Below are 54,428 nucleotides of genomic sequence, written 5' to 3'. Positions count from 1 at the left end.
CGGGGCGGCCAGGCGGAAGACGGCCTCGGGGAGGCTGCGGGCGTCCATGCTGGACAGGACGGCGGTCAGGCAGGTCAGGGCCCAGACCGCGATGCCGTCGATGCCGGCGGAGAAGTTCTCCCGCATGTTGCGGCGGGCGCGGACGGCCGAGGTGATGATGGCGACCTCGATGAAGGCGAACAGCAGCAGCCGGAGCGGTCCGTCCAGGCCCAGCACGTCTCCGGAGAAGCGCCACATGCCCTGGGCGGACACGCCGGTGGCGATGGAGGCGGCGACGACGGTGAGCACGTCCTCGACGGGACGGGGGGCGACGTAGCGGGCGAATAACCAGGTGCCCGCGCGCCAGGCCATCCTGAGCGCCAGGAACGCCAGCACGAGCCCGGCCAGGCCCAGCAGGGCGATGACGGCGGTGGCGAACGGCTTCTCGGCGACGAAGGCTGCTATTTCCTCAAATGTCGGCATCAGTCACTATCCGCGAGGCTCAACTCCAGCTTGTCTTGCGACGAGATCATCGCAGACTGTCGCCCCCTTGTACGCCAAACGCCACCGATTTCCCCTGTCTCCCACCGGTTCCTGTGACACACGCCGTACCAGAAGGGAGTTGTGGCTAGTCGGCGGCCCGCGACCCGGCGCACAATGAGGCGCACCCCGGCCTCCTCGCACGGCCTCCCCATGGGCTCACGGACGGGCGGCCGGACGGGCGGCCAGATGGACGATCGGGCGGGTGGCCAGGTGGGACGTGAGGGTGAGCGGCAATTTCGTCCTTTCGGAGGGCACCAGCCGCCTGTCCGGATGGGACCATCTACCGAGGGATTTATCCCAACATAGTGCGATGTATCCCAGCAGGACGGATATCCATGTCTGACTCAGAGTTCCCCTTCGTCCAGTTCATGCGCGAGGACTTCGACCCGGTCGCCGAGCTCGGCCGCATCCGGGCCGAGCACGCCGTCTTCCCCATGAAGATCCCCGGCGACCAGACCGTGCACCTGGTCACGCGCTGGGAGGACGTACGCGGTGTCCTCGGCGACCACGAGCGCTTCAGCAACGACTTCGCCGGCATCTCCGGCCTGGGCTCCAACCAGGAGGACCCCGGCGGCCTCGGCTTCCGCGACCCGCCCGAGCACACGCGGCTGCGCAAGTACCTGACCCCCGAGTTCACCATGCGCCGCCTGCGCCGGCTGGAGCCACGCATCGAGGCGATGGTCGAGGAGCACCTGGACCGCATCGAGGCCAAGGGCCCGCCCGCGGACCTGGTCGAGGACTTCGCGCTGCCGATCCCGTCGCTGGTGGTGTGCGAGCTGCTCGGCGTCCCGTACGAGGAGCGCGCCGACTTCGTCAAGATCAGCAAGGACCGGTTCGACCTGTCGGCCGGCCCCGAGGCGTCGCTGCAGGCGATCAACGACGCGATGGCGTACCTGGTGGACCTGGTCGCCCGCGAGCGGCACAACCCCGGCGAGGGCCTGCTCGGCCAGCTCCTGCGCGAGCACGGCGACGACCTCGACGACCGCACGCTGGCCAGCATGTCCGACGGCCTGCTCACCGGCGGGCACGACACCAGCACCAGCATGCTCGCGCTCGGCGCGCTCTGGCTCATGCGCCACCCCGAGCAGGCCGCCAAGGTGCGCGAGGTGGACGGCTACGTCAACGACGTCGTCGAGGAGCTGCTGCGCTACATGACGGTCGTGCAGGTGGCCTTCCCGCGCTTCGCCCGCGAGGACCTGGAGCTGCACGGCGTGCCGATCAAGAAGGGTGAGATGGTGCTGTGCTCGCTGACCGGCGCCAACCGCGACCCCTCGCTGGGCCCGGACATGGACGAGGTGCACCCCGGCCGCGAGACCGCCGGCTCGCACCTGGCCTTCGGTCACGGCATCCACCGCTGCATCGGCGCGCCGCTCGCCCAGATGGAGATGCGCATCGCCTTCCCCGCCCTGCTGCGCCGCTTCCCGGACCTGCACGTCTCGGGCGAGGTGCCGTTCAGGGAGCTGGCCATCGTGTACGGGGTCAAGGAGCTACCCGTCGCCTGGTAGAGCGGTTACGTTCACAGTGTGAACGAGCCCGTCATCGATCTGGCCTCGATCGGCGCCGTCGTGTTCGACACCGACGGCGTGGTCACCGACACCGCCCGGGTGCACGCGGCCGCCTGGAAACACGTCTTCGACGCCTTCCTGCGCGGCCGCTGCGACCCGTTCGACATCCGTGACGACTACCTCCGGCACGTCGACGGCCGGCCACGGCTCGACGGCGTGCGCACCTTCCTCGCCGCGCGCGGCCTCACCCTGCCCGAGGGCGGTCCCGACGACGAGCCGGGCGCGCCCACCGTGCACGGGCTCGGCCTGGCCAAGGACCAGATCTTCATCGCGCAGGTGGACAAGTACGGCGTGGCCGCCTTCCCCGCCACCGTGGCCCTGCTGCACGAGCTGCGCCACCGGGGCGCCCGCACGGCCGCCGTCTCGGCCAGCCTGCACGGCCGCCGGCTGGTGACCGCCGCGGGCGTGGCGCACCTGTTCGACCTGGTCGTGGACGGCGGCGACGCGGCCCTGATGAACCTGCCGGGCAAGCCGGACCCCGCCCTGTTCCTGGAGGCCGTGCGCCGCCTGGCGCTGCCCGCCGGACGGGCCGCCGTGGTGGACGCGGCGCTGCCCGGCGTCCAGGCGGGCGGCAGGGGCGGCTTCGGGCTGGTCGTGGCGGTCACCCGGGACGGTCCGGGCGACGCCGCCGCGCTGGCCGGGCACGGCGCGCACGTCGTGGTGCCCGATCTGGGCGAGCTCGGCGTGCGCGGCAGGGTCCTACCCTTGAGGGCGTGACGGTTCTGATCGATCCCCCCGACTGGCCGGGGCCGCGCGGCCTGATGTGGTCGCACCTGGTGAGCGACAGCTCGCTGGAGGAGCTCCACGCGTTCGCGGCCCGGCTCGGGGTGCCGGGCCGGGCCTTCGACCGGGACCACTACGACGTCCCCGAGACCGTGCACGCGCGGGCGGTGTCGCTGGGCGCCGAGCCGGTCAGCTCGCGCGAGCTGCTGCGCCGCCTGATAGCCGCCGGTCTGCGCCGCCGCAAGCGCCACACGCCCTAGCCTGCCTCAGCCTTCTGCCAGGCGGTCCAGCTCGGCGGTCATGTTGGCGCGGGCGGGTTCCTCCCACAGCTGCCGGGCCCGGTCCGTACGGTAGAGCCGCGGCGCGGCCAGCAGCCTGCGCAGCACCTGCGCGCGGCCCCGCCGGAACAGGTCGTCGGGCACGTGCGCGTACTCGCGGCGGATGTCGGCGGCGTAGGCGTCGTAGCCGGGGCGGCCCAGCACGGCCAGGTCGGCGTCGCACAGCACGGCCCCGTCGCGGTCGCCGGCGGCCACCGTGTCGTGGGCGGCGGTCAGGCGGACCAGCCGGGCGGTCGCGGCGACCCGGCCGGGCGGCACCCCGCAGCGCGGCAGGCGCGCCTGGGCGAGCTGGGCGCTGCGCTCCTCGTCCCAGCCGGGCCTGCCGTCGTAGACGGCGTCGTGGAACCAGGCGGCCAGGCGCACCGCGGCGGGGTCGGCGGCCTCCCCGGCCAGGTCGTCGACGGCGGCCAGCACGGCGGCGAGGTGGCCGAGGGTGTGGTAGCGGCGGTGGGGCTCGGCCCAGCGGGCGATCAGCTCGGCGCCGGCGGCCCGCGCGGCCGGGGAGCCGCCCGCGAGCGCGAGCCAGGCGGCGGCGAGCCGGGCCCTCGACGCGGGGGCCGGGCGGTCGTCGATCATGCTTCCACCGTAGTGGCCAGGTCGGTACGTCCCGGCTTTGTGTCCTTGAATACACCCGGTATTTACCCGGCTGTCCCGCCGCTCTGCCTCTCCGTACGGGGACCTGGTTCCCCCCGGAAAGGAGACAGCGACATGGCGACCGGTGAGTTCCAGGTGATGAAGGTTCCGGCCGAGCAGTTGAGCGGCGTGCTGCACGGTCAGGTTGTCGACCCGGGCGCCCAGCCCACGAACGTCGTGAGATGCGGCGAGGGCTGGACCGTTGACGTGAGCTGGGAGGTCGCCGGCGAGCTGGTCGACTGGCTGGCCGGACGGTGGCATGTGGAGATCATCGCCGACCTGCTGGGAGGTGGTGAGACCCGTCATCCCTCGCCTCCCGTGGAGATGACGTTCACCCCTGGATCGGGACGGTACACCGCGTCGGTCCCGATGCGCGGCCAGCTCGGCCCGGGCACCTATGACCTGGTGGTCAACCTCACCACGACGACGGCCGCCGGCTCCGCGGGGGCGCTCGGCGGCTTCGTCGTGATCAGCAAGATATCGGTGAAGGAATGACGGCCGCCGCCCCGGGCCCCTCCCGGGGCGGCGGGCGAACCGGGAGGGGCCCGGATCGCCCTGCAACCACACCGCAAGTCACCCGCCCTACGCTCCGGGCGGCGGTCACGGGGAAAGCGAGACCGCCGCCCTGTATCTCACGTCACCGGACGCGCTCTGACCCGGTGAGGATCGACGGTCCCAGGGGGGACCACTGACGGGAGACCTCATGTCCGAAGTGGAACAAGCGCTTGCGCCAGGCGCTCCGATGACGGCGGACGACGTGCTCCGCATCGCCGCCTGCAAGGACAGGAACCCTGCACTTGAGGCCATGGTCATCGCCCATGGCTACCACCGTGTCGCCGGGGACCTCGCCCAGCACCTGGGCCAGGACGCGACCAACTGGTACTGCTACGCCAAATGGACCTCCAAGGCGGTCGCCGAGAGCCTCGACCTGACCCCGGGCTCGCCCTTCCTGACCGGTTTCGGCGACCGGCTGCACGTGCCCGCGCGCCTGCGCCGCCTGTTCCGCGCCATGTTGCTGACCCTGCTCGGCCCCAGTTACCAGCTCGGGCTGGCGCTGGCCAACCGGGCGATCTTCCTGGAGACCGCGAGCCTGGCGGCCAACCTGTGGAACGGCACGCCCGACTGCTACGTCAAGGTGAGCCCGGAGTCGGAGAACACGCCGATGCCGCCGGAGTTCCTGTCCGGGCTGCTGGAGGAGGCCGACGAGCGCTACCTGCGGGACGCCGCCCTGCTGCTGAGGCAGGCGCACGCGGCCACCGACCCGGACGAGCGGGCCGAGCTGATGTTCGGGGCGAGCGTGGCGCTGTCGGCGTACGAGCAGAAGCGCGCGCAGAAGGCTCTGGAGCTGGTGCTGTACCGGCCGGTGCGGTGGCTGACCCGGATGTCGTGGCGGTCGCTGCGCTCGCTGGTGACCCGGCGGCCCTACCCCCGCTTCCCGCTGTTCAGCGCCCGGCACGAGGACCAGCCGTGGCTGACGCGCGTGCTGGAGGCCAAATGGTCCTCGCTCTACACCCGTCACCTGTTCGCCGTGCGCACGCCGCTCAGCGACGTCAAGGTCGGCCGGCCGCTCGCCCCGCCGCCGGGCGTGGACATGGCGCTCGCCTGGCGGCCGATCAGGAACGAGAAGGTGCGCAAGCTCGCCGAGGAGTTCATCCCGGACGACGTCGAGCAGGCCACGGCCGGCGTGACCGACTGGGTGTCCTACCCCGACCGGATGCGCTTCATCGTCGGCTACTTCCGCACCTACCAGCGGGTGGGCGCGCTCTACGACCCGCCGTTCGGGCCGGAGCTCACCGCGGCCCTGGAGGCGGAGACGGCCCGCGGCACGCTGCCGGAGCCGGTCCCCGATGCTCCGCAGGCCGACCGGCTGCTCCCCGGGATGCGGCGCAAGGTCTACGCCTTCCCCGAGGAGACCGATCCCGACGCCTACGAGATGGCGCGCTTCGACTTCGAGCCCTTCCTGGAGGCGATCCCTCTTGACCGGTCAGGAAACTAGGACTCAGTCCAGGAAGTCCCTGGTGATCTCGCGGTCCTGCAGGAGCCCGCGCAGCTTGGCGAAGCAGCGGGCGCGGGTGGGGCCGATGCTGCCGACCGGCCGGCCCAGCCGGCGGGCGACGTCCACGTAGTGCGGCTCGGAGGTTTCCGTGAGTGCTCGAAACAGCACGCGCTGGGCCGCGGGCAGCTCCTCGACCAGCTCCTCCAGCGTGCCGGCCAGCCAGATCCTGGCCAGTTCCCTGTCCACGTCGTCCGTGCTGCCGAGCGTGTCGAGGTCGGGCGTGCAGATCTCCCGGGTGCGCCTGGTCAGCTTCAGGCACTCGCGGAAGGCGATCGTGGCCAGCCAGCCGGGCATGCGCTGGGGGTCCGCGACGCTCTTGAGGTTCTGCCAGGCCAGCAACCAGGTGGTCTGGAGCACGTCCTGGGCGTCCTCGTGGCCGAGCCGGAAGCGCCGGATCCTCGACCGCAGCATCGGCGTGAACTCCTCGACCAGCCGCTCCCACGCCTGGGCGTCGCCCTCCTGGGCGTCCGACACGAGGGTGGCGGTGTCGCGGCGCTCCAACGTATCCAACTGCATCATCGTCTCCCCGCCGGCCGGGGTCCATGGGGGTCAACCTCGTTCGACCGGCCCCCCAACGGTGCTCCCGGCGGCCTTCGCACACTGTCGCGGACGACACAGTGCGGGTGTGGCGCTCGTCACATTCGGGAGATCGCTTACCACTTACTGCCCGATCGGCGTTCGCGTCCTAAAGTTCTTCCATGAGCGCCAGCAGCGGGGCGGTTCCACACGACGTCCAGGCGGTCGCCGCCGTGCTGGCGGAGGTCCCGCTGTTCCGCGTGCTCGGAGAGGCCGGGATCACCAGCACCGTGCGCGCCGGGGTGGCGCGCCGATACCGCAACGGGCAGATCATCCTGCACCAGGGCGATCCGGGCGAGTCCCTGTACGTGCTGCTCGACGGCCTGGTGAAGGTCGTCTTCACCACCGAGCACGGCGACGAGATCGTGCTCAACATGCTGGGCCGCGCGGACACCTTCGGCGAGATGGCGCTGCTGGACGACTCACCGCGGTCGGCGTCGATCATCGCCGTGCGCCCCTGCTGGATCTTCGCGCTGCCCAGGGCGCGGCTGCTGGAGCTGATGCGGGAGCATCCCGGGCTCGCCGACGAGTTCCTGCGCATGCTCGGGCAGATGGTGCGCAGGCTCACCGGGCAGGCCGCCGACCTGGCCTTCCTCGACCTGGGCGGGCGCCTGGCCAAGCTGCTGCTGCAACTGTCGGTCAAGCGCGGCCAGACCCAGGGCCCGGTCGTGGACATGCCGGGGCTGACCCAGTCGGACCTCGCCGCGCTGATCGGCGCGTCCCGCCCGGCGGTCAACCGGGCCCTGCAGTCGCTCGCCGCCCGCGGCCTCATCGCCATGAAGGGGCGGACCATCACGTTGCTGGACGTCGAGGCGCTGCGCAAACGCGGGGGCCTCTGACCGGATCTGGAGTACGGGGAACATGAACGAGCACGACAACGCCCCCGCCGAGCGCTGGCCGGCGGAACGGTTCCGGCAGTTACGGCAGCAGGCCGACCCGGACATCGACAAGATCGTGGCCGGCTACCTGGAGACCATGCCCGCAGGCGAGAACGCCCTGTCCCTGCTGCGCGCGGTCGTGGTGGAGCTCGGCCGGGCCAAGCGGGAGGCGCGGGCGCCCTCGGGCGAGACCGGCCCCTCGGCCATCTTCGACGCCATCGACTTCAACAAGGACCTGCCCGAGTGGGGCGGCGACGCCGACCTGCTGGCCCGCGGCCAGGCCGTCTTCTCCGACTACGGGCTGTACCAGTCGGTCGCGCTGTTCTGCAAGTGCCTGCCCATGGCCTACGTCGAGATCTCCAGCGCCAAGGTGCTGGCCGGCGTGTCCGACCTGGCCACGCACAGCCTCACCCGCCGGGTCGCCGAGACCGGCCAGATGCTGGTGGACGTCATGGGCCTGAAGGCCACCGACAGCCTGACGCCGGGCCGTCCGGGGCACACGACGGCGATCGGGCTGCGCATCCTGCACTCGTTCGTGCGCGCGCTGGCCACCGAGCACTTCGGCGACGACTGGGACACCGCCAGGTTCGGCCCGCCGGTCAACCAGGAACTGCTGCTGGCCACCATCTTCGACTTCTCGGTCGTCACGTGGGAGGCTCTGGAGAGCATGGGGGTGCGCCTCAGCGACGACGACAAGGCCGCCCACCTGTACACGTGGAGCGTCTTCGGCCACCTCATGGGCGTCGAGGCGTGCCGCGACCGGCCGCTCACCCTCGACGACGTGCCGCCGGTCAGCGAACGGCTCGGCCGCCTGTACGAGTCGAGCGAAGAGGGCCGCAGGCTGATGGCCGTGCTGCTGGCGGAGATGGAGGAGTTCATGCACCTGGGCTGGCGCAAGCTGCCGCGCAGCCTGGTGCACTGGGTCTTCCGCGACGCCCGCTACAACGCCGCCCAGGTTCCGGCGCTGCTCGACGTGCCGCCGCCGGCGTGGTGGTTCAACGCGCTGTTCGCCGCGGCCAGGGCCGGCAACCGGTACGGCCGCCTGATGGGCCCGGTCGACGCGGTGGTGCGCTGGCTGGTGCGCCGGGCGGGCAAGCACATCGTCATCGCCATGATCGACCGCTACTCGGGCGGCCACGCCGCCTTCCAGATCCCCGAGGAGCTGGCCTCCCAGTGGCGCGTCCGGCAGTCGAAGACGGCGCGCCGCACGCGCAGGCTCCGCCACAGCGTCCGCAAGGGCGTGCGGAAGGGCGTGGGCAAGGCCGCCAGGGCCCCCGTCCGGAAGGAGGGACCACCGGCGTGAGCACCCCGCACGAGCCGGGCACGCTGACCACGGCGACCATCCTGTTCACCGACGTGGTCAGCTCCACAGCCATGCGGATCAGGCTCGGCGAGGAACGCGCCAACGTCGTCTTCCGCCGGCTCTACCAGCTGTTGCACTCGGTGGTGACGGCCAGCGGCTCGACGTTCACCAAGAGCCTGGGCGACGGGCTGATGGCGGTGTTCGGCTCGGCCACGGCCGGGCTCGACGCGGTCATCGCCGTCGAGCAGGCCGTCGCGGCCGAGAACGAGCGGGCGCTGGAGAAGATCTCGATCAGGGCCGCGCTGGCGGCGGGCGACGTGTGCTGGGGCGCCGACGACGTCAGCGGGCTGCCCACGGTGGAGGCAGCCCGCCTGGTCGCGGTGGCCGAGGGCGGCCAGGTGCTCTGCACCGACCTGGTGCGCCGCCTGGCCCAGGGCCGCAGCCGGCACGAGTTCAAGGACCTGGGCCGGCTGCCCGGCAAGGGCCTGCGGGAGCCGATGCACACCTACGAGCTCCACTGGCAGAGCGCCGACAACCAGCACGCCGGCGGGCTGGCGCCCTGGCTGGACAGCGGGCACGTGCTGCCGTTCGTCGGCCGGGACGAGGAGCTGCGGGCGCTGGAGGAGGAGCTGGGGGCGGCCGAGTTCGGCAGCGGGCTGGTGATCCTCCAGGGTGATCCGGGGGTCGGCAAGACGCGGCTGGCCTCGGTCGTGGCGCGGCGGGCGCTCAAGCGGCAGTTCACCGTGCTGGCGGGGCGGTGCACCGATCCGGCGCGGCAGGCGTACGAGCCGATCGCCGGGGCGGTCGAGCGGCTGGCCCGCACCTCGCCGGCGCTGTTGTTGCGGGCCGGCGTCGACCAGCAGTGCGGGCAGCTCGTCCGGCTGGCGCCCTCGCTGGCCGCTCCCCCGCTGTCGCTGGCCGTGCCGCCCGCCACCGAGCCGGTCTCCGAGCGCTACCACCTGATGGCCGCGGCCCGTACGCTCATCGAGCGCCTGGCCACCGTACGGCCGGTGCTGCTGGTGATCGACGACCTGCAGTGGGCGACGCTGGAGTCGCTGCAGATGCTGCACTCCCTGATGTGGGACGCCGACTCGCTGCCGCTGCTGATCCTGGCCACCTCGCGCCCGGTGCCCGTCGAGTCGGCGATGCCCGAGCTGCACAAGCTGACCGCCGACGGCCGCCTGGTGCAGGTCTCCTCCTTCGGCATGGACGAGGTCAGCCGGGCCCTGTCGGAGGTGCGCAGCGACGGCGACCCGGAGCTGCTGTACCGGATCACCGGCGGGAACGCGTTCCTGGTCACCGAGGTGGCCAGGGAGCTGGCCGCGGGCGCCGACCTCGACGCGCTGACCGTCCCCGACTCGGTCACCCGCATGGTCCGGGCGCGCCTGGCGCAGCTCCACCCCGACGCCCGCGACCTGGTCAGCCTGCTGGCCGTGGGCGAGCGCATGGAGTCGGCCGCGCTGCGCCTGGGCCTCGGCCTGGACGAGGCGCGCTTCGTGGCCGCCGTCGAGGAGGCCATGGGCGCGGGCCTGGTGACCATGGCCGACGGCGGCCAGTGCCAGTTCTCCCACGAGCTGACCCGCACCGCCCTGTACGCCACGCTGTCGGCCCCCCGCGCCGGGCTGCTGCACGGCCGGGTCGCCGACGCCCTGTGCCAGGCCGACCCGCAGGCCATGGAGTCGCGCCCGTACGTCGTGGCCACCCATCTGCTGGCCGCCGCCGAGCACGGCCGCGACCCGCGCCGGACGGCCGAGGCCGCCGAGGCGGGCGTGCAGGCGGCCCGCCACGCGCTGGCCGGGCTGGCCCACCGCGAGGCGGTCACCTGGTACCAGCGGGTGCTCGGCCTGCTGGCGGACTTCCCCGGCGCCTCCCCCGAACGGCGCGCCGAGCTGCTGATGGACTGCGGCCGGGCGATGTGGCTGGCCGGGCACCCCGAGGCGAGGGAGACCCTGCACCAGGCCGCCGAGCTGGCCAGGGAGTGCGGGCGCGACGACCTGATCGTGGTGGCCGCGCTCGGCGGCGACCGCGGCTTCTCCAGCATCTCCGCCGCCCCCGACCAGCGCCGCATCGCGCTGCTGACCGAGGCGCGCAAGCTGGTCGACTCGACCGACCTCAGCACCCGCGCGCTGCTGGCCGCCCTGCTCGCCTCCGAGCTGATCTGGGCGCCCGACGGCGAGCGCCGCTTCGCGCTGAGCGACGAGGCGGTCGCGCTGGCCCGCAAGTCGGGCGACCCGCGCACGCTGGCCAGCGTGCTCGGCATGCGCAGCCTGACGATCATCCCGGCCGACCCGCTGCACCAGCGCCACCGCGACGGCGACGAGATGCTGGAGGCGGCCCGCCGCACGGGCGACGACCTGGCGCTGTTCCACGCCTACGTCCAGCGCACCCCGCCGGTGCTGGACAGCGGTGACACAGCGCGCGCGGCGACGCTGCTCGACCAGGCCGACGAGCTGGCCCGCCGGCTGGCCCAGCCGCAGCTCAACTGGCTGATCGGCTACTCCAGGGCGGGCCTGACGCTCATGCAGGGCGACCTGGCCCAGGCCGAGACCGAGGCGCTGTCGGCCATGCGGCTCGGCACCGAGATCGGCCGCCGCCTGGAGGCCGTGGCCATCTACTCCGAGCAGATCTCCGAGATCCGCCGTCTGCAGGGGCGGCTGTGGGAGCTGCGCGACCGGCTGCGCCGCGCCGCCCGGGCGCCCCGCGTCGACCCGGTGCACGCCGTGCTGCGCTACCTGTGCGAGATGGGCGACGAGGAGGCCGGGCCGCTGCTCGACCGCATCCTGGCCGACCGCGGCGGCGTGCCGCCGCGCAACATGGCCCACCGGCCCGCCCTGGACAACCTGGCCGTGGCCGCCGCGCATCTGCGCCGTCCCGAGCTGGCCGAACGGCTGTACGCGTCGCTGGCCGCCGACGGCGAGACGTTCGGCCACGGCACGGTCGCCCACCACTGCGGCCACCACTACCTGGCCCACCTGTGCGTGACGATGGGCGACCCGGCGCGGGCGAGCGAGCACTTCGAGGCCGCCGCCGAGGTGCACGAACGCAGCGGGGTGCCGCTCATGCTGGCCGAGTCGCTGCTCGACTGGGCCGACCTGCTCGACACCGCCGACGTCGGCGGCCCCCGGCCGGCCGCGCTGCGCGAGTGGTGCGCCTCCCTGCTGCCGGGCCGCGGCGCCCTCCTGCTCGACCGCCGGCTGCCCGCGCCCCCCGTTTAACCTGCGGCGACATCGGGCAACCCGGCACGGGGGGCGCGATGAAGAGGTACGGGGTGCACGGATGGCCGGGGGATTTCCACCGATCGGGGCGTACGCGTTCCTGTCGGACTGTCACACGGCGGCACTGGTCGCGCCCGGCGGGGCGGTGGAGTGGATGTGCGCGCCGCGCTTCGACGGCCCGAGCGTGTTCGCGCGGATCCTCGACCGGCGGCTCGGCGGGGCGTGGGAGTTCGACGTGGCGGGCGCGCGGGTCGAGGGGCGCGGCTACGTCGATGAGACGCTGGTGCTGCGTACCCGCTGGGTCGGCCGCGACTGCGAGGTCGTGGTGCACGACTTCTTCGCCACGTCGCCGCCGGGGACGGGCGGCAGCGGCGTGGTGCCCGTCCGGCTGCTGGTGCGGTGGGCCAGGTGTGAGCGGGGGCGGGCGGTCGTGCGCTCGCGGGTGCTGGCCAGGCCCGACTACGCCACCCGCGAGGCCCGCTGGACGCCGCGCGACGGCGTGCTGGCCGAGGAGTCCGGCCTGCTGCTGACCGGCATGAACGGGCAGCTCGACGGGCAGATCGACGGGCCGGCGGCACGGCCGCTGGCCGAGACCACGCTCGGCGAGGGCGAGTCGTGGGCGGTCGCGCTCGACTACGCGGGTCAGGGGCACGCGCCCGTCAGCGACCCCGAGCGGTTGCTGGCGGACACCGTGCGGTCGTGGCGTTCGTGGTCGTCGCGCTCGGCCTACGACGGGGTGGGGGCGCGGCAGGTGCGGCACAGCGCGGTCGTGCTGCGCGGGCTGCTGTTCGACGAGAGCGGCGGGCTGCTCGCGGCGCCCACGACGTCGCTGCCGGAGTGGCTCGGCGGGCAGCGCAACTGGGACTACCGCTACGTGTGGCACCGCGACGCCGCGCTCATGGTGCTCGCACTGCTGCGGCTCGGCCATCGCGAGGAGGCGGGCCGCTACCTGACGTTCCTGCTCGGCCAGTGCGCGATCCACGAGGGGGACCTGCCGCCGGTGTTCGGCGTCGGCGGCGGGCCGGTCGCCGGCGAGACCGTCCTCGGCCACCTGGAGGGGTACGCGGGCTCGCGCCCGGTGCGGATCGGCAACGGCGCCGCCGGTCAGCACCAGCTCGACGGCTACGGCCACGTCCTGGACGCGGCCATGGCCTACCACGGCGTGACCGGCGAGCTGAGCGGCGGCCCGGTGCTGTGGCGGCTGGTGGAGCGGGCCCGCGAGCGGTGGCGGGAGCCGGACGCCGGCATCTGGGAGGTGCGCGACGGCGAACGCCACTGGACCTACTCCAAGCTGTACGCCTGGGTCTGCTTCGACCGCGCGGTCCGGCTGGCCGAGGCCACCGGCGAGCACGGCCTGCCCCTGGCGGAGTGGCGGGCCGAACGCGAGGCCGTCCGCGCCGAGCTGCTCGACCGCGGCTACAACGCCGACGTCGGCGCCTTCACCCAGTCCTACGGCTCCGACCAGGCCGACGGCTCGCTGCTGCGGCTGCCGCTGCTCGGCTTCCTGGACGGCGACGACCCCCGCGTGCTCGGCACCCTCGACCACATCCAGGCCCGCCCGGGCGAGGGCGGCGCCCTCGTGCACCGCTACGACCCCGAGACCACCCGCGACGGCGTGGACGGGCCGGAGGGGGCGTTCCTGATGTGCTCGTTCGAGATGGTCTCGGCGCTGGTGCTGGCCGGGCGGACGGCCGAGGCGCGCGACCGGTTCGAGACGCTGTGCGCGCGGGCCGAGCCGCTCGGGCTGTTCGCCGAGGAGATGACCGGCGACGGGCACATGGCGGGGAACTATCCGCAGGCGTTCACGCATCTGGCGCTGATCGAGGCGGCGCTCAACCTCGACGCCTCCGGCACCGTCGACGCCCTGCACGACTGGGCCGAGCACGGCGGCTGACCCGGGGGCTCCCGGGCCCCCGGGAGCCTTGCCGAGGGCGGCTGCTAGGGTGCGGCGGGTGAGCGGTCGCGCGGTACTCGTCACGGGAGCGTCCAGGGGCATCGGAAGGGCGGTGGCGATGGCGTTCGCCGCCCAGGGTGACCGGGTCGCGGTCCACCATCGCGACTCCGCGCTGGCGGCCGGGCGCGTGCTCGGCGAGCTGGCGGGCGCGGGGCACGTCGTCGTCCAGGCCGATCTGGCCGACCCCGAGGGCGTGCGGCGCATGGCCGACGAGGCGGCCGGGGCGCTGGGCGGGCTCGACGTCCTGGTCAACAACGCGGGCGTCTACCATCTCCACCCCATCACCACGACGTCGTACGAGGAGTGGCAGGCCGCCTGGCGCCAGGCGTTCGAGGTGAACCTGCTGGGCCCGGCCAACCTCGCCTGGTGCGCCCTGCGCCACATGCGCGCCGGCGGCCGCATCGTGAACGTCAGCTCCCGCGGCGCCTTCCGCGGCGAGCCCGACGCCCCCGGCTACGGGGCGAGCAAGGCGGGCCTGAACGCCATGAGCCAGTCGCTGGCCGTGGCCCTCGCCCCGCACGGCATCGCGGTCGCCTCCGTGGCCCCCGGCTTCGTGGCGACGGACATGACCACCGAACACCTCAAGCCGCCCGCGGGGGACGCGATCCGCGCGCAGAGCCCGTTCGGCCGGGTCGGGGAGGCGGACGAGATCGCCGCCGCCGTGCTCTACCTGGCCTCCCCGGCGGCCGAATGGGCCAGCGGCACCGTCCTCGACCTCAACGGCGCCTCCTACCTCCGCTGACGCCCGGCAAATGCCGCGAAACGCCTCATCTTTCGGCCTGGCCGGGTAGTTTGCCGCACGGACATTCCCGAAGACCGAGAGGACGACCGGTTCGATGAAAACGCGCAAGCACATCGCACGGCTCATCGTCGGCGCGGGCACACTGGCGGCCGTGCTCGCCGTGCACAGCGGGGTGGCCCACGCCGCCGGGCCGTACCCGTACGCGGGGGCGGACGACGTCGGCCGCCGGCTGACGGTGTGCGCGGACGACCTGATGGTCCGCGACTTCGTCGGCACCCTCCACCGGGGCCAGAGCTTCACCGTCAAGGGCTTCGACGGCGCCTACAAGGAATGGGTGTACGGCTTCGCCTACGGCAACGTCAACGCCAACGGCTGGGTCGAGAACGGCTGGTTCTGCGACGCCTGACGGCACCCCCGTACACCACGGCCCGTGACCAGGAAAGCCCCGGTCACGGGCTTTTTTCGGCGCCGGCCGGTACCGCGCGGTAGCGCGCCACTACATCCGTCGTCGTAGACGCGGCCGGCATTTGATCCCGCTGGGGTAGCGGCAGATGAGTCCGCCGGTGGGACGCCACGGAGCCCCGGCCGGACGACGATTACCAGACATGAGAACCCGAGTCAGGTACCTCCATGGCGCCGCGTTGCTGGCGACCGGGCTGCTCGCGGGCGCGTTCGGATACGGTGCGGCCAACGTGGTGCCCACGTTCGGCGCCGTGCCGCTGGACGTGCGCCTGACCTTCCACACCACGATGATGAAGGTCAACGAGCCGGTCATGCAGAGCGCGATGGCCCTGGCCATCCTGACCACCCTCGGGCTGGCGCTCGCCGGCCGCGACCTGCCGCGCCGGCTGGCTTCCGGCGCCGGCGCGCTGGCGGTGGCCGCGCTGCTGATCACCGTGTTCGGCAACGTCCCGCTGCACGCCCGGTTCCGCGAGTGGGCCGCCGGCTCCGTGCCGGCCGGCCACGCGGAGGTCTTCCAGCGGTGGGAGCTGTTCCACACCCTGCGCACCCTGACCGCGCTGGCCGCCTTCGTGCTGGTCGTCGTCGCCGCGGTCGCCGCCCGTCCCTCGACCTCGTCCCGTTAGGAGAACCGTCATGTTCCTGCGTATCGCGCTCGCCGCACAGACCGTCGCCCTGCTGCTGCAGGCCGTCACCGCCGGGCTGCTGCTCAGCTCGCCGGGCGGCCGGGCCGCCCACAGCGCCACGGCGCTGGCCGTCGCCGCCACCGTGCTGCTGTACCTGGTCGCCGCGGTGCTGACCAAGCAGCGGGCGGCCATCCTGGCCGCCGTGGGCATGCTGGTGGCGACGCTGGTCCAGATGGCGCTGGGCATGGCGCACGTGAAGGGCGTGCACGTGCCGCTCGGCGTGCTGATGTTCGGCGGCAGCATGGTGCAGACCGCGCGGGTCTGGTCCGCCGGCCGCCTCCGGGCGACGTCGGCATGACCGGCATGACCAGGCGGCAGGCGCTGCGGCTGCTCGGCGTGGGCGCGGCGCTGGGCGTCTCGGGCTGCTCGCTGCTGACCCGCACCCCGCTGCCCCAGCTCCTGACCAGCGGCGCGCCGCTGCCCACGCCGTACGCGGCGCCGCTCCCGCGGCCCACGGTGGCCGAACCGGCCAGGACGGACGCGGGCGCCGACTACTACGAACTCCTCCAGCGCCCCGCCGAGGTGGAGATCCTGCCGGGCCTGCGCACCCCCGTCTGGGGGTACGACGGGCAGTTCCCCGGCCCCACCATCCGGGCGCGCTCCGGCCGCCGGACCGTCGTGCGCGTCGGCAACCGCCTGCCCGCCCCGACGGTCACCCACCTGCACGGCGGGCACACCCCGCCGGAGTCCGACGGCTTCCCCACCGACCTGATCCAGCCGGGCGCGCACCGCGACCACGTCTTCCCGCTGGAGCAGCGCGCGGCCACGCTGTGGTACCACGACCACCGCATGGACTTCACCGGGCCGCAGGTCTGGCGCGGGCTGGCCGGCTTCTTCATCGTCGACGACGACGAGCAGGACCGGCTGCCGCTCCCGTCGGGCGAGCGGGACGTGCCGCTGCTGATCTGCGACCGCTCCTTCCAGGCCGACGGGACGATGCCCTACCCGGCCAGGCCCGACGGCCCCGGCGCCCGCGAGGCGTTCATGGGCGGCGTGATGGGGGACGTCATCCTGGTCAACGGCGCGCCCTGGCCGCAGCTCGGCGTGGACCGCGCCCGCCACCGGCTGCGGCTGCTCAACGCCTCCAACGCCCGCACGTACGAGCTGGCCCTGTCGCCCGGCGGCACCCTGACCCAGATCGGCAGCGACGGCGGCCTGCTGGCGGCGCCGCGTCCCCTCCAGCGGATACGGCTGGCGCCCGGAGAGCGCGCGGACGTGATCGTGGACTTCGCCGCCTACCGGGTAGGCGACCACGTCGAGCTGCGCAACCTGCTCGGGGAAGGGCCGCAGGCCCGGGTGATGCGGTTCACCGTCGAGCGTGACGCCCGCGACGACTCGGCGATCCCCAAGGTGCTGTCCACCGTCGAACGCCTCGACCCGGCGTCGGCCGCGGTGACCCGGGACTTCGAGTTCAGCAGCGGCGACCTGCACGGCCACACCGGTTGGCTGATCAACGGCAAGCCCTTCGACGTGCGCCGCGTCGATGCCCGGCCCAAGCTCGGCCAGGTCGAGATCTGGCGGGTGACCAGCGACGTCGCCCACCCCGTGCACCTTCACCTGGCGCCCTTCCAGGTGCTCTCGGTCGGCGGCGAACGGCCGGACGGCCCGCCGGAGTGGAAGGACACCGTCGAGCTGCGGGAGGCGCAGACCGTGGAGATCATCACCCGTTTCACCGGCTACCGAGGGCGGTACGTCCTGCACTGCCACAACCTCGAACACGAGGACATGGCCATGATGAGCACCTTCGAGGTGGTCTGATCCCGGGCCGCCCCGATCGGGCTAGCGGGGGTTGCGGGCGCGCCAGGCGACGTAGTCGGCGACCGCCCCGGCCAGGTCGAAGGCCGGCTCGAAGCCGGTGTCGCGGGTGAGCCGGGCGACGTCGAGGCAGGGGTCGTCCCCGTCGGCGCCGGACCGTCCGGGCAGGAGGTCGGGCCGGGAGCCGGGGACGGCCGCCCGTACGGCGTCGGCGAGGCCGCGGTTGGTGAACGGCCGGCCGCTGGAGACGTTGTAGACGGTGTGCGGCAGGGCTCGCGCGGTCATCAGCAGGGCGATCGCGCGCCCGGCGTCGGGCGCGTAGCAGGTGTCACCGCCGTCGCCGGCGTGCAGCGGCGGCGGCCGCTCGCCCCTGAGCGCCGCGCCGACGTACGGCGGGATGTGGTTGAACGGCGACTCCGGGTCCATCAGCGGCCCCCAGACGCTGCCGATCCGCAGCACGACCGGCTGGACCCCGCTGCCCAGGAGGCCGTTCGTGGTCAGGGGCTCGGCGGCCTTCTTGAGGGCGACGATCGGGTGCGGCAGGTCCGCGGCGGGCAGCGCCAGCTCCTCGTGCCACCGGGTCTCCGGCCGCCCGGCGTAGACGCCGAGGCTGCTCGCGACGGCGAACCTGCGCACGCCCCTGGCGCGGGCCACCTCCAGCGCGTTGAGCAGGCCGGTCGTGTCCGCGCGGAAGAAGCCCACGGGGTCCTCGCCCGGGATGCCGCCGGCCAGGTGGACGATGTCGCCGACGTCGTGGCGGGCGGCCAGGGCCAGGAAGGCGTCCCGGTCGGTGACGTCGAGCGGCTCCACGGTGACCCGGCCGGCCAGGAACGAGGGGACCTCGGCCCGGCGGTGCGCGGTGACGACGACCCGGCGTCCGAGGTCGGCGAGCGCGCGGGCGGTGTGCGCGCCGATCATGCCCAGCCCCCCGGTGACGAGGATCATCGGGCCACCTCGTAGCGCAGGTGGGTCACACCCGGCGCGGGGACGGCCTCGACCAGGCGCAGGCGTACGTGCTCAGGAAGCTCACGGAAGAACGGCCGGCCGCCGCCGAGCAGGACGGGCACCTGGTGCAGGACCACCTCGTCGACGAGGCCCGCCCGCAGCGCCTCGGTGACCACGCCGCCGCCCATGAGGCCGACGTCCTTGCCGCCGGCGGCCTCGCGGGCGGCGGCGACCGCATCGTGGATGCCGGTGGTGACCAGCGTCTGGCGGTCGGTGATCTCCGGCGCCGGGCGGTGGCTGAGGACGACCAGCCGGGCGCACGGGTGCGGGCTGCCGCCGCCGAAGTGGTCGGAGTCGTCGTAGGTGTGGCGTCCGGCGACGATCGCGCCGACGCGGGCGGCCAGGGCGTCGAAGAGCCGGGCGCTGGGCGCGCTCAGCTTGAACCCGCCGAAGACCTGGCTCGGGGTGTCGCCGTCGAAGTACCAGTCGAACAGCATGGACGCGTCGCCGAGGCCGCGCCCGGCGCCGGGGTCGCGGCCGGTGATGAAGCCGTCGACCGACACCGCGTGGGCGCTGATGACCTTGCTCATGGGAGTGTTCCCTTCCGGAGTCGCCGGACTTCGAGACCCCTTGCTCGCGAGGGGATCCGAAGGGATCACGAAGTCGCTGTCGCCGGAAAGTCTCCGCCGCGCCGCCGTCCGACCGGCAGATGCGGAAGTGGACGATCGGCGATGACGAACGTCATCGCCGATCGGGCGCACAGCCCCGCCCGCGCGGTCACTCCCCCGCCAGCACCTCCGCGCCGAACTTCACGAAATAGGCGGCGGTCTCGGCGTCGGCCGGGTAGTACGACTCGATCGAGATCTCCTCCAGCGTGATGTCCATCGGGGTGCCGAACGTGGTGGTGGTCGAGAACAGCCGCAGTTCGACGTCGCCGAACCTGAAGATCATCGGGACGGTGACCTCCGACTCGGCCGGCCGGCCCGCCTCCTCGAAGCCCGGCGCGAGCAGCTCCTCGTAGATCGCGTTGAGCTCGGCGTCGGGGGCGATGGCCAGCTGGCGCGAGATCCGGGCCCGCAGCACCGCGCGCACCTCGGGCAGGTTGACGATCCGGGGAGCGAGCCCGCGGTTCTCCAGCCCCAGCCGCACGATGTTGACCGGCGGACGCAGCAGGTCGGGCGCGACGTCCACGAGGAACGCGTCGATGGCGCGGTTGGACAGCACGATGTTCCACCGGCGGTCGAGGACCACCGCCGGGTACGGCTCGTGGGCGCGCAGCACCCGCGCGATCGCGTCCCCGGCCGTCGACAGCGCGTCCCCGGTGAGCGGACGTTCGGCGTACCGGGGGCGAAACCGGCGGCGAGCAGCAGCCGGTTGCGCTCCCGCAGCGGTACGTCGAGCTGGCCGGCCAGCCGCAGGATCATGTCGGCGCTCGGATGGGACTTACCGGTCTCCACCAGGCTCACGTGCCGGGCCGAGACGTCGGCGGCGAGCGCGAGATCGAGCTGGCTGAGCCGCCGGCGGTGCCGCCATTGCCGCAACATGTCCCCGACAGTCCGCATGGCCGCCGAGACTACTGGACGTCCGCCATGAAATCCCCTTTCATCGACATCCTTCGCGGGGCTGGCAAGAGTGTTCCCATGACGACCGACAACAAGGCCATCGTCCAGCGCGCGCTGACGGAACTGATCGGGACAGGCGACGTCGACGCGCTCGCGCCCCTGCTGAGCGACGACTTCCGCCACCACCGGCCCGGTTCGGCGGCCTCGACCAAGGCGGAATGGCTCGGCGCCGTGCGTGCCGCGCTCGTCCCGCTGGCCGGCATGCGCGTGGAGATCGACCACGTGCTGGCCGACGGCGACCACGTCGTGATGCACTCGCGCCGCCAGGCGCCGGACGGCGGCCCGGAGATCGTGGTCGTGGACATCTGGCGCCTGGACGGCGGCCGCATCGCCGAGGCGTGGGAGATCATCGAACCGGTGTCCCAGGCCGCCGCCAACCTGACCTGGTGGGATCCGCCCATCCGCTGACGTGCGCCGCGTACCGGCCGGTCAGCCGGTACGGCGGAGGGTGCGGCGCACGGCCAGGCCACCGAGAGCGGCGGACAGGAGCACCAGGATCCCCGCCTCGGTCCACTGGAAGCGCCAGAACCGGGACGCCGGATGGTGGTACACCGCGTACCGGTAACCCTTGCCGAACAGGCACGCCTGCCACGCGTCGGCGTTCTTGCTGCTCTGCCCCGCGTCGACCCGGCGCGGGCAGCCGCTGCCGGTCGGCTCGGCGACCTCCCTCCCGGACGGCTCCACCCAGGCGGCGCTCACCAGCCGGGCGTCGGGGTCGTCCAGCACCACGGTGCCGGACAGCTCGGCGCGCGCCGGCTCGGCGTAGAGGTCGCTCAGCTGGAACAGCGTGAACATCGTCACCGTCACCCCCGCCACGACCAGCGCCATCGCGGGCAGCGTACGGCGGAACAGGGTGCCGGCGGCGGTGCCGAGCGCGAACGCGTACAACCACCACGCCGCCGGCTCCACCCCGACCATGTTGAACACGCCGATGTTGCCGAACGTGGAGTCGACCCCCTCCCTGAACACCGGCCGCCACAGGCTCACCATGATCGACAGCAGCAGGCCGCCCGCCACGACCGCGCCGCCCAGGATCGACAGTTTGACCGCCAGCCACCGCCACACGGGCACGGCCTGGGTCCAGGCCAGGCGGTGGGTGCCGCGCTCGTACTCCCGGCCGAGCAGGGGCGCGCCCCAGAACGCCCCGATCAGCGCCGGCGCCACCAGGGGCATCCAGCCGAACACCGAGTACACCGCCTCGTAGCGCTGCCCGAGCGCCACCGCCAGCTCTCCGCAGGCCACGGCGGGCCCCGGGCAACCGGGCGGGGCGTGCTCGGCCACGTACCAGCCGGCCTCCACCGCCGAGCCCAGCAGCAGCAGCCCCAGCAAGGCCAGGAAACCCGCCGTCACGAGGATCTGCGCGCGGTGCTGGCGCCACGTCACCCAGATCACGCGCCCACCTCCGTCGGGTGCGGCAGCGCCGCCGACTCGGGGCTGCGCAGGTAGCCCATGACGAGCTCGTCCAGCCCTGGGCTCCGCGCCTGCCAGCGCGGATCGAGCGGCGGCCCGCCTCTCACCAGCAGGCCGGCCTGTCTGCCGCTACGGCTCGCGGCCACCACCCGCATCCCCTCCGTCGACGCCTCCTGCGGCCCGGTGAGCACGAGATGCCCCTCCAGCAGTTCCTCGATGTCCCCGCTGACCTGCAGCCGGCCCCCGTTCAGCACGATCAGCCAGTCGCAGGTGTCCTCCAGGTCGGAGACGACGTGCGAGGACAGCAGCACGGTCAGCGCCCGTTCGGCGGCCTCGGCCATGATCGAGCGCATCACGTCGTGGCGGGCCAGGGGGTCGAGGTTGGCCAGCGGTTCGTCCAGCACGAGCAGGTCGGGCCGGCTCGCCAGCGCCAGGGTGACCGCCACCTGTGCCTGCTGCCCGCCCGACAGCCCGCTCACCTTGCGCCGCAGCGGGACGCCCAGCCGGGTGAGCCGGTCGGCGGCGGCCGCGTCGTCCCAGCGGGTGTTCATGCGGCGGCCGAAGGCGAGCATCTCGGCGACGGTGAAGCTCTCGTACAGCGGCTTGTCCTGCGCCACGAACGCCGCCTCGCCGGCCACGCGGACGCTCCCCGCCGCGGGCCGCAGCAGGCCGACGGCCGCGTGCATGAGCGTGGTCTTGCCCGCGCCGTTGGGCCCGACGAGCGCCGCCACGCGCCCTGCGGGCACGGCCAGCGAAAGGTCACGCAACACCCAGGTACGGCGATGACGCACCCCCAGCCCGGTCACCTCCAACGCGGAACTCATGCCACCCCCTCCTTCGCGGTGTCGGCCAGGACCACGGTGAACAGCGCCCGCAGGTCCTCCTGATCGAGCCCCACCGAACGGGCCTCCCGCACCCATGCCTCCAGACCGCGTCGCAACCTCGTGTGCTCGGCGAGCGTCGCACCCGCGACGCCCTGCCGGACGAACGTGCCCATCCCCGGCCGCCCCTCGACCAGCCCTTCGCGCTCCAGCTCCCGGTACGCCTTGAGCACGGTGTTGGGGTTGATGGCCAGGCTCTCGACCACCTCGCGGGCCGTCGGCAACTGGTCGCCGGGCCGCAACGTGCCCAGCCGGAGCGCCTGTTTGACCTGGTGAACGAGCTGAAGGTAGCGCGAGACCCCCGAGCCGCGGTCCAGGTTGAACTCGATCAACGGACCACCCTTTCACTAATTGAATAGTGAAAGGGTGGTGGCTGGAGACGCTCGTTGTCAACCTCACCCTCTTCGCTTCGATGGGGGCATAAAGCCTGGAACGCCTAACCCCTGAGGGTGTATAGGTGGGATGTAACCCGCTGATAACCCCAAGGCTGGAAGGGCGTCGTCATGCCGAAGATCAACGTGTACCTCCCCGACGAGCTGGCGGAGGCGGTCAAGGCCGCCGGCGTCCCGGTGTCGGCGATCTGCCAGCGCGCGCTGGAGCAGGCGGTGCGCAGGATCACCGCCATCCGCCAGACCGCCCTCGGCGAACTGGACGCCGGTGACCTGGCCGAACGGCTGCCGCGCTTCACCGACCGCGCCCGCACGGTCGTCAGGCTGGCCATCGACCGGGCGCGCGCCGACGCGGCGCCGACCGTCGGCACCGGGCACCTGCTGGCCGGGATGCTGGCCGAGGGGCAGAACCTGGCACTGCACGTGCTCAGAGCGGTCGACATCGACCCCGCCCAGATCCAGCGCGATTTGGACCGGCAGGCGGCCGGCGAGAAAGGCGGGGCCGGCGGCGACTCGGTGGTCCACTTCAGCGACCCCGCCGCCGGCGCCCTCGAACTGACGGTCACCGAGGCGACCGCGATGGGACACAACTACGTCGGCTGCGAACACCTGCTCCTGGGACTGATCACCGAGCCCGACGGCACCGCCGGACAGGTCCTGCGGGCGCTGGGCGCCGAAGCCCGCCTGGCACGCCGGGCCGTGACCGCGGCCCTGGCCGGCTACGTGCACCTGCGCGCCCAGACGTCGGCCGCCGGCGACCCGGCCCAGGCGCTGGCCGTGGCGGTGCAGCAGCAGTTGCAACCGCTCATCGAGCGCATCGAACGGCTGGAGCAGAACCTGGGCTCCGCGTCCGGGCCCCGGTGACCAGGGCCGTGGACACGCCGATCCGCCGCCGGCGAGCCCCGTTACGCCTGGCCCGCACGCTGATCAGCTCCGTGGCCATCGCCGTCTTCTGGCTCCTGATCCTGCTGCCCCTCCTCCTCGACAGCCGGTGAAGCGGGCGCGCTAGTCCTGGAGCCGCATGAGCTGCCACTGCGCGAACGAACTGACCTCCTCGTCCCCCACCCTGGCGGCCAGGCGCAGCAGCGCCGGGTCGTCCTCGGCCATGCGCGTCGCGATCGCCGCGGCGAACAGGCGGGCCACGGGGTCGTCGCCCTCCAGCGCGGCGACGACCTCGCCCGGGTCGGGGTCCTCGGTGTCGGAGGCGACCAGCCCGGCCGTGAGCTGGCCGACCTCGGGGTCGGCCAGCCGGGACAGCCCCGCCATGAGCTGTTCGGTCGAGGCCATCGCCAGGAGGTGCAGGACCTTCCACCGGATGCCGGTGTCGGAGGTCCGGCTCAGGGCGAGGGTCTGGGCGATGACGTCGGCGTGCCGCTCGTCCGCGGCGAGCAGCACGAACTCGACGGCGAAGAACCGCACCTGAGGCCGCGGATGGGCCAGCAGGCCGGGGACCTCGTCCAGCAGCGGCTCGGCCGGCTCGCCCAGCTCCGACAGCAGCCAGGCGCCGGTCTGCACGGCGTCGTCGTCGCCGCTGCGCAGCAGGACGCGCAGGTTCTCGACGGGATAGCCGTCGAACAGCTCGTTGAGCAGGTCGTTGGCGGCCTGGCCGCGGGCCTCGTCGTCGGCGGGGCGGGCGAGGATGCGCGCCATCAGGTCGTCGCCCGTCTGTGTCTGCATCTCGCGTTATTTCCCCTCGTTGGCCTTGCGCTCAAGGTCGTTCAGGAGCTTCTGCTCCTGCTCCAGCCGGGCGGCGTGCCCGGAGTCCTTGCCCAGCCGGGCCTCGTTCATCTTCCGCGTGAGGATGCTGTCCTTGACCTCGGCCGCCGCCTGCCTGGCCTGCTCCGGTGTCATCTTGCTGACGTCGTTGCTGTTGGGCAACCTGCCGTGCATGCGCTGCGCGGCGTTGTCGAAGCTCGCCGAGGCGTTCGGGTCGTAGCCGCCGCCCTTGCCGCCCTTGCCACCGCCGCCGCCCCCGCCGCGCCTGCGCCGGATCTGGAGCATGCCGTCGCGGGCGTGCGGCCGCTTCTCCATCTCCTTCATGATGCGGCGCATGGTGTCGGTCACCCGGCCGCTCAGCACCGGCGCCAGGCCCCTGGCGGTGCCCTCGGCGCCTTCGAGCGCCACCTTGCCCACGGCGTGGCGGGTCATCTGCATGCGCGCGAGGGCGAGCATGCCGCCCGCGGCGCCGCCGAACAGCAGCGCCTGGGTGGCGGCGGTCAGTCCGTACGCGGCCTGCGTGCCCACGGCCAGCTTGACCGCGCTGACCACGTTCGCGGTGCCGTCGAGGACGGCCGGCGCGACCTTCGCCGCGGAGGCGGCCTGGGAGATGTGGCCGCCGCCGTCGCCGACCTGGTTCCAGTGGCTCGCCAGGTACGTGGCCGAGTCGCCCTGGTAGGACTGCCGCGCGTTGCGGACCGACTCGTCGGCCGCGGTGCCCTGAGCCGACGACGCGGCGAGGACGACCCGCCAGTCGTTCGCCTCGAGGCGCCACTCGTCCTCGTTGTCGTTCGGCCAGGGGAAACCGATGAGGTTGAGGAAGCCCGCCACGTGCGGGTCGAGTGTCACCGCCATGCGGGGCCCTCGAAGCTCTCGACGGTGGCGCTCTCCGCCGCCTGGGTGTTCCTCGACACCATGCGCAGCCCTTCGCCGGTCTCGGCGATCTGGCCGCCGATCCCCGTCAGCGCGTCGAGCGAGGTCTGCAGGCATTCGTTGTAGGTGGCGATGATGGTGGCGAACAGCCCCTCGCCGCCGAAGGTCCGGGCGCCGCTCCCCCGCTGCCGCAGCCGCATGACCGCGGCGTCGTAGCTCGCCCCATGGCCGGTGACGTACGCGCCGTCACGACCCACCGCCCCCGTGGCGATCTCAAATCCCGTCATGCCCAGAAAGCATATCCAGTCAATTCCGGCACAGATGTTTACCTCTACACTGAACTTTCCCGTGACTGACTGTCGGAGGTCGACATGCGTTCACCTGCGCCGGAGGACGACGCCGAGTACCTGCACCAGTACGTCGCCCAGAGCCGCCGCGCGATCCGGGCGCTGCACGACGCCAGGGCGTCCATCGGCCGGGTGGAGGGCCGCGCGGAGAGCGACGACGGGCTGGTCGAGGCGTTCGCCGACGGCCACGGCGTCCCCACCCGCCTGCGCATCGACCCGCGGGCGCTGCGCCTGGACGAGGCCACCCTCGGCAGGAAGACCGCCGAGGTGCTGCGGGCCGCGCAGGACGACGCCGGGCGGCGGGCACGGGAGATCGCCGACGGCGTGCGGGACGCCACCGCCGCCGTGCCGGCACCGCTGGACGAGACCTTCGTACGCGCGCGGGTCGAGCAGGCGATCAACGACCTTTACTAGGAGGCGAAGCGTGTTCGGGCCGCAGATCGACCCCGCCAACATCAGCGAACGCGAGCTGGACGAGGCCGCCCGTCAAGGCGAGCGCATGCTGGCCTGGCTGGAGTCGGCACACGACGAGTTGCGGGCCGTCACCGGCACCGGCGAGGGCCCGTCGGGCCACGTGCGGGTGACCGTCGACGCCGACGGGCGCGTCCTCGACGTCCGCTACGGCCCGCGCGCCCTGCGGCTGGGCGGCCAGGACCTGGCCGAGGAGACGCTCGCGGCGGTACGGGCGGCGGCCGCCGACGTCCGGCGGCGCACCCACGACCTCATGCGCGAGGCCGTCCCCGGCTACGACCCGGACCGGACGCAGGCCGAGCTGGAACGGCTGCTCGGCGCCGAGTGGGCGTGAACCAGGCACGGGATGCGACCCGGCGTCACGATCGAGGCATGGGAGGACGAGCACGGCGCCGGCACGGCGACGCCCCGCGTCGCCCCAGCCGTACGGCCGTGCTGCTCTCCGGCGGCACCATGCTGTGCAGCATCGCCTCCAACTTCGGCCAGGCGCCCGAGCGCGCCCATCACATCGCCGCCGCCTCTTACCGCTAGGACCGAGACCATCAACGCGCCCGTCCCTGTCGAAAGGTCACGGTGAGGCGGTCCGGCCGCCGGCGCGTGAGCGCCAGAGCAGCCACACGAAGTACGGCGTGCCGAGCAGCGCGGTGACAAGCCCGGCCGGCACCTGGGCGGGCGCGATGACGGTACGGCCCAGCGTGTCGGCCAGGCTGACCAGCACCGCCCCGAGCACCGCCGCGGCGGGCAGGAGCCGCACGTGCCTGCCGCCGACGAGCGCGCGGGCGGCGTGCGGGGCGACGAGCCCGACGAACCCCACCACGCCGACGGCCGAGACCGCGGTGGACGTGAGCAGCACGGCGCCGCCCAGCGCGAGCAGCCGCACGGGCTCGAGCGGCACCCCGAGCACCCGGGGCGTGTCCTCGTCGAGCGCGAGCAGGTCGAGGTCGCGCCGCAGCCACAGAGCGAGCGGGAGGAAGAGCGCGAGCGCCACGGCCACCGGCAGGAGCTGGGCCGGAACCCGCCCGTAGGTGGAGCCGGAGAGCCAGGTGAGCGCCTTGGCGGTGTTCCACGGGTCGGACTTGACGATGATCAGCACGGTGACCGCGTTGAACAGCGCGTGCGCGCCGATGCCCATGAGCACGAGCCGGTCGGAGCTGAGCCCGCCACGCCAGGCCAGCAGGTGGACCAGGGCGAAGGCGGCGAGCGCGCCGAGCCCGGCCGCGCCGGACACCGCGGCGATCCCGGCCATGGGCACGAGGGTGAGCGTCGCGACGGCCGCCGCGCCGGCGCCCGCGGTGATGCCGAGCACGCCCGGCTCGGCCAGCGGGTTGCGGGAGACGGCCTGGAAGGCCGCGCCGGAGACGGCGAGCGCCGCACCGGCCAGGACCGCCGCGGCGACGCGCGGCCAGCGCTGGTCGAGCACGTACGTCAGGGCCCTGCCGGTCCTGCCCCGCAGCCAGTTGGCGACGTCGCCGAGCAGCAACCAGGTGTCGCCGCCGAGCAGGCCCAGCACGACGGCGACGATCAGCAGCGCCGTACCGGACAGCAGGATCACGGCGAAGGCGGCGCGGCCGGGGTCGGCGGTGCGGACGGTCGGCGGCCGCCGGGTCGGCCCGGCGTCGCGGTGCCGGCGGGCCAGCCACATGAGCACGCCCGCGCCCAGCATCGCGGTCACCACGCCCGGCGGCACGTCCACGCCGGCCTGCGCGCCCAGCACGAATCGCAGTGCGATGTCGGCGGCGAGCAGGACGACCACGCCGGCCAGCGCCGAGAGCGGCACCAGGACGCGGTGCCGGCTCAGCTCGGGCAGCCGCCGGGCCAGCAGGCGGACGACGACCGGCGCGCACAGGCCGACGAAGCCGATGGGCCCGGCCACGGTCACCGCGGCGGCCGAGAGCATGACGGCGAGCACGACGACGGTCAGCCGCAACCGCCGGACGTCGACGCCCAGCACCGAGGCGGTGTCGTCGCCCAGGCCGAGGATGTCGAGGCGGGAGCCGAGGGCCACGGCCGCCCCGATCGCCACCACGATGACCGGGGCCATCTGGCTGACGCCGCCGAGGTCGCTCTGCACGAGCGAGCCGCTCCCCCAGGCGAACAGGCCGGTGTTCTCCTCCTGGAAGAGGATCATGAGCAGGGTGGTCGTCGACTGCAGGGCCAGCGCGGTCGCGGAGCCGGCGAGGATCAGCCGGGTGGTGCCGGTCCTGCCGCCCGCCGACAGGGCGAGCACCAGGGCGGCGGCGGCCAGGCCGCCGAGGAAGGACAGGCCGCCGGACAGGAAGGCCGGCAGGCTCAGGCCGAAGGTGGCGGCCAGCACGACCGCCAGGTAGGCGCCGTTGCTGACGGCGAGGGTGTCGGGCGAGGCCAGCGGGTTGCGTGCGACCGACTGCAGCAGCGCGCCCGCCGCGCCGAGCGCGACGCCGACGCTGACCGCCGCCAGCAGCCGCGGCAGCCGGGAGGCGACCAGGACGTTCATCGCCTGCTCGTCGAGCGCGAAGAGGTCGGTGTCGGAGGTGCCCTGCGTCAGGTGGAGCGCGGCGAGCGCCGCGATGACGGCCAGGGTCACGAGGAAGGCCCCCGCGACGCCGAGCCTGCGCAGCGGCGTCGCGGGGGCCTCGACTGCGGTGATCACCCGGCGTAGGCCTTCACCAGGGCGTCGGCGTACTGCCGGCACGACAGGGGGCCGCCGAAGGTCCAGATGCCGTCGGGCAGTTTGGTGATCTGGTTCTGCCTGACGAAGCTCAGCGACTTCCACAGGGAGTTGCCCGCCAGGTCGGCGAAGACGTCGACGCCGTCGGAGGCGTTGTAGAAGAAGCGCAGGTTCTCGTCCTTGACCGCGGTCATGCCCTCGACGTCGGTGCTGCCGAGGCCCCACTGCTCGTCGACCTCGCCGGTCCAGGCGTTGGTGAGGCCGAGCCGCTCGGCCACGTCGGAGACCAGGGCGCCCTTGCCGAACGGGCGGATGGAGATCTTGCTGCCGTCCTTCCAGCCGTCGGCCATCATGAACTTCTGCCCGGCCGAGCCGGAGGCGGCGATCCTGGCCTTGCCGTCGGCCATCGCGGCGTCGAAGTCGGCCATCACCTTGGTCGCCTGCTCCGTCCTGCCGACGGCGGTGGCGAGCATGGTGAGGTCGGCGCGCATGCGGGTGAGGTTCGCGGCGGCGTCGCTGCCCTTGGCGACGATGACCGGGGCGATCTTCTCCAACTGGCCGATGAGGCCGGCGTCGTCGGACTCCATGACGACGAGGTCCGGCTGGAGGGCGGCGATGGAGTCGACGCTGGGCTCCTGGCGGGTGCCGACGTCCTTGACCGAGGCGTCGAGCGGGGCCGCGGTGACCCAGGTGCCGTATCCCTTGACGTCGGCCGCTCCGACCGGCTGGACCCCGAGTGCGACCAGCATCTCGACCTCACCCCATTCCAGGCCGACGACGCGGGTCGCGGGCCGGTCGAGGGTGACCTGCCTGCCGCGGGCGTCGGTCACGCTGATCGGGGCCGCGGCACCTGACGGCGCCTGGGTCGCGGGAGCCACGGGGGGCTCGGTGGTGCCGCAGGCGGTCAGCAGCAGCATGGCGGCCATGACCGCCGGGAGGGAACGCATGGGATCTTTCAGCCTTTCATCGCCAGGTGGCGGCCCAGCGGCCTGGTGCGGACCAGTCCGGTGAGGGAATCGATCGTGGCCTCGACGCGGATGCCGTAGGCCTCGGTGAGCAGGTCCTCGGTGAGCACCTCGGGCGGCGCGCCGTCGGCGCGGACCCGGCCGCCCTGGAGCAGCACGACCCGGTCCGCGATCTCGGCGGCCTGGTTCAGGTCGTGCAGGACGACGCCGACGGCCACACCGTGCCGGTCGGCCAGGTCGCGCACGAGTTCGAGCAGCTCGACCTGGTAGCGCAGGTCGAGGAAGGTGGTGGGCTCGTCGAGCAGCAGCACGCCGGCGTCCTGGGCGAGGCAGGTGGCCAGCCACACGCGCTGCATCTCGCCGCCGGACAGCTCGTCGACGGCGCGTCCGGCCATGGCGCGCACGCCGGTCAGCTCCATGGCGTGCTCGATCGCCGCCTCGCCGCCGGGGTCGCCCGCGCGCCAGCGCCCGCGGTGGGGGTGGCGGCCGTAGCCGACCACGTCCTTGACGCGTACGCCGGTCGGGGTGGGACGGCTCTGCGCCAGCAGCGTCACCCGGCGGGCGAAGTCGCGGGCGGACAGGGCCAGGGCGTCGGCGCCGCCGGCCAGCCGTACCTCGCCGGAGTCGGGGCGGTGCAGCCTGGCCAGGGCGCGCAGCAGGGTGGACTTGCCGCTGCCGTTCGGGCCGACCAGGGCGGTGACGGCGCCGGTGGCCAGGCTGATGCAGGCGCCGTCGACGACGGGGCGGCCCGCGTAGCCCAGGCACAGGTCGGTGCCGGTGAGCGCGGGGCCGGAGCAGCCCGGGAGCAGGGGGTCGGTCATGGCGGGCTCACGCGTCCTCGGAGCGGCCCTGGCGCCAGTAGCCCATGAAGGCCACGGCCTTGCGGTCCATGCCGCGTTCCGAGACCAGGTGGCGGCGCAGCCGCTTGATCACGGCCGCCTCGCCGGCCAGCCAGGCGTAGCAGGGGCCGTCGCCGTTCTCGGGGATCTCCCAGAGGATCTCGGCGTCGACGTCGATCTCCTCGGGCTCGGCGCCTGCCGCGCCCGCGGGAAGGAGCCTGGCGGCGGCCTCCGCGACGGCGGGCTCCAGGCGGGCGCCCCACGGAGCGTCGCCGCGGGCGAGCCAGGTGACCTTCACCCCCGACTCGCCGACGGCCGGGAGGAAGTCCTCCTCGTGCGGCACCTCCAGCAGGGCCTCGCCGGTGACATGGGCGGGCAGGCGCTCCAGGATGCCGACGATCGCCGGGACTGCGGTCTCGTCACCGGCGAGCAGCACGGTGCCGAAGCCGGCGGGCGGCCGGAACTCCAGGCCGCCGTGGAAGCCGTCGTAGAGGCCGTTCGGGCCGAAGATCGCCGCCTGGGAGCCGGGCTCGGCGGCGGCGATCCAGCGGGCGGCCGGCCCGGCGGGCCCGGCGGAGTCGTCGTGCAGGACGACGTCGATGTCGACCTCGGCGGCCTCGGGGCGGACCGCCCGGACGGTGTAGGTGCGCAGCGGGTTGCGCTGGTCGCCCTGGGCGTACCACTGCTTGAACCAGTCGGCGCCGCGCGGGAAGCGCGTCACGCCCGCGCCGGGGGTCGGCAGGACCAGCTTGACGCGCTGGTCGTACCCGTTGTCGGCGAACTCGTGCAGGTCATCCCCGGTGAAGGTCACGCGGAGGAACGACGGACTCAGCCGCCGTACGCCTCGAACCTGGACGTCGAAGGCACGAAAAGGGTCAACCACCACAGAGCTCCTTAGTTAGGTTAGGCTAACCTACATTGAAACCTCCGATCGGAAAACCCGCCGACAGGAGCCGACGCCTTTACAACGTAGATCACGTCCAGGTCGGAAAATTCTCGGCCGGAGTTGTCGGATCCGGGCCGCGTCGTTCGTAGCCAGGGTGAACAGTCGCCCCCGAGGGGCTGTCACGACCAGCTGTCACGACCGAGGGAGACGCCGACCGATGCAGCACCACCCGCAGGCCACGATCCACCGCATGTTCGAGCTCGTCGAGCCGATCGCCACCGCCACCTTCTCCGAGGTGGCCAACGAGGCGTTCCTGGCCGTCGGCATGCGCAACTACTGGGACGGATACTTCGCCGGCCGGGCCGCACCGCTGGGCCTGGCACCGGCCGAGGTGGTCCACGCGGTGTTCTACAACTTCGCCGACGGCGAGGTGGCACGCCACATCCCCTGGGTGTGGGGAAAGATCACCCCGCAGGAGGCGATCACCGTGCGCGAGCAGGGCAGCGCCGCCGCCCTGCGGCAGATGATCGGGGAACTGGCCGACTCGCCCGGTCTGGTGCGGGCCGCCGACCTCGCCACCCGAGCGGCGGTCAGCGCGCCGGCCGAGGGCAGGCCACTGTACGCCGGGCTGCGGGCGCTCGACGTGCCCGAAGAGCCGGTCGCCCGGCTCTGGCACGCGGCGACGCTGCTGCGGGAGCACCGCGGGGACGGCCACAACGCCGCCCTGCTCGCCCATGGCATCGGCGGCACCGAGGCCCACGTCCTCATGGCCCTCTCCCTCGGGATGCGGGCGGAGGAGTTCGGCCGGATCCACCACCTGCCCAAGGCCCGGCTGACCGCCGTCGTCGACGGGATGCGCGCCCGCGGCCTCGTGGACACCGCCGGCGGGTTCACCGACGCCGGCCGGGAGACCAAGCAGCGGATCGAGGCGCTGACCGACGAGCTGGCCGCCCCGGCGTACGACGTGCTCAGCGCGGACGAGCTCGACGAGCTGGCCGCGAAGCTCGAACCGATCGCCGCCGCGGCATCGGCCTCCGACAGCTGAAAGGACCGGGCCATGGCGAGCACTGCCGACTACCGGACGACCGTGCGGGTGAAGGCCTCTCCTGACGCCCTCTTCGACGCACTCACCACCATTGCGGGGCTCGCGGCGTGGTGGAACCCGGCGACCGGGACCGGCACGACCGGCGGCGAGCTGCGGTTCCTCATGAACGCCCCCGAGCCGCTCGTGATCCGCGTCGAGGAGGCGACCCGGCCGACGTCGGTGCGATGGACCGTCGTCGACTGCCCCTTCCTGCCCGACTGGATCGGCACGAGGCCCGCGTTCACCATCACCCCGGTCGGCGGCGGCACCTCCGAGCTCGTCTTCCACCACCAGGGCCTCAGCGGGGACCTGGAGTGCTTCGGCATGTGCAGCCGCAGCTGGCAGCACTACATGACGAGTCTGCGCGACCATCTGGAGGCCGGCGGTGGAAGCCCGTTCGGCAGCCCCGCGGACCGTGCCCGCCGGCGAGCACAGGCAGCCGGCCCGGCCTCAGGGGTTCTGGAAGGACACCTCCGGGTTGGCGGCGGACGGGCCGTTCAGCAGGGGCTGCCGCTCGCCACGGAGGTGCCGGCCGAAGAAGGCGCCGACGTACCCCGTGGTGATCTCGCCCGACCGCTTGCCCGACAGGGGCGCGGCGGGGTCGACGATCCCGACCTGCGCGCCCAGGATGGGCAGGTCGATGAAGGTGAAGTGGCCGGAGTCGGCGACGGTCAGCCAGCGCTTCCAGCCGTCCAGGCGCGGCCAGTCCCGCGCCCAGGTGGTGTCGGCGGAGCCGGGTGAGTGCTGGGCCTTGGTGCCGAGCATGAGGAACGGCCGCCCGCCGAGGCCGGAGGCCGCGACCGGGGCGAAGAACGAGCCGTCCATGTTCACCCCGGCGCGGACCCGCCGGTCGGCGGCCATGACGCTCGCCGCGGCGTTGCCGCCGAGCGAGTGGCCCGCGGCGCCGATCCGGCGCGGGTCGATCATCTGCCAGTGCTTCCAGGCGGGCGCGGACCGTACGGGGCGGGTCAGCCGGTCGATCACGAAGGACAGGTCGGCTGCCCGGTTGACCGCGGCCTTGGCCATCAGCGCCTTCTCCGCCTCGTCGGAGGGGGCGCTCTCCACCGTCTCGCAGGCGACGCAGGTCAGGGTACGGCCGCCGGGGAAGGTCGTGCCGAACGACTCGTAGGCGTGATCGACGAGGGCGACGACGTAGCCCTTGGAGGCGAGGTCCTCCGCGAGCGTGGTGAGGGTGGCCCGGTTCAGGGTGAACCCCGGCGAGAGCACCACCAAGGGGTGCCGGCCGCCGACGGGACGGGCGTTCAGGTGCGCGTTCGTACTGACGTCGGCGAGTTGCTCGGGCTTGAAGACGGTGTCGAGCTTCTGCCCCTTGAGGAGCAGCCGGGCCTCGTCGACGGTCATGTACGGCGCGGCGCTCCCGCCGGTGCGGGCCGGGAAGTACACCGACACCATCAGCTCGCGTGCGGCCGCGGGCATCCACGGGTCGCGGCGGCCGGCGTCGACGAGGTGCAGGGTGTCGCGCCCCACTTCGTACCGGCCGGTGGGCTGCGGGATCGCGACGCGTACGTCGGAGGTGCCCGCGGTGGAGGCGGCGGCGGGCGACGACGCCGCGACGGCCGCCGGGAGGGCCAGTGCCAGGGCGAGGAGGAGGGGGCGGGGTTACGGCGAGTTCTGATCATGTTCAGAACTGTAGAAATGACGCCACCACCCCCCACATGCCCGAAAGACAGGCTCGGACCCTTACTTTTGACAGGGGTCAGGGCTGAGGAGGCCGGTCAGCGAGCTTGGAGCGGGCCGTGCGCCTCGATCGAGAGGTCCTGCCAGTCGGCCCAGGTCCTGAGCCGGTCGGCGTAGGCCTGCTGGATCAGTGGGTGGAAGCCCTTGCCGAACAGCACCCGAACCGGCGGGTTGGCGGAGTCGACGAGCTTCAGAAGCGCCTGCGCCGCGGCGGCCGGGTCTCCTGCGGGCATCTTGCCCGCCATCGCGCCCAGGCGCCGGCGGAGACCGTCGTAGGCCGGGTCGGTCCTGGCCATGTGGCCGTTGGCGAGCGGGTCGGGGTTGTTCCCGTTCCGGGTGGCGAAGCCGCCGGGCTCGATGATGGTCACCTTGACGCCGAACTCGGCGACCTCGCCGGCGAGCGCCTCGTTCAGGCCCTCCAGGGCCCACTTGGAGGCGTGATAGGCGCCGCCGAGCGGCATGGCGATGACCCCGGCGGCCGAGGACAGCTGGACGATGTGCCCCGAGCGCTGCTCGCGCAGGTACGGCAGTGCGGCCTGGACCACCCACACCGCGCCGAACAGGTTGGTCTCCAGCTGGTCGCGCAGATCCTGCTCGGTCAGCTCCTCGACCGCACCGACCTGGGCGTAGCCGGCGTTGTTCACGATGACGTCGAGCCGGCCGAAGTGCTCCTTGGCTCGCCGCACGCTCGCGAAGACGGCGGCCCTGTCGGTCACGTCCATCTCCAGCGGGAGCACCGCGTCGCCGTAGGCGTCGGCCAGTTCCTCCAGGCCTGCGGTGCTCCGGGCGGTGGCGGCGACCCGGTCACCGCGCGACAGGGCGGCCTCCACGAAGTTGCGGCCCAGGCCGCGGGACGAGCCGGTGACGAACCAGACCTTCTGCATGCTGTGCTCCCTTCAGCTGTTACACCCCCTGGACGAGACAGCCCCGCACGGATGTGAGCCAGGGCGAGTGTGACCTGCGACACTTTGTCGCCTTTGTCCAGCCATGGTGATACCAATGGTCGGCGTGACCCGCACCGAGGAGTTCCAGGCGCTACGGCCGCTGCTGTTCGCGATCGCCTACCGGATCCTGGGCAGTGTGAGCGAGGCCGAGGACGCCGTCCAGGAGACCTGGCTGCGCTACGAGGGCTCCGCGACCCGGCCCGACTCGCCCAAGGCCTTCCTGTCGGCGACGGTCACCCGGATCTCGATCGACGTGCTGCGCTCGGCCCGCGTCCGGCGCGAGGCCTACGTCGGGCCGTGGTTCCCCGAACCGCTGCTGACCGACCCCTACCAGGACCCGGAGCGGTCGGCGGAGCTGGCCGACTCGGTGTCGATGGCGGCGCTGATCCTGCTGGAGCGGCTCAGCCCGCTCGAGCGTGCGGTCTTCGTGCTGCGCGAGGTGTTCACCTTCAGCTACCGGGAGATCGCCGCCGCCGTGGAGCGGTCGGAGGCGGCCTGCCGCCAGCTCGCCGTGCAGGCGCGCCGCCACATGGACGCGGGCCGGCCCCGCTTCCAGGCCGATCGCCGGTCGCGGGACCAACTCGCCGGGCGGTTCTTCGGCGCACTCAAGGAGGGGGACGTCGAAGGGCTGCGGGAACTGCTGGCAGCCGATGTCCGGCTGGTCAACGACGGCGGCGGCAAGATCGGAAGTACCCTGCCCGTCCTCGGCGTCGCGAAGGTGGCCCGAGTGCTGTCCGTCGCCGTCGCGCCGTTCGCCCGGATCGGCGCGGTGCTGGAGGCGCACGAGGTGAACGGCCAGCCGGGCGCGATCATCCGCGACCGCGCCGGCCGGATCGTCAGCATCTGGTCGCTCGACATCCTGGACGGACGCCTCCACACCATCCGCTCGATCGTCAATCCCGACAAACTCCGGCACCTCGGCCCCCTCGCCGACGCCCACGCGGTCATCCGCGAGAAGAAGCAGCACGCCCCCGGCGCACGCCGCCGCACCCGTTGATCGAACGTGCGCCGAACAGGGCTGATGACCGCCTCACGGTCCTGGGCCGATCAGCCGACGGCGTAGGCGCGGATGACGGTCTGCTTGACGGTCGTTCCCGACGTGTCGGTGGCCACGGTCCTACAGGGCGTTCAGGTCGATGGTCTCGGCCATCGCGTTCAGGCCCGCGTCGTTCGGGTGGAGCCAGTCGCCCTCTTGGCCCTCGCGGACGTTGAACTCCGGGCGCAGCCGGTCGGGGTCGTCCGGGGCGACGAGGGCGCGTTCGAAGTCGGCCACGGCGTCGTACTCGCCGGCCGTCCTGATCCAGGCGTTGACCTGGTCGCGGACCTGCTCCAGACCGTACGGCTCAGGCGTACCGGAACGGCATGATGGTGCCGCCGACGACGCGGATCCCCCGGGCGTGGGCGCGCCGGATCAACTCGTGGTGTCCCGCGATGATCTGATCGGCGGTGACGTCGGGGTCACGATAGGTGATGTCATTGATGCCCTCCATCACGATCACCGTTCGCACGCCCGGCTTGTCCAGCACGTCCCGCTGGAAGCGGGCGAGGGCGCGTTCGCCGAAGAGCGGGTGGTCGTAGAGGACCCGGTTGCCGGAGATCCCGCTGTTCAGGACGGTCAGCCGGGCGCCGGAGGCGACGAGGCGCTCGGCGAGCTGGTCGGGGTAGCGGTTGTCGGCGTCCGGGGTGGAGCCGGTGCCGTCGGTGACCGAGTCGCCGAAGGTCACCACCGCGCCGCGGGCTGAGGCGCCGAGCACGTCGACGCCGCTGAGGAAGTACCACGACTGGGTGGTGTCGGTGAAGGCGGTGCCGCGCGGGTCGAACCGGTGGTCGCCGGACGCCCGGTAGCTGGTGGCCGAGGAGACGTCGTGGAAGGTGGCGGGTCCGGTCGCGCCATGGAAGTAGAGGGTGACGGCCAGCCGGTCGAGCGCCTGCACCTGGAGCGGGATCGGGTCGCTGACCAGCTCCTGACCGGCCTTGACCACGGCGTCCGCGCGCCGGGAGAAGGTGACGGCGCGCAGCGTGCCAGGACGTACGGCGGCGCCGGTCGCGGCCTTGGCGATCGTCGCCCCGTTCACGGTGAGAGGCGCGGTGCCGTACCGGTTGGAGATGGTGATGCGGAGCGCGGCTCCCGGCCCGGTGACGCGGAGCACCTGACGGACAGAGTGGCGTTCGAAGCCCTGCTCCGACCAGTTGGACGACCACGGCAGCCCGCCGGGCGAGGGCTGCTGGACGGCCGCCGCCCAGGCGCCCGTCCAGCGGGGCTGCGTCGTACCGCCTTGGGCGGGGACGGCGGGGACGGCGGGGACGGCGGGGACGGCGGTGAAGGCGAGGGTGAGCGCGGCCAGGGTCTTGGTGAACAGCATGAGTGGCGGATCCTTGGGTCAGAAGTCGACGGCGTGGTCGGCGGCCCACTGCGCGTAGGTGCGGGCGGGGTGGCCGGTGATCCGCTCGACGGTGTCGTTGACGTCGGCGGGCTTGCCGACGCGGGCCGCCATCAGCTCGAACAGCGCGCCGAGGAAGTCCGGATCCATGAAGGCGCTCATCTGCTCCAGCACCGGCGCGGGGTCGAGGTCTTCGACGGTGAGCGGGCGGCCGAGCGCCTGGCCGAGGATGGCGACCTGGTCGGCCTGGGTGAGCGACTCCGGCCCGGTCAGGTGGTAGGTCTGCCCGGCGTGGCCGGGGCGGGTCAGCGTCGCGGCCGCGACGTCGGCGACGTCCCATTCGTGGATGGCGCTGAAGGCGGCCTCGGTGTACGGCGCGCGGATCACGTCGCCGCCGGAGAGCTGCATCGCGAAGGTCAGCGAGTTGATCGCCGGGAAGAGCAGCCGCAGGATCGTCCACTCCAGGCCGGACTCGCGTATGGCCCGCTCCACGTCACCGTGGTACTGGGCGATCACATCCGGCTGCGCGCCCGCGCCGTCGACCACCGCGCCCGAGGACAGGAAGACGATCCGGCTCACCCCGGCGTCGCGGGCGGCGGCCAGCAGCGGCGCCGGGTCCATGCCGTACTGCAGGACCAGCAGGAGGGCGCTCACCCCGTCGAGCGCGGCCGGGAGGGTTCGGGGCTCGGTCAGATCGGCCTGGGCCAGTTCGACGCCGTGCGGCAGGGCGGCTCGTTCGGGCGTGCGGGTCAGAGCGCGGACGGGGTGGCCCGCCGCGTGCAACACTTCGACGGCTTGTCGGCCGAAGTGGGCGGTGGCGCCGGTTATGAGGTACATCGAGAACTCCTCATGTCAGAACGGAATGCTGTGTTCCGACGCTGTAAGGCGGCGCAGAGCGCGTCGACCTCCTCGTCGGTGTTGTAGTAGTGCACCGACGCCCGCACCACGGCGGCCAGGCCACGCTCGCCCAGGTCGTAGCGGGCGGACGTGACCGCGGACACGCTGGTGTTGATCCCGGCCGCGCTCAGGCGGCGGTGCACGTCGGCAGCGGACTCGCCGTCGACGGTGAAGGTGACGATCCCGCACAGCCGCTGCCCCCGGTCCTGGACGGTCACCCGAGGCAGCTCCCCCAGCCGCCGCCGCAGCCGGGCGGCCAACGCGGTGACGCGCTCCGCGATCGCCTCGACGCCCCAGCTCAGGGCGTAGTCCACCGCGACGCCGAGGCCGATCTTGGCCGCGTAGTTGGCCTCCCAGTTCTCGAACCTGCGCGCGCCTGAACGGATCTCGTAGGTGTCCTGGCCGGTCCAGGTGGCAGCGTGCAGGTCGAGGAAGGGCGGTTCCAAGGTGTCGGCGAGCCGCTTGGAGACGTAGAGGAAACCCGTGCCGCGCGGCCCGCGCAGGAACTTGCGGCCGGTGGCCGACAGCAGGTCACAGCCGAGCTGCCGCACATCGACCGGGAGTTGCCCGACGGACTGACAGGCGTCGAGCAGGAACGGTACGCCCGCGGCGCGGGTCAGCCGGCCGATCTCGGCCGCGGGGTTGACCAGTCCGCTCTGGGTCGGGACGTGGGTGACGGCCACGAGCTTGACGTCGGCGGCGAGCCGCCGCTCCAGGTCGCGCACCGACAACTGGCCGTGCTCGTCGTCGTCGACCACCTCGACCCGAGCGCCGGTACGGCTCGCGACCTGCAGGAAGGCGATCACGTTGCTGGCGTATTCGGCGCGGGAGGTCAGGATCCTGTCCCCCGGTCCGAAGCGCAGCGCGTAGAAGGCCATGTCCCAGGCGCGGGTGGCGTTCTCGACCACGGCGATCTCGTCCGGCAGGCAGCCGATCAGCCGGGCGATCGCGTCGTAGACCGCGTTCACCTGCGGAGCCGCGACGGCGGCGGCTTCGTATCCCCCGAGCCGCCCCTCCAGCCGCAGGTGTCCGATGACGGCGTCGAGCACCGGTGCCGGAGCGAGCGCCGCACCGGCGTTGTTGAGGTGCACCACCTCGGCGCATCCCGGGGTGTCGAGGCGGGCACGTGCCACATCCAGGAGGCTCACGGCAGCCGAGGTCCCGCCTCGCGCTGGGCGGCGAGCCAGTTCTCCACCTCGTCGGCCCGGCTGGGCAGCGCGCCGGACAGGTTGACCGCGCCTTCCGCGGTGACCAGGATGTCGTCCTCCACCCGGATCCCGATCCCGCGGAGCTCGGCGGGAACCAGATCGTCCTCCGGCTGGAAGTACAGTCCGGGCTCGACGGTCAGCACGTTGCCCGCGCCGAGCTCGCCCCCGCGATAGCGCTCGGGCCGGGCGTTGGCGCAGTCGTGCACGTCGGTGCCCAGCATGTGGCCGAACCCGTGCAGCGTCCACCGCCAGTAGTGCATCGACGCCGGGTCCATCGCCTCGTCGGCGCTCACCTTGAGCACCCCGAGCTCGACCAGGCCCTCGGCGAGCGCACGCATGCAGGTCAGATGGACGTCGGCGAACTTCACCCCCGGTCTGACCGCTGCGATACCGGCCTGCTGGGCGGCGTGGACGATGTCGTAGACCTCGCGCTGGAGCGGGGTGAAGACACCGGAGACCGGCAGGGTGCGGGTGATGTCGGCGGTGTAGAGCTGATGGCCTTCCACTCCCATGTCCATGAGCAGCAACTCGCCGGGCGCGGTGAAGCCGTCGTTGCGCTTCCAGCACAGGATCGTGGCGTGCGCTCCGGCGCAGACGATCGAGCCGTAACCGACGTCGTTGCCGTCGTGCCGGGCGCGCAGCCCGAAGACGCCTTCGATCAGCCGCTCGGACACGCCCCGGTCGGCGGGCAGCACCCGGGCGACGTCCTCGAACCCCCGGATGGTGGCGTCGACCGCCTCCTGGAGCCGGCGGATCTCCCACTCGTCCTTGACGAGCTTGAGTTCGGCGATCGCCGCCGAGAGCGCCCGGTCACGGACGTCGTCGGCGGGCACGGCCGCGTCGACCCTGGCGTCGAGCCCGCGCAGCACCCTGGTGCGCCCTGGCACGCATCGCGCCAGGGCGGCGTCGAGGCCGGCCAGCGGGGCGGTGTCGACACCGAGCTCGGTCGTCTTCTCATCGAGCGTACGGCGGCGCCCGGCCCACAGCTCGCCGGCCCGGTCGCGGAAGAACTCGTCCGTCTCCCGCGAGGAGCGCTGGTGGGTGTAGAGCAGGGCGTCACCGCCCGGTCGCAGGACCAGCACACCGTCGGGGTCGTGGTCGCCGGTGAGGTAGGAGAAGTCGCTTCCCGGGCGGAAGCGGTAAAGGGTGGCATTGGCGCGGATCTTGGCAGGTCCAGTGGGGATGACCAGCGTCTCCCCGGGGAAAGCGCGCGACAGCTCGGCGCGGCGGCGCGCGTGGTGCGGCACGCCCGGTCGGGGACGCACGTCCAGCGGCTGGTCGAGCCAGGCCGCGCGCATGAACTCCAGGAGCCTGGGCGGGAAGTCGGGGTCGTGGGCGGCCTTGGTCATCACCGGCTCCCGGTCCACTCGACGTGGAGTTCCTCGTGAGCGGCGAAGCGCAGGAGATGCCTGGTGACGACGTCCTGGACGCCGCCCAGCGCGTCGAGGTCCGCGGCCTCGACGACCAGGACGAGCACCCCCTGACTCGACCGCAGAGAGCAGGCGCCGGAGCGGAAGGTGATCGTCGCGCACCCCGGGCCGGTGTGCTCGGCGGCGGCCTTGTGGCCCAGATGGGAGACGAGCTGTTTGGCGTACCGCTCGGGGCGGTCGGTCGCGACGTGTGCCGTGGCCAGAAGCATGCACCCTCCAAGTGTTTAGATATGTCGACGCTTTAGGCGCTCGGCAGTCTGCCAACGTCTCGCGCGATTTGTCAAAAGCGTCGAGAGTCCTCGACACTTGACCCCATGACCGATGAGCAGCTCCTCTCTCTGCGCTCATCCGCGCAGTACAAGGCGCTCGGGCACCCGATGCGCCACCGCATGGTGAACCTGCTGCGCCAGCGCCCGGCCACCCTCAGCGAGCTGACCACCGCGCTCGACTCCACCAAGGGCACGGTCGGCTACCACGTGCGGGTCCTGCGCGAGGCCGGGCTCGTCCGCCTCGCGAGCACCCGCCAGGTGCGCGGCGGCACCGAGCAGCGCTTCGAACTCGTCAACCGCGGCTTCCAGCTCGACGAGGAGACCGGCGCCAGATTCCTGCACGACGCGGCCCTGGCCGAGATGTCACCCGTACGACCGGGCGACCCCGGCCACACCGTGCTGCACCACGTCTGGCTCACCCCGGAAGAGGCCCGCACGCTGGCAGGCCGGATCGAAGACTACGAACACGGTCAGCGCCTCGACCCCGAACACGGCACCGAGGCGTACGGACTGCTCCTCAGCCTCTACCGCGCCGACATCCCCCGCCTGCCACCGGAAGGTCGCCCCACGTGACAACACGTCGACCGGCCAACGGGGCGACAAGCTGCCGCCGTTCCTCAGCCGCGCGCCGGATCGGGACCGCTGGCGGGGGCTGCGTTCATGAACCATGGGCGGGACGACGGACAGCGTCGGACAGCCGGCAGGCTTCCCGTCGGCGCGCCGCCGGTTCACAGGTCGTCTACGCGAGCGAACGTCAGTTCGGCGGCCGAGCAGGGCATCGGTGAGGTCGACCGGAAGCCCCAGGGGTGTCCCCTTACGTGCCATAGAAGGCACGGATGCCGATGCTGCCGTCGTTCTGCTTGACCAGCGTGAAGCTCTGCGTGCGGGGGCCCTTGTATGGGTGGGGCGTTGGCCACGAGACCGTCCATGGTCATGACCTGCGGCGGGGCCGCCTGGGCGGATGCGACTCCGGGGCCGGCGCCAAGGTGAGGGTAGGTGGTGGCCAGGACGCGCGTCGGGGACGGCCATCCAAGTCCCTGACGCTCGCACAAGCCGAAGCCGCGCTCACGGCTGCCGAGCAAGCCAAGCCGCGGCTGTCGGCGTACGTGGCGCGGCACAGCTTGGTGTCACTGCTGTCCGCAGACGGTTGAGTTGGGTTGGGGTGCCGTCCCGCCCGCACCCTCAGCAGCGGGACGGCACGTGCCATGTCCGGATGTGGACAAGATCAGGGGCAACCAACCGGACGCCTGCCGCGTCTCACTGGTTCCGACGTCTCAGGAGTCGCCTCATGGCCTATCCGCCCCAGCCGCCCCAGGACCCGTACGGGCAGCCCTACGGCCCTTCAGGGCCGCAGCACCCGCAGGCGTACGGGCAGCAGGGGCCACCCCAGTACCTGCCTCAGCCGTACAGCCAGCCCTACCAGGTGCAGCCCTACATGCAGCCGTACCAGCAGGCATCGCAGGCGCCCCAGTTCGGGCCGGTGCAGTGGGTCACGGTGCGCGAACGCGGATTCAACCCCACGGCGTTCGTCACCCACCTACTGCTGTGGCTGCTCGTCCACTGGTGGCTCGCCGGCTGCACCCTCGGCATCTGGCTGATCGCTGCAATTCCGCTCACGTTCATCGGCTGGAACGTCACCCGGACGTATCCCGTACAGAATGTCTCCCAACCGCCCTACCCGCACTGAGGTTCGATCAGGGACTCTGTATCCACCCCGGGCCTGCAATTCGGCCAGGGCGTCGGTGACGCGTCGATGACGTACTCGACGAGCGCTTCCCATGTCCGCTCAGCGCGTTGCCGCCACGCCAGGATATGACTTGCTCCTGCAGGGTGAGCTGGGGAGTTTCACGACGGGGGGCCTTTGAAACCGGCGGAGCGGACGCCTCTCAACGCCCACCGGCCTGACGACCGTCCGTACGGGGGCGATAGGCGGGCGAGGCACCCACCGTAAACCGGGACGCACAAGGCGTGAAAGACGCGAGAGTGGGGCGCCGCGTCATGAGGCGAGGAGATCGAAGTGGAAGCCGAGCACAAGCAGCATCACCGCAGTCCAGCGGATGACGCGCTCCCAGGATCGGCTCTCCAGCCCCCTGGCCAAGACTTGCGTCAGCACCCTTGCGATCTGAGGAGTGATGGCCAGCGCCACAACCCCGACGACATTTGCCAGCACCACAGTGATTCTGTCCGCGGTGGGCCCGAGGTGGAGATTGCCGCTCACAAAAGCAGCGATGGCGACAAGTAGCCCCAACGCCGACACCCAGAGGCCGAGCCTCTGAAGCGTCAGCGACCGAAGGGGATCGAACCGCTTGAACCTGTCGGCGAACTGCCTGATGCGGTCGGGTCCGATGATGTCCAGGACGACGGTCATCCCGGCGAAGAAGGAGACGACTTTGCCGATGCGGCCGAGCGCCAGGATCGAAGCCCCATAGAGGGTGTGCTGGTTCACCTGGACGTTGTCGAACCACATCCCCCATGCCTGGAAGAGCCCGAGATCCGCCATGACCGGAGCGTAGAAGAGGCTGGATGGTCTGCCTAGCCGTATTGACCCGCAGGGTTGTCGACGCACAGCGTGTACGGCGCGTCCGCACCGCCCACCTGGAACAACACCCGGGCCTCCCGGTCCGAGATCTTGACGGTGTTCTGGTAGGCGTGGGTCCTGGACCCGGTGCCGACCTCGGGGTAGCCGTCCACGATCGCGGCGGGCTTCGCACCCGCAGGGACCTGGGCGCACAGCCGCCCGCCTGTCGCCTCGATCGGCGTGATCTTGGACGCCCACCAGCCCTTGACCCCGTTGTCCAGCGAGCCGTTCACCACGGCGTCGCCGGCGGGCGCAGCGGCGTACGCGAGAGTGGCCGCCGCGGCCATCGCCACGAAGGCACCCAAACCGCCAGACCGTCTCGGCCTGGCGCTCCGGTCGACGCCACCGGAACGTCAGTGCCGCCGGGCGCAGCGTGAGTCATCGAGTGCTCCGAAAGCTCCGCGCCCAACGGCGGAGTTCGGTGGCCGCCTCGTCGCGGGTGAGGGAACCGCGTTCCAGGTGAACCTCCTGCAGGTGCCGGATCGCGGCCCCCACCGTCGGGGAGGGCGGGAGGCCGAGGATCCGCATCACCGTTCTGCCGTCGAGCACGACCGGGACATCGTCGCGCCTGGCGTACCTGTCACGTTCGGCGGCGGCGCGGGCGTCGGCCTCCTCCCTGGCGCGGCATGCGGCCTCCCACGCGTCGTAGCCGGGGGCGTCCAGGGCGTCCAGGGCCGCCCGGCGCCACCCCTCCATGTCGCGTTCCCGCCCGAGGCCGACCGCGTCGAAGAGGTCCGCCGCGCCTGCTCTGACCGCTCCGAGGTGCGCGAGCACGGCGTTGATCGGCCAGTCGTCGCGCGGCGGTCCGGCCTGGATCGAGGCGTGCTCGGGCCCCCAGCTGCGACGGCCGTTCTCCCACAGGGCGGCGGCCTGGCTGCCGCTGCCACCCCAGAAGTCCGCTTCCACGTAAGCGACATGGCCACCTCGGGACCAGTCCTTCAGTCTCCCGGCGAGCCCCGGGGACATGAGCGTGAACGGCCCGCTCTCCTGCCGCGCACCGGCCGGCTCGTCGCAGATCTCGTCGATCACCGGCAGTACCCCCAGGCACTGTCCGAGAGGCGCCACCACAGCCCGTGGCACTTCGCCCACCAGGGAGCGGAGACGGTCGAACTCACCGACGACACCGTGGAGCACGTACGACATGCCCGCACCCTAGATCACCAGCTTCATGATCCACATCGCGCACGCCGCCGTGGCCGGCCCGTCTAGGGTGGGCGCATGGCCGAACGGCGTCCCTTGATCGCGCGCAGGCTGCGGCCGGGACACTGGGTCGCCGTCGACGTGTTCGCGGCCGTTGCCCTGGCCGCCGGGTTCTCGGTGCCGGCAGTGCTGGCGCCCGAGTCCGCCCGGGTGTCGCCCTGTGTGGCCGTGCCGGTGATCGCGCTGGCCTGCCTGCCGCCGGCGGTGCGGCGTCGGTGGCCGGTGCCGGTGTGCGCGGTGGTCATGGTGGCGGCGGTGTTCGCGCCGTTCGCCGGGTGGCAGGAGGCGTTCGTGCCCTTGGCGGTCGCGCTGCACGCGGTGGCGCTGCTGGCGGCGCGCCGGACGGCGGTGGCGGCGCTGGTGGCCGCGCTGGCGGTGACCGCCGCCGGTGCCGCGGTCGGCTCCGCCTCCTGGACGCAGGCGGCCTCGGCGTGCGGATTCGCCTGGCTGCTGCTCGGTCTGGCATGGACGATCGGGCTTGCCGTACGGGAGCAGCGCACGTACGCCGCCCAGGCCGTCGCACGGTCGGCGCAGGCCGCGGCGACGGCGGAACGGCTGCGGGTGGCTCGTGAGGTGCACGACGTCGTCGCCCACAGCATGGGCCTGATCTCCATGCGGGCCGGCATCGCCAACCACGTCGCCGCCACACACCCCGAGGAGGCGGGTGAAGCGTTGTCGATCATCGAGGAGACCAGCCGGAAGGCGCTCACGGACTTGCGCGGCCTTCTGGGCCTGCTCCGCGACGCCCCGGCAGAGCGGGACGGCGCGCCGTACCTGGCGGACACGCTGGGCGAGCTGGTCGCGGCGATCCTACGTGCGGGAGGTCACGGGCTGGCCGGGCTGGAAGAACGGGTGATCCTGTACGGCGGGACGTTCTCGGCCGGACCGGAGCCTGGCGGCGGCTTCGCCGTCCGCGCAGGACTGCCCTTGCCAGGCGGTTCCGGGGAGGCAGGCGGTTTCGGGGAGGACGGCGGTTTCGGGGAGGACGGCAGGTGAGCACGTTCACGGTGCTGATCGCCGAGGACCAGGCGTTGCTGCGCGCGGGCCTGCGCAGGCTGATCGACACCGCCCCCGGCCTGGCGACCGTCGGCGAGGCCGGGACCGGGCAGCAGGCCGTGGAACTGGCCCGCGACCTGCGGCCCGACCTGGTGCTCATGGACGTCCGCATGCCCGGCCTCGACGGGATCAAGGCCACCCAGCTGATCAAGGCCGACCCGGCGACCGCCGGGACGCGGGTGGTGATGCTGACCACGTTCGATCTCGACGAGTACGTCTATGGGGCGTTGCGCGCCGGAGCCAGCGGGTTCCTGCTGAAGGACACCGGGCCCGGCGACCTGCTGGAGGCGCTGCGCATCGTCGGGGAAGGGCAGGCGCTGCTGGCCCCGTCGGTCACCACGCGGCTGATCGCGGAGTTCGCCCGGCGCGAGCCCGCCGCGACCCCGGCCCGGCTGGCGGCGGGGCTGACCCAGGTGTCCGGCCGGGAGCGGGAGGTGCTGGTGCTGGTGGCCCGGGGGCTGACCAACCCGCAGATCGCCGAGCGGCTCGGCATCGGGCAGGCGACGGTCAAGACCCATGTCCGCAGCCTGCTGGCCAAGCTCGCCGCGCACGACCGGGCGCAGCTCGTCATCGCCGCCTACGAGGGCGGCGTGGTCACCGCCGGCGGGCGGGCGTCGTCAGCGGCGGTAGGAGACTTCGGGGAAGGCGGCTGACGGGCCCCGCAGCAACGCCTGCGGACGGCCGCGCAGCGTCTGCTCGAAGAAGGCCGGCGGGTAGGCGCGCTGGAAGGCCAGCGCCCGCTCGGCCGGGATCGTGCCGACGACCTCCGCCAGCTGCTCCTTCCCCAGCCCCAGCGCCCCGGCCGACATGGGGATGAGCAGGACGTCGTCGCCGAAGGAGTTGTGCGCCGCCCCCTTGAGCGTCACGTTGAGCCGCCATCCCCGCAACCCGTCCCAGAAGGCACGCAGCGTCGGATTGGTGGCCATGCCGCCCTTCCCGTCGGTGTCGACCACCATGTAAGGCCGGTCGAGGCCGGACTGCGCCACCTTGCCGAAGACGGCGCCGTCCAGGCCGAGCCCGGCCTTGATCCGCGGGTCGGCGTACATGGCGGAGGAGGTGGCCGCGCCGCCCAGCGAATGCCCGAACATCCCGATCCGCGCGAGGTCGAAGAGCGGCTTCCCGGCACGTCCGGGCACCTTCTCCGCCAGCAGGGACAGGCTGTCCAGGACGAACCGCACGTCGGCCACCCGAACCTCGACCGCCTTGGCGAAATCGGTCACCTCGGGACCCGACTCCACCCGGCCGCCGGGGAACTCCACCACCGCCGCGTCATAGGGGTGATCCACGGTGACCACCGCGTATCCCCGGCTGGCCAGCTCCTCGGCGACGCCGGTCCCGTACGCGCGCGAGGCGTTGGCGCCCGGCGAGTACAGGACGACCGGCAGTTCGCCCAGGCTCGTGTCGACGGGCGCGCCCTCGTGGCCGTCCGTCCTGTCCAGCAGCACCGAGCCCGGCTCAAGGTCGTTCATCTTCAGGTACCGGTCCGCCGCCGCCCTCGGCATCCAGGGGGCGACCGGGTGGGCCTGCACGTCCCGGGCCGGGTACCACAGGCTGACCATCAGCTCCCGCTTCCTGCCGGAGCCGTTCCAGGGATCCGGGCGGGACTGATCCACCAGGTGGACCGAGACGGTACCCACCGGATGCGGGCCCGTCGGCTTCGGAACGGTCAGACGCTGCGGCGGGGCGGAGCCGCAGCCGGCCAGCGCGACAGCCAGGGCGGTGATGACGAGTGCACGTTTCACCCCATTCACGCTGCCAACCGCGTACGCCCGCCGCCTCTGACGTGCGGAGGACCTCCGACTCAACCCAGGAAGGTAGAGCTCGCTGGAGATCGTCCTCAGGAATGACACCCACGAACGAACCACACCCGCTCTCCGAAGGTCTGCTGTGGTCATGGCGTGCCGGCGCGAGCGCATGGACCAGGTTGTCCGCTGGGACGCTCCACCAGACGGGCGCCCCTCCACTGGCCCCGCCATCCCTCAGACATGGGAGAAGGGGTTCCGGATGATTTCCGAAACCCCTTCACCTGGGTCCTACGAATGGGCGATACCGGGATCGAACGATGTAAGTCGATCCTCGAATGGCAAGATCCGTCAGTTCCTCTGTCAGGAACCAAGGTGCTGCAATTCCTGACAGGACGATGAGGCCCGCTTCGCTGGCCACAGCCGCCACGAGCATGCAGTTGTCGGAACCCCTCGCAGGGGCGAAGAGGATCGCGGTCGTAGCCATCTGAAGGACGGACGCAGCTCAAGCCCTTGTGCGATGGGTTCGACGCGGTGCAGGGCGCAGGGCGGGGTTCATGCGACGCCGGTCTGGGCGCGGACCATCCGCGCGTACCACCCGTGGCGGTCGCCGAGCAGGTCGAGGCGATCTCCGTGTTCCGCCACCCGACCGCCGTCCAGGGCCACGACGGTGTCGAAGGACTCCAGGACGCCGAACCTGTGGGTGATCATCACCGTCGTCCGTCCCGCCCGCTCGGCCAGGATCGCCTCGACGACCTCCAGCTCGGTCATCGGGTCGAGGGCGGAGGTGGCCTCGTCGAGCACCAGCACCGACGCGTCGGCCAGGAGCGCGCGAGCCAGGGCGATGCGCTGTCGTTCGCCGCCGGACAGCAGGGCTCCCCGCTCTCCCACCAGCGAGTCGTAGCCGTCCGGAAGTGCCATGATCCGCTCGTGGACGCGGGTGAGCCGGCAGGCCCGCACGAGATCGTCCGCAGTGGCGTCGGGGGCGGCGTACCGGAGGTTCTCGGCGATCGACCCCTGGAAGAGGAAGGGCTCCTGGGTGGCGATGCAGACGCGTCCGGGCGACGGACGGGCGATCTCCGCCCCGTCGATCAGGACCGACCCCTCGGTGGGCGGGTGCAGGCCGGCCAGCAGGTGGCCGAGTGTCGTCTTGCCCGAGCCGCTCGGGCCGACGACCAGCGTGGTGGATCCGGCCGGCAGGGTGAGATCCACACCGTCCAGCGCCGGACGGTCCCGCTCCCCTCCGGCGTACCGGAACATGACCTCATGGACGGCGAGCGCGCCGGGCCCGGAGACGGGGTCTGGGCGTGGCTCAGGCCCGGGCTCCATCTCGGGCTCGGGCCGCATGTCGAGGTAGTCGAAGACCCGCTCGAAGGCTCCCTGGGCGGAGCGGAACTCGGTGGAGATGTGCAGAAGTTGCCAGAGGGGCTGGTAGAGCCTGGCCTGCAGCACGGTGAAGGCGACCAGAGTGCCCGGGGTGATCCCGTCGGACAGGCCCGCCGCCACGAACACCAGGTACGGGGTCAGCACGAAGAAGACGTGTCCCGCGCTCAGCACTCCTTGGGCCACCAGCCCGGACCGTACCCCGAGCCGGATCAGCCGCCGGCTCTCCGCGGCGAATCCGCCGGCCTCGTCCGCGCTTCTGCCGTGGACCCTGGCCAGGATGACGGCGCCCAGGCACAGCCGCTCCGCCACGATGGCCGACAGTTGTGCGCGGGAGCGCTGGCTGACCTCCGACAGGTTCTTGAGCGCTCGCCCGGAGCGGGAGGCCACCCAGACGACGACGGGCGCGAGGATCAGGGCGGCACCCGCGAGCTGCGGTGACAGTGCCACCATCGCGCCGGTGGCGGCCACGAATCCGAGCACGCCGGACAACGTGCTGGGCAGGGTGTCCTTGACGGCGTTCTCGATCTGGACGGTGTCGTTGGCCAGCCGCGCCTGGATCTCGCCGCCTGGTGTCGCGGCGAAGAAGGCCAGCGGCATGCGCTGGAGACGGCCGAACAGCTCCACGCGCAGCGCGTGCACCACTTGTTGCGCGACGCGGGCCGACACCCACGTCTGGCCGAGGTCCACCACGCCCACCGCGCAGGCGGTGGCCGCCGCCAGTCCGGCGATCAGCGCGAGCAGCGGCAGGTCCGGACCGCCCTCGCCGAACAGCGCCCGGTCGAAGACCAGCTGGGTCAACAACGGGACGGCGGCGTTCAATGCGGAGTAGGCCACGACGAGCAGGACGACGAAGCAGATGGCGAGCCGGTGCGGCATGAACAGCCGCACGACCCTGCGCCAGGTCCCGGGGGCGGGAGGCTGCTCCGAATCGAAGCGGGAACGATCGTGCACGGGCCGGGCCTGTCCTTGTCTCTTGACCGAACGCTGTCGACCAGACGTCTGGATCGAACAGGGCCCCGCCCGCCCGTGTCCGGGCGGGCGGGTTCGGCTGTCAGTTGTCGGTGCAGCCGAAGTGCTTGATGCAGTGGGTCAGCCGGAGCGCCTCGTTGGCGCCGGGCTCTAGCTCCTGGAGCGCCTGCAGGTCCTCGACGTCGAAGGACATGGTCGTCACCTCCTTGTGAATGCCGGGGCCGCCTGTGGTGCGGCCGTCTGTCATCGCCGTCCCGCTGCGGGAGCGGCGAGCCTGGAGTCCTCCTCCGGCATCCACAACCGGGCGGACCGGTCGCGCAGTCGGAGGAGGAATGCGACGATTCCCGCCGTACCGGCGAGAAAGGTCGGCGGGAAATCTCCCTGGGGTCCGGGGACGAGCAGGCGGCCGCGATGATCGGCCGCGCGCAGCTCCAGACATCCGGCCAGATCTCGCGCCCACCGCCGGTAGCGGTCGTCGCCGGTGAAATCGGCCATGTCGAGCAGGAATTCACCGTCGCCGGGCAGTCCGTGGCACGGCACCGGCCCTGACTGCCATCGAGTACGGTGCACGGCCGCCGCAGCCTTGCGCGCCAGGTCCAACGCGGGCGAGTCGCCGGTGGCACGCCAGTACCTCACGAGGAAGGAGCCGATCCCGGAGGAGCCGCTGCACCAGTACGGCCGGCGCGGGCGCACCGTGGACAGGTCGCCGCGCTGCGTCGGCCACCAGACGGTGTCGCCGTCCACGTCGGCGTGTTCGTGGAGGGCGCGGGCGATCTCGTGGACGGTCGCCGTCCAGTCAGGCCGGTGCAGGGCCCGGCCCGCGTGGAGCAGCGCGGTCCCGATGCCGGCGATGCCGTGCGCGAAACCGAAGTGGTTGGCCCCGGCCAGCCCCGAGTCGAACGTCTGCGGCGTCGGCCACTGCGGGTGGCCGTTGCCGTACGACCGCGCCTGATGCAGGTTCTGGAAGGCCTCCGCGGCCCGGTCCCGAAGCGCGAGATCTCCCGAGGCCAGGGCGATGTGCAGGAGCGCCATGCCGCATCCGGCCAGTCCGTGCGTCACGTCGGAGCTGGGGTGGTCGGTCGGCAGCCGCCGCGCTGTCCGCACCGCGAACCGGGCCAGCTCGGCGTCGCCCATGGCCGTCGCCGCGTCGTACAGCGCCCACACCGCGCCGGAGCGCCCGAAGTGCAGGCCGGGCGGCCAGACGTCCTCGGCCGCCAGCCGCCGCCTCAACCAGCGGGCGAGTTCGGCAGTCGCCGGGGCGTGCGGTTCGGCCCGCGTCAGGACGCCGAGAATTCCGGCCGCGCCACCGTTGACCGAGCACGGATCGGCCTCGACGCCGTCGGCGGTGTCGGGCCACGGCGAGGGGGCGTCCTCGCTCGTGTCCATCGTCTCCACCAGGTGCGCGATCCCGTCGTCGATCAGGCGGCCGATCCGCTGCGGCGGCTGGGAGCGGTGGTGGGGGGCGGCCCGCTCCGGGGCGGGAGAGGTGAGGAAGCGAACGCAGCTGTCCAGCGACCAGCGGCGCTCCGGTTCCGTCGCCAGCAGGCCCTCCACCAGCGGTCGCAGCAGGGCGAGCGTGGGGTTGGCCGCTGCCACCGCCGCCACCCTGGCCGCCTGGTCGGGGCCCGGCGGGTCCAGATGGGCCCCGACCGCCAGGAAGTACGCCATGGCGCCGAGGCTGTAGAGGTCGGCGGCTGCGTGCGGGGCGGGCCGGAACTCCCCCGTGTGGCCCGCCAGCTCCGGGGCGAGGTAGCCCGGGGTCCCGCCCACCATGACGGTGGTGCCCGGCACGGCCGCGTGTTCCAGGTCGATGAGCCGTAGTTCGCCGCCGGGCGAGATCATCACGTTGTTCGGCGACAGGTCGCCGAACACGTAGCCTCGGCCGTGCAGCGTCTTCAGCAACGCGATCAGGCGGCTCATGACGGGCAGGACCTGCGCCGGCGCGCCGCCGAACCCGTCCTCGCCCAGTGGCCCGGCATTCTCGTCCGACCAGCGCTGCAGCGTGATCCCCGGCACGAACTCCTCGACGAGGAAGGTGTGGCCGCCCTGCTCGAAGAAGTCCACCACGGCCGGCGTGATCCCGGCCGTGGCGAGGGCCTCCAGGCAGGAACGTTCGGCCGCGATCCGATCCCGCGCGTCGCGGCCGCTCAGATCGGCGCACGCGTGCGGACGCCCCTCCTTGACGACGACCTCGTGGCCGGTGGCGGTGTCCTCGGCGAGGTAGACGCCGCCCCGGTTGGCATGCCGTACGGCCTTACGGACGATGAACCGGTCATTGAGCATCACCGCAGACGCCCGCGGGCGCCGGCTCGCCACCGGAACCTCGAACGGGCAGATCGCGAACGGTGGCGGGGAGAAACTCGGCCGCCGTTCGTCGGAAACGAGCCGGCCCTCCGGAGAACGCAGCCGAATCTCGTAGAACCCGTCGTTGCCGAGCACACGATGCCCGCTGAAGGCGCCGTAGCGGTAGTGGACGATCCCGCCTGCCCGGTACGGACGATCGGAAAGAATCACCGGGCCGGGAAGTCCCCGGGTGACGTCATCGAGCAAGGCGCCCAGGCGTACCGACTCGGCGTCGTCGAGGGGATAAGCGGTGATGAACTTCCCGGCCTGCGCCCGGCTGCAGTGCGGTTCGAGGAATTTCCAATAGTCGCTCAGCCGGGCGGGGAACTTGAAGGCGCAACGGGCCTCGGTGAGCACTCGCGAGACGCGGGCGAGCGCCACCGGGGCGGAGAGCATCGTCGCGGAGACATGTAGCTTCCATCCCTGGTCGGGCATCGGGTAGGCGTCGGGAGTGACCTTGCACCACAGGTCGTCCTCGGCGATCGACCACTCCCGTGCGCCCGCGCGCCCGAGTTCGGCGGTCACGATGTCGCGCAGAATGGCCGAGTCTTCCGAATGCGTGCCCACGTAACCCGCTTCCGCTGTCGCCGCTCTCCTGCGAACCGAGCGTCGCCAAGTGCTCTTGCAGATGAATGGGAAATGAATTGAATGCGAGGTGAAAGCTGGTTTCCCGGCCGAAGGAGAGCGTGGCCCGCTTTACCGGTCGCATTTATTTGCCTTTTTGTTTCGTCCGTTGAATGGCCCCCGAAGCGGTTCACGGGGTTCCGGGGCAACCTGGCGCCAGGACCAGTGAGCCGGCGCGGGCTCGGCGGTCCTCGCCGAGACGCGGGCGACGACGGACCGCAGCAAGCAAATGACATACGGCCACATCTAGCGACACCCAAAGAACGGGCTCATCACACCTGGATCCTGGATCCAGGTCCCGTACTCTTCGACATCGCATCCGATACGGGCATCGACCTCGGCGATCGTGATCGTTGGAGCGTTGAGCGCGGCGTCCAGGGACACGTCGTCCACGGCGAGCGTGGCGTCAAGGACGGCGCGGCGCTTGGCGATCACCTGCCGGGAGCCGGTCGGCTCAGTCGACGATCGCGCCGCCGGACAAGTTGGCGATCGCCCCCGTCATGGCACCGGCTGCCGGCGCGTCGACGACAGCGTGGGGACGGATGCCGATGACCCGGACATTGCCGGGTGCCGGCTCAGCGGCCAGAACCCGCGAGAACGCCTCCTTGTCGGCCGCGCTCACGGCGTGCCCCCAGGATGCCGCCCCCAGTCAAACTGGCCGAACTGCTCACCACATCGATCCCGCCCCCGAACGACGAGCCGGATGACGAACGCGACGACGACTGGCGGGACCGACATGACGCCGAGGAGGCCGACAGGCGCACCCGGTCGAGGCAGCCCGTCACCCGTCCTGGACGCAGTGAACAGCACACAGGCGAGACAGGCCAAGTCGTCGCAAAGGGCACCGCCTTCGTCTGCCAGGGCGTGCGCGAGGGTGGTTTCGTAGCGCGTGTTCATCCACGTCGCTCGTCCAACGACAACGGATCGCAATCGTCCGCGTCCGTCCGCGCGTCTGCGCGTGTAAATGGCGTGACGGACGCGGACGGACGGCCGCACGGACGATCACAATCCGTAATCAACGAAGAGATCTCGATTAGGGAGAGGAGGGATGCCATATGCAGGCATACACGGTCGAACAAGTCGCGGAGATGCTCAGCGTCGGGCGCGACAAGGTCTATTTCCTTCTCCGCACCGGCCAGCTCAAGAGCATCAAGATCGGCAAACTCCGCCGGATCACTGATCAGCAACTCACCGACTTCGTCTCTTCCCTCGAAGCGATAGAC

61 protein-coding genes and 2 pseudogenes (2 of these 63 only partly in view) are annotated in these 54,428 nt (G+C 72.4%); 29 read left to right on the top strand and 34 right to left on the bottom strand.

The features are described 5' to 3' along the window. Nucleotides 1–462 carry the start of a hypothetical protein gene (locus tag ACNF49_RS21990; protein WP_482944848.1) on the bottom strand. 774 nt of this gene lie to the left of the window's left edge, so only the first 462 of its 1,236 coding nucleotides appear in the window; its start codon is at nt 460–462; its stop codon lies beyond the left edge, outside the window. Nucleotides 463–857: 395 nt separating this feature from the next. On the opposite strand from ACNF49_RS21990, the gene ACNF49_RS21985 reads away from it, so the two are divergent. The 3 genes from ACNF49_RS21985 to ACNF49_RS21975 are packed head-to-tail and all read left to right on the top strand — an operon-like array spanning nt 858 to nt 3,070. After that, nucleotides 858–2,027, top strand: coding sequence for a cytochrome P450 (locus ACNF49_RS21985; protein WP_357964130.1), 1,170 nt, complete (start codon nt 858–860; stop codon nt 2,025–2,027). 18 nt (nt 2,028–2,045) lie between these two features. Then, nucleotides 2,046–2,804 carry an HAD family hydrolase gene (locus ACNF49_RS21980; protein WP_482944847.1) on the top strand — a complete coding sequence of 253 codons (759 nt, stop codon included), beginning with the start codon at nt 2,046–2,048 and terminating at the stop codon, nt 2,802–2,804. Further along, entirely contained in the window at nt 2,801–3,070 is a 270-nt protein-coding gene (locus ACNF49_RS21975; RefSeq protein WP_357964134.1) for a DUF4031 domain-containing protein, read from the top strand. Before ACNF49_RS21980 ends, ACNF49_RS21975 begins: the two co-directional genes overlap by 4 nt. A 6-nt stretch (nt 3,071–3,076) precedes the next feature. Here ACNF49_RS21975 and ACNF49_RS21970 read toward each other — a convergent pair whose 3' ends face one another. Next, nucleotides 3,077–3,724 carry an HD domain-containing protein gene (locus ACNF49_RS21970; protein ID WP_357964136.1) on the bottom strand — a complete coding sequence of 216 codons (648 nt, stop codon included), beginning with the start codon at nt 3,722–3,724 and terminating at the stop codon, nt 3,077–3,079. Nucleotides 3,725–3,856: 132 nt separating this feature from the next. Between ACNF49_RS21970 and ACNF49_RS21965 the strand changes: the two genes are divergently transcribed. Beyond that, entirely contained in the window at nt 3,857–4,276 is a 420-nt protein-coding gene (locus tag ACNF49_RS21965) for a hypothetical protein (RefSeq protein ID WP_357964138.1), read from the top strand. Nucleotides 4,277–4,523: 247 nt separating this feature from the next. Then, entirely contained in the window at nt 4,524–5,777 is a 1,254-nt protein-coding gene (locus ACNF49_RS21960) for a hypothetical protein (protein WP_357964140.1), read from the top strand. 3 nt (nt 5,778–5,780) lie between these two features. Here the strand turns inward: ACNF49_RS21960 and ACNF49_RS21955 are convergent, their stop codons facing one another. Continuing rightward, nucleotides 5,781–6,347 carry an RNA polymerase sigma factor gene (locus ACNF49_RS21955; RefSeq protein WP_357964142.1) on the bottom strand — a complete coding sequence of 189 codons (567 nt, stop codon included), beginning with the start codon at nt 6,345–6,347 and terminating at the stop codon, nt 5,781–5,783. Between the two features lie 188 nt (nt 6,348–6,535). Between ACNF49_RS21955 and ACNF49_RS21950 the strand changes: the two genes are divergently transcribed. From ACNF49_RS21950 to ACNF49_RS21910, 9 genes are all read left to right on the top strand, one after another. Next, complete coding sequence (locus tag ACNF49_RS21950) at nt 6,536–7,252, top strand: Crp/Fnr family transcriptional regulator (RefSeq protein WP_357964144.1); 717 nt, start codon at nt 6,536–6,538, stop codon at nt 7,250–7,252. Between the two features lie 22 nt (nt 7,253–7,274). Then, on the top strand, nt 7,275–8,594 hold the full coding sequence (locus ACNF49_RS21945) for an oxygenase MpaB family protein (RefSeq protein ID WP_357964146.1): 1,320 nt from the start codon (nt 7,275–7,277) through the stop codon (nt 8,592–8,594). Further along, entirely contained in the window at nt 8,591–11,809 is a 3,219-nt protein-coding gene (locus ACNF49_RS21940; RefSeq protein ID WP_482944846.1) for an ATP-binding protein, read from the top strand. The genes ACNF49_RS21945 and ACNF49_RS21940 overlap by 4 nt, the downstream gene beginning before the upstream one ends. Nucleotides 11,810–11,870: 61 nt before the next feature. Continuing rightward, a complete protein-coding gene (locus tag ACNF49_RS21935; RefSeq protein ID WP_482944845.1) occupies nt 11,871–13,703 on the top strand; it encodes a glycoside hydrolase family 15 protein in 1,833 nt (610 codons plus the stop codon). Between the two features lie 58 nt (nt 13,704–13,761). Further along, on the top strand, nt 13,762–14,505 hold the full coding sequence (locus ACNF49_RS21930; protein WP_357964152.1) for an SDR family NAD(P)-dependent oxidoreductase: 744 nt from the start codon (nt 13,762–13,764) through the stop codon (nt 14,503–14,505). A gap of 94 nt (nt 14,506–14,599) precedes the next feature. Continuing rightward, nucleotides 14,600–14,911 (top strand): hypothetical protein, encoded by a 312-nt coding sequence (locus ACNF49_RS21925; protein WP_357964154.1) that lies wholly within the window; start codon nt 14,600–14,602, stop codon nt 14,909–14,911. Between the two features lie 199 nt (nt 14,912–15,110). Then, nucleotides 15,111–15,590: an anthrone oxygenase family protein gene (locus ACNF49_RS21920; protein WP_482944844.1), complete on the top strand. Its 480-nt coding sequence runs from the start codon at nt 15,111–15,113 to the stop codon at nt 15,588–15,590. 10 nt (nt 15,591–15,600) lie between these two features. Further along, nucleotides 15,601–15,948 carry a hypothetical protein gene (locus tag ACNF49_RS21915; protein WP_357964157.1) on the top strand — a complete coding sequence of 116 codons (348 nt, stop codon included), beginning with the start codon at nt 15,601–15,603 and terminating at the stop codon, nt 15,946–15,948. A gap of 5 nt (nt 15,949–15,953) precedes the next feature. After that, on the top strand, nt 15,954–17,408 hold the full coding sequence (locus tag ACNF49_RS21910) for a multicopper oxidase family protein (RefSeq protein ID WP_482944843.1): 1,455 nt from the start codon (nt 15,954–15,956) through the stop codon (nt 17,406–17,408). A 21-nt stretch (nt 17,409–17,429) separates the two neighbouring features. Here ACNF49_RS21910 and ACNF49_RS21905 read toward each other — a convergent pair whose 3' ends face one another. From ACNF49_RS21905 to ACNF49_RS21890, 4 genes and pseudogenes are all read right to left on the bottom strand, one after another. Next, entirely contained in the window at nt 17,430–18,350 is a 921-nt protein-coding gene (locus ACNF49_RS21905) for an NAD-dependent epimerase/dehydratase family protein (protein WP_482944842.1), read from the bottom strand. After that, the gene (locus ACNF49_RS21900) at nt 18,347–18,940 is read right to left on the bottom strand and encodes a dihydrofolate reductase family protein (protein WP_482944841.1); all 594 of its coding nucleotides are present in this window, start codon (nt 18,938–18,940) and stop codon (nt 18,347–18,349) included. The genes ACNF49_RS21905 and ACNF49_RS21900 overlap by 4 nt, the downstream gene beginning before the upstream one ends. Nucleotides 18,941–19,127: 187 nt before the next feature. Further along, complete coding sequence (locus tag ACNF49_RS21895) at nt 19,128–19,631, bottom strand: MmyB family transcriptional regulator (RefSeq protein ID WP_482944840.1); 504 nt, start codon at nt 19,629–19,631, stop codon at nt 19,128–19,130. 146 nt (nt 19,632–19,777) lie between these two features. Then, nucleotides 19,778–19,894: pseudogene (locus tag ACNF49_RS21890) on the bottom strand (helix-turn-helix transcriptional regulator); the annotation flags it as partial. A gap of 96 nt (nt 19,895–19,990) precedes the next feature. On the opposite strand from ACNF49_RS21890, the gene ACNF49_RS21885 reads away from it, so the two are divergent. Then, complete coding sequence (locus tag ACNF49_RS21885) at nt 19,991–20,380, top strand: nuclear transport factor 2 family protein (protein ID WP_482944839.1); 390 nt, start codon at nt 19,991–19,993, stop codon at nt 20,378–20,380. A 21-nt stretch (nt 20,381–20,401) separates the two neighbouring features. Here ACNF49_RS21885 and ACNF49_RS21880 read toward each other — a convergent pair whose 3' ends face one another. Genes ACNF49_RS21880 through ACNF49_RS21870 form a run of 3 tightly spaced genes read right to left on the bottom strand, consistent with a single transcriptional unit; the run spans nt 20,402 to nt 22,595 of the window. Beyond that, the gene (locus tag ACNF49_RS21880; protein ID WP_482944838.1) at nt 20,402–21,364 is read right to left on the bottom strand and encodes an ABC transporter permease; all 963 of its coding nucleotides are present in this window, start codon (nt 21,362–21,364) and stop codon (nt 20,402–20,404) included. Next, nucleotides 21,361–22,206 (bottom strand): ABC transporter ATP-binding protein, encoded by an 846-nt coding sequence (locus ACNF49_RS21875; protein ID WP_482944837.1) that lies wholly within the window; start codon nt 22,204–22,206, stop codon nt 21,361–21,363. Before ACNF49_RS21875 ends, ACNF49_RS21880 begins: the two co-directional genes overlap by 4 nt. Then, entirely contained in the window at nt 22,203–22,595 is a 393-nt protein-coding gene (locus tag ACNF49_RS21870) for a GntR family transcriptional regulator (RefSeq protein WP_482944836.1), read from the bottom strand. Before ACNF49_RS21870 ends, ACNF49_RS21875 begins: the two co-directional genes overlap by 4 nt. Before the next feature lie 171 nt (nt 22,596–22,766). Here ACNF49_RS21870 and ACNF49_RS21865 point away from each other — a divergent pair, with 171 nt between their 5' ends. Continuing rightward, complete coding sequence (locus tag ACNF49_RS21865; protein WP_482944835.1) at nt 22,767–23,516, top strand: type II toxin-antitoxin system CcdA family antitoxin; 750 nt, start codon at nt 22,767–22,769, stop codon at nt 23,514–23,516. An 8-nt stretch (nt 23,517–23,524) separates the two neighbouring features. Then, nucleotides 23,525–23,647, top strand: a complete 123-nt coding sequence (locus ACNF49_RS21860; RefSeq protein WP_357964175.1) for a hypothetical protein — start codon at nt 23,525–23,527, stop codon at nt 23,645–23,647. 10 nt (nt 23,648–23,657) lie between these two features. Here the strand turns inward: ACNF49_RS21860 and ACNF49_RS21855 are convergent, their stop codons facing one another. Genes ACNF49_RS21855 through ACNF49_RS21845 form a run of 3 tightly spaced genes read right to left on the bottom strand, consistent with a single transcriptional unit; the run spans nt 23,658 to nt 25,528 of the window. Beyond that, nucleotides 23,658–24,329: a hypothetical protein gene (locus tag ACNF49_RS21855; RefSeq protein ID WP_482944833.1), complete on the bottom strand. Its 672-nt coding sequence runs from the start codon at nt 24,327–24,329 to the stop codon at nt 23,658–23,660. A 6-nt stretch (nt 24,330–24,335) separates the two neighbouring features. Further along, nucleotides 24,336–25,223 carry a WXG100-like domain-containing protein gene (locus ACNF49_RS21850; protein WP_357964179.1) on the bottom strand — a complete coding sequence of 296 codons (888 nt, stop codon included), beginning with the start codon at nt 25,221–25,223 and terminating at the stop codon, nt 24,336–24,338. Beyond that, nucleotides 25,214–25,528, bottom strand: coding sequence for a hypothetical protein (locus ACNF49_RS21845; RefSeq protein WP_482944832.1), 315 nt, complete (start codon nt 25,526–25,528; stop codon nt 25,214–25,216). Before ACNF49_RS21845 ends, ACNF49_RS21850 begins: the two co-directional genes overlap by 10 nt. 84 nt (nt 25,529–25,612) lie before the next feature. Here ACNF49_RS21845 and ACNF49_RS21840 point away from each other — a divergent pair, with 84 nt between their 5' ends. The 3 genes from ACNF49_RS21840 to ACNF49_RS21830 are packed head-to-tail and all read left to right on the top strand — an operon-like array spanning nt 25,613 to nt 26,590. Then, a complete protein-coding gene (locus ACNF49_RS21840) occupies nt 25,613–26,002 on the top strand; it encodes a YbaB/EbfC family nucleoid-associated protein (protein ID WP_482944831.1) in 390 nt (129 codons plus the stop codon). A gap of 10 nt (nt 26,003–26,012) precedes the next feature. Continuing rightward, a complete protein-coding gene (locus ACNF49_RS21835; protein ID WP_357964184.1) occupies nt 26,013–26,393 on the top strand; it encodes a YbaB/EbfC family nucleoid-associated protein in 381 nt (126 codons plus the stop codon). A gap of 38 nt (nt 26,394–26,431) precedes the next feature. Beyond that, the gene (locus ACNF49_RS21830) at nt 26,432–26,590 is read left to right on the top strand and encodes a hypothetical protein (RefSeq protein ID WP_357964185.1); all 159 of its coding nucleotides are present in this window, start codon (nt 26,432–26,434) and stop codon (nt 26,588–26,590) included. 37 nt (nt 26,591–26,627) lie between these two features. On the opposite strand, the gene ACNF49_RS21825 is transcribed toward ACNF49_RS21830, so the two are convergent. From ACNF49_RS21825 to ACNF49_RS21810, 4 genes are read right to left on the bottom strand one after another with little or no spacing between them, the layout of a single operon-like run. Further along, nucleotides 26,628–28,688 (bottom strand): iron ABC transporter permease, encoded by a 2,061-nt coding sequence (locus ACNF49_RS21825; protein ID WP_482944830.1) that lies wholly within the window; start codon nt 28,686–28,688, stop codon nt 26,628–26,630. Further along, complete coding sequence (locus tag ACNF49_RS21820) at nt 28,685–29,653, bottom strand: ABC transporter substrate-binding protein (RefSeq protein ID WP_482944829.1); 969 nt, start codon at nt 29,651–29,653, stop codon at nt 28,685–28,687. Before ACNF49_RS21820 ends, ACNF49_RS21825 begins: the two co-directional genes overlap by 4 nt. An 8-nt stretch (nt 29,654–29,661) precedes the next feature. Beyond that, complete coding sequence (locus ACNF49_RS21815; RefSeq protein ID WP_357964191.1) at nt 29,662–30,492, bottom strand: ABC transporter ATP-binding protein; 831 nt, start codon at nt 30,490–30,492, stop codon at nt 29,662–29,664. Between the two features lie 7 nt (nt 30,493–30,499). Then, entirely contained in the window at nt 30,500–31,393 is an 894-nt protein-coding gene (locus tag ACNF49_RS21810) for a siderophore-interacting protein (RefSeq protein WP_482944828.1), read from the bottom strand. A 220-nt stretch (nt 31,394–31,613) separates the two neighbouring features. On the opposite strand from ACNF49_RS21810, the gene ACNF49_RS21805 reads away from it, so the two are divergent. Continuing rightward, nucleotides 31,614–32,441, top strand: a complete 828-nt coding sequence (locus tag ACNF49_RS21805; protein ID WP_482944827.1) for a MarR family winged helix-turn-helix transcriptional regulator — start codon at nt 31,614–31,616, stop codon at nt 32,439–32,441. A gap of 12 nt (nt 32,442–32,453) precedes the next feature. Further along, a pseudogene (locus ACNF49_RS21800) lies at nt 32,454–32,798 on the top strand (SRPBCC family protein); the annotation flags it as partial. Between the two features lie 132 nt (nt 32,799–32,930). Here ACNF49_RS21800 and ACNF49_RS21795 read toward each other — a convergent pair. Continuing rightward, nucleotides 32,931–33,968, bottom strand: coding sequence for an alpha/beta hydrolase family protein (locus ACNF49_RS21795; RefSeq protein ID WP_482944826.1), 1,038 nt, complete (start codon nt 33,966–33,968; stop codon nt 32,931–32,933). Here ACNF49_RS21795 and ACNF49_RS21790 point away from each other — a divergent pair. Continuing rightward, entirely contained in the window at nt 33,955–34,116 is a 162-nt protein-coding gene (locus tag ACNF49_RS21790) for a hypothetical protein (protein WP_482944825.1), read from the top strand. The genes ACNF49_RS21795 and ACNF49_RS21790 overlap by 14 nt on opposite strands. 100 nt (nt 34,117–34,216) lie before the next feature. On the opposite strand, the gene ACNF49_RS21785 is transcribed toward ACNF49_RS21790, so the two are convergent. Further along, entirely contained in the window at nt 34,217–35,062 is an 846-nt protein-coding gene (locus ACNF49_RS21785; protein WP_357964197.1) for an SDR family NAD(P)-dependent oxidoreductase, read from the bottom strand. 124 nt (nt 35,063–35,186) lie between these two features. On the opposite strand from ACNF49_RS21785, the gene ACNF49_RS21780 reads away from it, so the two are divergent. Further along, the gene (locus ACNF49_RS21780; protein ID WP_482945562.1) at nt 35,187–36,119 is read left to right on the top strand and encodes an RNA polymerase sigma-70 factor; all 933 of its coding nucleotides are present in this window, start codon (nt 35,187–35,189) and stop codon (nt 36,117–36,119) included. A 120-nt stretch (nt 36,120–36,239) separates the two neighbouring features. On the opposite strand, the gene ACNF49_RS21775 is transcribed toward ACNF49_RS21780, so the two are convergent. The 6 genes from ACNF49_RS21775 to ACNF49_RS21750 form a co-directional block, all read right to left on the bottom strand. Continuing rightward, nucleotides 36,240–36,395 carry an SGNH/GDSL hydrolase family protein gene (locus ACNF49_RS21775; RefSeq protein ID WP_482944824.1) on the bottom strand — a complete coding sequence of 52 codons (156 nt, stop codon included), beginning with the start codon at nt 36,393–36,395 and terminating at the stop codon, nt 36,240–36,242. Between the two features lie 70 nt (nt 36,396–36,465). Continuing rightward, nucleotides 36,466–37,485 carry a GDSL-type esterase/lipase family protein gene (locus tag ACNF49_RS21770; RefSeq protein ID WP_482944823.1) on the bottom strand — a complete coding sequence of 340 codons (1,020 nt, stop codon included), beginning with the start codon at nt 37,483–37,485 and terminating at the stop codon, nt 36,466–36,468. Between the two features lie 18 nt (nt 37,486–37,503). Then, complete coding sequence (locus ACNF49_RS21765) at nt 37,504–38,340, bottom strand: NAD(P)H-binding protein (RefSeq protein WP_482944822.1); 837 nt, start codon at nt 38,338–38,340, stop codon at nt 37,504–37,506. Beyond that, a complete protein-coding gene (locus ACNF49_RS21760) occupies nt 38,328–39,533 on the bottom strand; it encodes an aminotransferase class V-fold PLP-dependent enzyme (protein ID WP_482944821.1) in 1,206 nt (401 codons plus the stop codon). The genes ACNF49_RS21765 and ACNF49_RS21760 overlap by 13 nt, the downstream gene beginning before the upstream one ends. 11 nt (nt 39,534–39,544) lie before the next feature. After that, the gene (locus ACNF49_RS21755) at nt 39,545–40,957 is read right to left on the bottom strand and encodes an aminopeptidase P family protein (RefSeq protein WP_482944820.1); all 1,413 of its coding nucleotides are present in this window, start codon (nt 40,955–40,957) and stop codon (nt 39,545–39,547) included. Further along, on the bottom strand, nt 40,957–41,247 hold the full coding sequence (locus tag ACNF49_RS21750) for a DUF2218 domain-containing protein (protein ID WP_357964205.1): 291 nt from the start codon (nt 41,245–41,247) through the stop codon (nt 40,957–40,959). Before ACNF49_RS21750 ends, ACNF49_RS21755 begins: the two co-directional genes overlap by 1 nt. 105 nt (nt 41,248–41,352) lie before the next feature. On the opposite strand from ACNF49_RS21750, the gene ACNF49_RS21745 reads away from it, so the two are divergent. Both ACNF49_RS21745 and ACNF49_RS21740 read left to right on the top strand, forming a co-directional pair. Then, nucleotides 41,353–41,880: an ArsR/SmtB family transcription factor gene (locus ACNF49_RS21745; RefSeq protein ID WP_482944819.1), complete on the top strand. Its 528-nt coding sequence runs from the start codon at nt 41,353–41,355 to the stop codon at nt 41,878–41,880. 715 nt (nt 41,881–42,595) lie between these two features. Next, nucleotides 42,596–42,994, top strand: a complete 399-nt coding sequence (locus tag ACNF49_RS21740) for a hypothetical protein (RefSeq protein WP_482944818.1) — start codon at nt 42,596–42,598, stop codon at nt 42,992–42,994. Nucleotides 42,995–43,303: 309 nt separating this feature from the next. On the opposite strand, the gene ACNF49_RS21735 is transcribed toward ACNF49_RS21740, so the two are convergent. The 3 genes from ACNF49_RS21735 to ACNF49_RS21725 form a co-directional block, all read right to left on the bottom strand. Then, entirely contained in the window at nt 43,304–43,807 is a 504-nt protein-coding gene (locus ACNF49_RS21735; RefSeq protein WP_357964210.1) for a hypothetical protein, read from the bottom strand. 32 nt (nt 43,808–43,839) lie between these two features. Next, the gene (locus ACNF49_RS21730) at nt 43,840–44,178 is read right to left on the bottom strand and encodes a hypothetical protein (RefSeq protein ID WP_498702819.1); all 339 of its coding nucleotides are present in this window, start codon (nt 44,176–44,178) and stop codon (nt 43,840–43,842) included. Between the two features lie 85 nt (nt 44,179–44,263). Next, nucleotides 44,264–45,028, bottom strand: a complete 765-nt coding sequence (locus ACNF49_RS21725) for a hypothetical protein (RefSeq protein WP_498702818.1) — start codon at nt 45,026–45,028, stop codon at nt 44,264–44,266. 75 nt (nt 45,029–45,103) lie between these two features. On the opposite strand from ACNF49_RS21725, the gene ACNF49_RS21720 reads away from it, so the two are divergent. Beyond that, the gene (locus ACNF49_RS21720; RefSeq protein ID WP_482944815.1) at nt 45,104–46,081 is read left to right on the top strand and encodes a histidine kinase; all 978 of its coding nucleotides are present in this window, start codon (nt 45,104–45,106) and stop codon (nt 46,079–46,081) included. Beyond that, nucleotides 46,078–46,794, top strand: coding sequence for a response regulator (locus ACNF49_RS21715; RefSeq protein ID WP_482944814.1), 717 nt, complete (start codon nt 46,078–46,080; stop codon nt 46,792–46,794). Before ACNF49_RS21720 ends, ACNF49_RS21715 begins: the two co-directional genes overlap by 4 nt. On the opposite strand, the gene ACNF49_RS21710 is transcribed toward ACNF49_RS21715, so the two are convergent. The 6 genes from ACNF49_RS21710 to ACNF49_RS21685 all read right to left on the bottom strand — a co-directional run bounded on the left by ACNF49_RS21710 (nt 46,759) and on the right by ACNF49_RS21685 (nt 54,102). Next, nucleotides 46,759–47,883 (bottom strand): alpha/beta hydrolase family protein, encoded by a 1,125-nt coding sequence (locus ACNF49_RS21710; protein WP_482944813.1) that lies wholly within the window; start codon nt 47,881–47,883, stop codon nt 46,759–46,761. The genes ACNF49_RS21715 and ACNF49_RS21710 overlap by 36 nt on opposite strands. A 555-nt stretch (nt 47,884–48,438) precedes the next feature. After that, nucleotides 48,439–50,220: an ABC transporter ATP-binding protein gene (locus ACNF49_RS21705; RefSeq protein ID WP_482944812.1), complete on the bottom strand. Its 1,782-nt coding sequence runs from the start codon at nt 50,218–50,220 to the stop codon at nt 48,439–48,441. Nucleotides 50,221–50,481: 261 nt separating this feature from the next. Further along, nucleotides 50,482–53,106 carry a class IV lanthionine synthetase LanL gene (lanL, locus tag ACNF49_RS21700; protein WP_498702814.1) on the bottom strand — a complete coding sequence of 875 codons (2,625 nt, stop codon included), beginning with the start codon at nt 53,104–53,106 and terminating at the stop codon, nt 50,482–50,484. A gap of 345 nt (nt 53,107–53,451) precedes the next feature. After that, nucleotides 53,452–53,640, bottom strand: a complete 189-nt coding sequence (locus tag ACNF49_RS21695; RefSeq protein ID WP_482944810.1) for a hypothetical protein — start codon at nt 53,638–53,640, stop codon at nt 53,452–53,454. 19 nt (nt 53,641–53,659) lie between these two features. Then, nucleotides 53,660–53,827 carry a hypothetical protein gene (locus tag ACNF49_RS21690; protein WP_357964224.1) on the bottom strand — a complete coding sequence of 56 codons (168 nt, stop codon included), beginning with the start codon at nt 53,825–53,827 and terminating at the stop codon, nt 53,660–53,662. Next, a complete protein-coding gene (locus ACNF49_RS21685) occupies nt 53,824–54,102 on the bottom strand; it encodes a hypothetical protein (RefSeq protein WP_482944809.1) in 279 nt (92 codons plus the stop codon). The genes ACNF49_RS21690 and ACNF49_RS21685 overlap by 4 nt, the downstream gene beginning before the upstream one ends. Before the next feature lie 158 nt (nt 54,103–54,260). Between ACNF49_RS21685 and ACNF49_RS21680 the strand changes: the two genes are divergently transcribed. Next, nucleotides 54,261–54,428, top strand: the 5' portion of a protein-coding gene (locus tag ACNF49_RS21680; protein WP_482944808.1) for a helix-turn-helix domain-containing protein. The gene runs 9 nt beyond the window's last position; only the first 168 of its 177 coding nucleotides appear in the window; it begins with the start codon at nt 54,261–54,263; its stop codon lies off the right edge, out of view.

The organism is Actinomadura sp. ATCC 39365, assembly GCF_054392275.1.
This window is presented reverse-complemented; position numbering and strand designations above follow the sequence as displayed.

Coding starts and splice junctions, on each gene's coding strand:
- ACNF49_RS21770 (WP_482944823.1), bottom strand. CDS start 37,485: ATGCTGTTCACCAAGACCCTGGCCGCGCTCACCCTCGCCTTCACCGCC.
- ACNF49_RS21915 (WP_357964157.1), top strand. CDS start 15,601: ATGTTCCTGCGTATCGCGCTCGCCGCACAGACCGTCGCCCTGCTGCTG.
- ACNF49_RS21910 (WP_482944843.1), top strand. CDS start 15,954: ATGACCAGGCGGCAGGCGCTGCGGCTGCTCGGCGTGGGCGCGGCGCTG.
- ACNF49_RS21755 (WP_482944820.1), bottom strand. CDS start 40,957: ATGACCAAGGCCGCCCACGACCCCGACTTCCCGCCCAGGCTCCTGGAG.
- ACNF49_RS21945 (WP_357964146.1), top strand. CDS start 7,275: ATGAACGAGCACGACAACGCCCCCGCCGAGCGCTGGCCGGCGGAACGG.
- ACNF49_RS21885 (WP_482944839.1), top strand. CDS start 19,991: ATGACGACCGACAACAAGGCCATCGTCCAGCGCGCGCTGACGGAACTG.
- ACNF49_RS21820 (WP_482944829.1), bottom strand. CDS start 29,653: ATGCGTTCCCTCCCGGCGGTCATGGCCGCCATGCTGCTGCTGACCGCC.
- ACNF49_RS21765 (WP_482944822.1), bottom strand. CDS start 38,340: ATGTACCTCATAACCGGCGCCACCGCCCACTTCGGCCGACAAGCCGTC.
- ACNF49_RS21925 (WP_357964154.1), top strand. CDS start 14,600: ATGAAAACGCGCAAGCACATCGCACGGCTCATCGTCGGCGCGGGCACA.
- ACNF49_RS21875 (WP_482944837.1), bottom strand. CDS start 22,206: ATGAGTTCCGCGTTGGAGGTGACCGGGCTGGGGGTGCGTCATCGCCGT.
- ACNF49_RS21900 (WP_482944841.1), bottom strand. CDS start 18,940: ATGAGCAAGGTCATCAGCGCCCACGCGGTGTCGGTCGACGGCTTCATC.
- ACNF49_RS21985 (WP_357964130.1), top strand. CDS start 858: ATGTCTGACTCAGAGTTCCCCTTCGTCCAGTTCATGCGCGAGGACTTC.
- ACNF49_RS21805 (WP_482944827.1), top strand. CDS start 31,614: ATGCAGCACCACCCGCAGGCCACGATCCACCGCATGTTCGAGCTCGTC.
- ACNF49_RS21965 (WP_357964138.1), top strand. CDS start 3,857: ATGGCGACCGGTGAGTTCCAGGTGATGAAGGTTCCGGCCGAGCAGTTG.
- ACNF49_RS21750 (WP_357964205.1), bottom strand. CDS start 41,247: ATGCTTCTGGCCACGGCACACGTCGCGACCGACCGCCCCGAGCGGTAC.
- ACNF49_RS21785 (WP_357964197.1), bottom strand. CDS start 35,062: ATGCAGAAGGTCTGGTTCGTCACCGGCTCGTCCCGCGGCCTGGGCCGC.
- ACNF49_RS21935 (WP_482944845.1), top strand. CDS start 11,871: ATGGCCGGGGGATTTCCACCGATCGGGGCGTACGCGTTCCTGTCGGAC.
- ACNF49_RS21920 (WP_482944844.1), top strand. CDS start 15,111: ATGAGAACCCGAGTCAGGTACCTCCATGGCGCCGCGTTGCTGGCGACC.
- ACNF49_RS21830 (WP_357964185.1), top strand. CDS start 26,432: ATGGGAGGACGAGCACGGCGCCGGCACGGCGACGCCCCGCGTCGCCCC.
- ACNF49_RS21720 (WP_482944815.1), top strand. CDS start 45,104: ATGGCCGAACGGCGTCCCTTGATCGCGCGCAGGCTGCGGCCGGGACAC.
- ACNF49_RS21905 (WP_482944842.1), bottom strand. CDS start 18,350: ATGATCCTCGTCACCGGGGGGCTGGGCATGATCGGCGCGCACACCGCC.
- ACNF49_RS21725 (WP_498702818.1), bottom strand. CDS start 45,028: ATGTCGTACGTGCTCCACGGTGTCGTCGGTGAGTTCGACCGTCTCCGC.
- ACNF49_RS21740 (WP_482944818.1), top strand. CDS start 42,596: ATGGCCTATCCGCCCCAGCCGCCCCAGGACCCGTACGGGCAGCCCTAC.
- ACNF49_RS21855 (WP_482944833.1), bottom strand. CDS start 24,329: ATGCAGACACAGACGGGCGACGACCTGATGGCGCGCATCCTCGCCCGC.
- ACNF49_RS21735 (WP_357964210.1), bottom strand. CDS start 43,807: ATGGCGGATCTCGGGCTCTTCCAGGCATGGGGGATGTGGTTCGACAAC.
- ACNF49_RS21845 (WP_482944832.1), bottom strand. CDS start 25,528: ATGACGGGATTTGAGATCGCCACGGGGGCGGTGGGTCGTGACGGCGCG.
- ACNF49_RS21970 (WP_357964136.1), bottom strand. CDS start 3,724: ATGATCGACGACCGCCCGGCCCCCGCGTCGAGGGCCCGGCTCGCCGCC.
- ACNF49_RS21840 (WP_482944831.1), top strand. CDS start 25,613: ATGCGTTCACCTGCGCCGGAGGACGACGCCGAGTACCTGCACCAGTAC.
- ACNF49_RS21850 (WP_357964179.1), bottom strand. CDS start 25,223: ATGGCGGTGACACTCGACCCGCACGTGGCGGGCTTCCTCAACCTCATC.
- ACNF49_RS21685 (WP_482944809.1), bottom strand. CDS start 54,102: ATGAACACGCGCTACGAAACCACCCTCGCGCACGCCCTGGCAGACGAA.
- ACNF49_RS21960 (WP_357964140.1), top strand. CDS start 4,524: ATGACGGCGGACGACGTGCTCCGCATCGCCGCCTGCAAGGACAGGAAC.
- ACNF49_RS21745 (WP_482944819.1), top strand. CDS start 41,353: ATGACCGATGAGCAGCTCCTCTCTCTGCGCTCATCCGCGCAGTACAAG.
- ACNF49_RS21865 (WP_482944835.1), top strand. CDS start 22,767: ATGCCGAAGATCAACGTGTACCTCCCCGACGAGCTGGCGGAGGCGGTC.
- ACNF49_RS21815 (WP_357964191.1), bottom strand. CDS start 30,492: ATGACCGACCCCCTGCTCCCGGGCTGCTCCGGCCCCGCGCTCACCGGC.
- ACNF49_RS21950 (WP_357964144.1), top strand. CDS start 6,536: ATGAGCGCCAGCAGCGGGGCGGTTCCACACGACGTCCAGGCGGTCGCC.